We start from the raw sequence: 57,671 nt of genomic DNA, 5'->3' as shown, positions 1-57,671 counted from the left end.
CTAGTGGCAATGCGCGGGAAGCTCATGCAGAACTTGCCCCAAGGAGATATGTTTGCAGTGTTGACAGACGAGGATACAGTCAAATCAATCATTGCACCTTTTGCTACCAAAATAGCGATCGCTGCTATTAATACTGACCAAAGTATTGTCATTTCTGGAGAGCAAACCGCAGTTGCCGAAGTGGTGAGTAAGTTTGATTCTTTGGGGATCAAAACTAAGCAATTGAAAGTATCTCATGCTTTTCATTCTCCGTTGATGCAGCCAATTTTGCCAGAATTTAGCAAGATTGCCGAGTCGGTAGAATATTATCCACCCCAAGGAAAATTAATTTCTAACGTGACAGGAAATTTAGCTACCGCTGAAATTGCCACTGCTGAATATTGGATCAATCATGTAGTTGCTCCCGTGCGTTTTGCTGAAGGGATGAAAACTTTACAGGCAGAATGTAATATCTTTTTAGAAATTGGCTCAAAACCAATTCTCATTAGCATGGGACGTTCTAATATATCTGTTGCTGGTCAAACCAACATTTGGTTACCAAGCTTACGCCCCAAAAAGAAAGATTGGCAGCAAGTATTACAGAGTTTAAGTTCACTTTATCTTAGCGGTATAGACATCAATTGGCAGAATGTAGCTCAGGGTATGAATCTGCAAAAAGTTGCTCTGCCAACTTATCCCTTCCAAAGACAAAGCTATTGGTTAGCGAAAACAGCCAACAGCAACAGCCAAGAGGTTTATTTACCTTCCCCAGAGCGGGTTTCAACCACTGATTTTTATCAGATTCAATGGCAAGAATACCCAACTAAACTAAATTCCCAGTTAATTACAGGTAAGTTCTGGCTAATTTTCGCCAGCGAGCATTTGGGTGAACAGCTTAAGGTTAAATTAAATAATCAACAGCAGGATTGTTTAGTAATTAGCGATCGCCATCTTGATGAAGACAAGTTCACGCAGATATTTAATCAGTATCCCAACATTGACAAGATTATTTATCTGGCTGGCTTAGATCTGCCTCAGCAGCCAACTATCAACGCAATTACTAACTATCAACAGCAGCACTGTACCAATATCTTAAATCTGTTGCAAACTGCAACAGCAAATTCTGTGGCTGCACCAATCTGGCTGGCTACTAAAGGACATCAAAAAATAGAAAATGAATTAGATATCACTAGCATTGCTTCAAGCTGTCTATGGGGTTTGGCAAGTGCGATCGCCGTCGAACATCCTGAATCTTGGGGTGGCATTATCGATCTTGACCAACGGTCAAGTAACCATGAAGTCGATCTGTTAATCCAGGTTGTTACTCAAACAAACCAAGAGGATCGTCTAGCAATACGACAAGATCGGCTTTATGTTCCCCGCTTGCAAACTACAACAGATATAGACCAACGCTCAGAGCAGCGCGAAGTTGCGTTGCGGGGGTTTCCCCCGTTGAGCAAGCTTCGTAAGAAGGCTCCATCGTCTTACGGCGGAGTAATTTCTGACTTGAGTCAATCTTTAGAATTAAGTTCCCGAGGTGCTTACCTAATTACAGGTGGATTAGGTTCATTAGGTTTGAAGGTGGCTCAACTGCTCGCAGATCGAGGTGGCAAGCATTTAATTCTCATGGGTAAAAGTCAGCCTTCAGAGTTGGCTCAACAGGCGATCGCCAATTTAGAACAGCAAGGGGTTACCGTTAAGACTGTTCAAGCCGATATTACTGACTATCAAGCCCTTAAAAATATCTTTGACGCTGCTGACTTAGACTGCCCGATCAAGGGAATTATTCACGCTGCGGGAGTACTAAGTGATGGCTTACTAGAGAATCAAACTTGGTCTAGTTTCCATCAGGTAATTGCTCCCAAAGTAGTAGGGGCTTGGAATCTACACCAAGCAACTCAAGATCTGGAGCTAGATTTCTTTGTTCTCTTTTCCTCTGTTGCTGCTTTGATTGGTTCACCAGGACAAAGTAACTATACTGTCGCTAATGCAGGTTTAGATGCGATCGCGCGTTATCGTCATAGTCTAAATTTACCCGCCCTAAGTATCAACTGGGGTGCTTGGGCAAATAGCGGCATGGCGGTTGAGCAAGGCTTTCAGATTAAGGGCTTAAATCTAATCGATCCTGCTGCTGGATTAGCAGCTTTAGAGCAGTTACTTAATAGTAAAGCAACTCAGATAGGAGTAATTGATGCTGACTGGCAAGTATTAAGCCAGAAGTTTGACTATTTACAGCAGTCCAATTATTTCTCTGAGCTAGTTATTCCCACAGAAAAACCAGAAAATAAACAAATTTTCCAAGATTTATTGGCAACTTCTCCTGTCCAACGCCCTGCCTATCTAACTCAATATCTCCAAACGGCGATCGCTGAAATTCTTCAGCTTGAACCCGCTAAATTATCGATTAATGATAGTTTGCTAGATCTGGGGATGGATTCTTTGATGGTAATGGAAGCCATTAACCAGCTTAAAACAGATTTGCAGTTGGTTCTTTATCCCCGAGAATTCTATGAGCGTCCCCAAATTAATCATCTGGCAGAATATCTAGCTAAAGAATTTGCTCAAGCTCATGAAATGGCAAGCAAAAGCGCCATAGCAGTTTCTCAGCCCAAACGCAATCTAGTCAGGGAAAAACTAGCTCCAGCAGCTTTTATTCTTTCTAGTCCTCGTTCTGGATCGACTTTACTACGAGTTATGCTGGCAGGACATCCTCTTCTCTGTTCTCCTCCTGAACTGCATCTGCTGCCTTTTGATAACATGGTAGAGCGATCGCAGGAATTAGGAGTATCCCAGCTTGGGGAAGGATTAAAACGAGCTTTCATGGCATTAAAGAATATTGATGCAGCCCAAAGTCAGAAGTTAGTAGATGAGTTGCTCGCCGAAAACGTCAGCGTCAAAGAAGTTTATCAACAACTACAGCAGCTAGCGGTCGATCGCTTGTTGGTCGATAAATCTCCAACCTACGCCAGCAACCGCGAGACGTTAGACAAGGCAGAAGACATCTTTGAGGGGGCTAAATATATCCATTTAGTGCGTCATCCTTATTCCGTAATTGAATCTTTTGCCAGAATGCGGATGGATAAGCTGGTGGGTTCTGGCGAAGGCGATCCTTATCAGCTAGCAGAATTAATCTGGCGCGAAAGTAATCAAAATATTCTCAACTTAGCTGAAGAGATTGACCCTCAACGCTATCACCTAGTTTATTACGAAGACTTAGTAAGTAAACCCCAGTCAGTACTCAAAGGCATTTGTGAATTTCTAGAAATTCCTTTTGATGCTGCGGTATTAACTCCCTATCAGGGCGATCGCATGACCGATGGCGTGAGCGAAACCGCCATGTCTTTAGGAGATCCCAACTTCCTCAAGCATCAAACTATTGATGCTCAGTTAGCAGAAGCCTGGAAAGGCATCAAGCTACCGAACGCTTTAGGCACTTATACTCAGCAGCTAGCCCAGGAGCTTAAATATGAACTGCCTAATCAAGCCTGTACCGATGTCGTCGATCTTTTGATGGAAGAAACCCTGATTACTATTCGAGGTTTAAAAATCTGTTTATGTACCTGGGGACCTGAAGAAGGGCCGCTAGTCCTCTGCCTACACGGCATTTTAGAACAGGGTGCAGCCTGGTCAGAAGTGGCTATTCGCCTTGCTCAAAAAGGTTATCGGGTAATTGCCCCAGACTTACGCGGACATGGTAGAAGCGATCGCGTCGGCAAGGGTGGTTCTTATAATCTAATTGACTTTTTAGGAGATATCGACGCTATTGTCGAGATTTTAGCAGGTAAAGCGTTTATTCTGGTAGGTCACTCCCTCGGTTCAGTCTTAGGGGCAATATTTGCGACAATTAGACCCCAAACGATTAGAAATATTGTCTTAGTTGAAACTATTCTGCCTACTGCCGAAGAAAACGACGATCCAACCACTGCCTTAACTAATCAGCTAAATTCGATGGCATCGCCTCCCGAACATCCCGTCTTCCCCGATATAAAAACCGCTGCCGAGCGTCTACGCAAAGCAACCCCTGCGATTTCTCCTGCTTTGGCAATGTTGTTAGCAGAAAGAATTACCGAACCCTGTCAAGGTGGCGTAAGGTGGCGCTGGGAACCCTTATTACGAACTAGAGCAGGAATTAGTTTAAACGGGATCGGGCGATCGCGCTATTTAAAACTCTTACAAAAAATTAAAGTACCAATTACTTTAGTCTATGGCGACAAAAGCAATTTCAATCGGCAGGAAGATCTAAATAAACAAGAGGAAGCAATGCCTAATGCCGTTAAAGTTGTTGTTTCTGGGGGACATAATCTACCTTTAGAAGCACCTTCAGCGTTAGCAAAAATCATTAGTGGTGCAGTTGCCTTAACTAATAAATTGATTCCATAAGCATATTTAGCATTGGTGATAATTTTACTGTGAAATTTTCCCAAAATGTTGACAAAATAGCCAGCCTAACATCCAATACCTTGTATAGCGATACGCACCTGTATGAGGACAAGCATTACTTGTTACTTGTTACTTATGAGCATAAATAACTTTAATATGTCCTAACTTAATGTTGTACGGCTATAGATTGCGACTTACCTAATTTATGAATCAGACTAAGCTTAAATCTATTAATAGTTATCATTGGCAGAATATCCGTTTAATCGCCACAGATATGGATGGAACTTTAACTCAGGGAGAAAAGTTTGATGCTAAATTATTACAAGTCCTAACTAAATTATCAGCTGCGGGGATTGATGTTTTAATTACTACAGGAAGATCGGCAGGATGGGTACAAGCGATCGCCACTTATTTACCTGTGGTGGGAGCGATCGCTGAAAACGGCGGTTTAGTTTACTGGAATCACGATCCACAGCCACATTTGATTAGTGATCTAAATGTTATTCAGCATCGCCAGCAATTACAAAGAGTTTTTCAACTACTTGAGCGGAAATTTCCGCAAATTAGAGAGTCATTAGATAATTGCTTCCGTATGACCGACTGGACGTTTGAAGTCGAGAACTTGAATCCTCTTGAATTAGAACAAATTGAACTTGTTTGTCAGTCCCAGGGTTATGGTTTTACCTACAGCACAATTCAGTGTCATATTAAACCAATCTACCAGGATAAAGCCCATGGCTTAAATAAAATCATCCCGCAATGTTTTCCCCATCTAAAAGCAACAGAAATAGTCACTATTGGCGATAGTCCTAATGACGAGTCGATGTTTAATCAAGCAGAATTTCCCCTGTCCGTGGGAGTAGCTAATGTCGTTCAATATTGCGATCGCCTCAAGTATTTACCTGCTTATGTAACTAGTCAGTCGGCAGGAGAAGGATTTTGTGAGTTGGCAGCATTGATCCTGGGAATGACTGTTTAACAGAATTTCTTCAAATTGCCACCTGAATTCTGACAAAGTTGAAAGCTAGACAAAAAACTAAACTCTAGTAAATATACTGTTGTTGCTAGGCTTTATTAAGAGGATGATAAATTCTAGAGTTAAACAGTAACAATACAGCATTTAATTAAAACACTGCTAAATTTTTTAATTAGGCTAGCTGCAAAATCGCCTCATGGCTAGCCAATTATCATAATCTTGCTCCAGAACCTAGTTACAAAACTGGGTTTTTTTCTGTCTTAATACCAATTCCTAATCAGAATTCCCGCCAATTGTCACCTCTTTAATTCTCAGACTAGGTCCTCCACAACCAACAGCTAGCCCTGATTGCCCTCCTTTGCCACAACCGCCAGACTCGTCCCAATAAAAATCATCACCGATCGCTTCAATATTTGCTAAGGTTTTGAAGACATTGCCTGAAAGAGTTACATCCTTGACTGGTTCGGCTAATTCACCCTGACGAATCATCCAGGCTTCCCCTGCGCTAAAGGTAAACATTTCACCGTTAGTCATCCCTCCTAGCCAATTGCGAGCGTATACGCCTTCGTTAACATCTTTAATTAAATTTTGGACAGGAGTTTTGCCTCTAGCAATCCAGGTATTAGTCATGCGCACAATAGGAGAATGATGGTAGTCTAAACAACGAGCATTGCCTGTGGGTGCTTCTTCCAGTTTGCCCGCAGTTTCTCGCGAATGAAGTCTACCCACTAAAACCCCATCTTTAATTAACTGAGTAGTAGTGGCGGGAGTTCCCTCATCATCGTAAAAGTAGCTGCCGCGATGAACATAATTATCTTCTGATGCCATTGGTACAGCACCATCAAAAATTTGTAGTTCTGGTGGACCAAAACGCTTACCCATGCTCATCACTTCTAATAAGTCGGGATTTTCATAGACCATATCTGCTTCCGATAGATGCCCAAAAGCTTCGTGAACAAACAATCCAGTTAAAATTGGGTCAATCACGACGGTATAAATATCGCCCTTAATTTTGGGTAAAGATAGAGCAGCTACGGCTCTTTGGGCTGCACTAATTACCTGTTGATCTAGGTTAGTCAGATCTTCATAACCTTGACGCGAGCCTGTCGTTTCCCTGCCTGTTTGAAGCGCATCATCCTTTCTTGCTGTTGCCGAAAAGCGCATTTCCATATCTGACCAGGATTGCTCAATTAAACTCCCTTCAGAAGTGGCCAGAATTATCCTTTGAGAGCTATCCCCATAGCTAACGGTAGTAGTAGTCAGACAGTCATGATAGCCCCGCAGTAGCTCATCGTAGCGATCGCATAGGGCTTTTTTATCCGCTAAGGATACATGTCTGGGATCGCTCCCTTTGAGGGGAACATGACAAACTGTTTGAATTGGCTCAACGGTTGCTAAGATTGTTTCGGAGTCGCCGACTATTTTTGCAGCAGCGATCGCTTCTTCAATTCTCTCTACCAGACTGTTCAAATCGTCAAATGCCGAAAATCCCCAACCTCCACGATAACAAGCTCTCACCTGTCCACCTAAAGCAATGCTTTCACTCAGGGTTTCGATTTTACTTTGGCGCAAGAGAATATTAGTTTCTGCTGCTTGTTCTAAACGAATGGTCAAAAAGTCAACGCGATCGCGATATTTGGTGATTAGTTCGCTTAGTCTGTTTTTGTGTTCGGCAAATAGATCTGGCAGATCGCTCATGATGATAATTTATAAGCAGAAATAACTTATATTATCGCTGGTTTTTACAGTCCTAGCTTTGTAGCAAGGGTAGACATTTATATAGTTTCTGATCTAAATAGAGAGAATGAGGATAGCTGATGGCTAGATCTATTGCCTCCAACACAACTTCAGCATCACTTTCTTTGGTACAAAAAGAATTTACCCCCAGGGAGTACAACAGCTCAATTACTTCTGGATGTCGATAGTCACTCCAATGAATAATACTACTTTCAGGCGCGATCGCCTTAAATAGCGCTAGATTATCAGTATCTGATTCTGATTCGATATCAAAAAATAGTAGATCGATATTCATTTCTCCGTACATCAGGGAGAAAACCTGCTCTGAATTATCTAACAGAATCACATTGAGGTTTGCTCTTTGAGTCTTAATCAGCTGATATAGCTGTCTTCCCTGTTGCCTATTGGGTTCAATGATGACTGCGTTTAAACGTTTTGGAGAAAATATAGGATCGAGCATAAACCTTAAAAGTTCCTTTCAGTATTTCCATTTAAATATTATTACTTAGAATAATACTGATTTTTAACTTTTGAAGTATTTTTACGCTTAACTAATCTAAAGTTAATCAAAACACTTTGATTATTTAAAGCCTAGTTAAAGTTCACGTCTAATCACAATATTTATGCACAATTATCTGATAGATCGGTTAGTGAAGCAGAAACATCAAACCTGTTTGTCTCTGACAAAGTTAATGCAGCGCTCGATCAATAATTTATGTGCTTCTACTTAAGTCAATCAGTATTTTTACTTATAAGTAGCTTGAGCAACATCAAAGTAAAAATGAAAGTAAAAATGTAATTACTCTGAGTGCGGAGCGATGATGAGCAAATCTATACTAATCACAATTTTTTTGTGAGATGAAAAGCTTTGAAGCCAAGCATCTATCTAGAACGGAGAGGGGGGGATTCGAACCCCCGATGAAGTTTACACCCCATAACTCCTTAGCAGGGAGCCGCTTTCAACCGCTCAGCCACCTCTCCAAGTTACTGGTTTATCGATTTTGAATTATAACAGATTTATTTTGGCTAGCGACAAAAATAGCCGAATTATGGCGTAACTTAACTTTTATTAAAGATAATTCGGTTTCTTCTGCTAAAGACATAGTAAAAATTCAACTGATTAATTTAACTGATCAATTTAATTAAAATTCATTAAAAGATTTTATTCAGTCCTAAACTTGACTGAATTAGCATGGGAGGGCAAGCCTTCTGCCTGAGCTAGAATTTGAATAGTGCTAGACATTTTTTTCAAAGCAGTTGCTGAATATTGAATCAAGCTAGAATGCTTCATAAAAGTTTCTACTCCTAAAGCTGAAGCATAACGAGCTGCTCCTGATGTTGGTAAAGTATGATTTGGTCCTGCTAAATAATCTCCAGTTGCTTCTGGAGTCGAGTTGCCAATAAATATTGCCCCCGCGTGACGAATTTGCTCAATTAAGTCCCACGGTTCTGCTACTTCTAGTTCTAAATGTTCGGGAGCAAACAAGTTAGACAATTCTGCTGCTTCTGCTAGGGAGTCTACAACAACGATCAAACCATAATTAGCGATCGCTTTTTCCGTTAAAATTTTGCGTGGATGCTCGGCTAGCTGATAAGTAACTTCATGCTGTACTTTTTGAGCTAATTCTTTACTAGTGGTAATTAAAATAGCGGCAGCCATCGGATCGTGTTCTGCTTGAGCTAGTAGATCCGCAGCCACATAGACTGGATTAGCCTGTTCGTCGGCAATCACCAGCACCTCCGAAGGTCCTGCTAAAGAATCTATCCCTACTGTCCCATAAACCATTTTCTTAGCGAGGGTAACGTAAATATTGCCAGGACCGGTGATTACATCCACTTTGGGAATGGTTTGAGTTCCATAAGCCAGTGCGCTAACTGCCTGCGCCCCACCAACTCGGTAAATTTCTTCTACTCCCGCTTCTTGTGCAGCCACTAATACTGCGGGATTAATTTTTCCATCCTGACCAGGGGGCGTAACCATTACTATGCGGGGAACTTGGGCTACCTTGGCAGGGATAGCATTCATTAAAACAGTGCTAGGGTATGCTGCCCTTCCCCCAGGCACATACAGCCCTGCTCGATCTACAGGGGTATAACGCTTACCTAAAACCACATCGTCTTCTTCAAACTGTACCCAGGATTTAGGAACTCGCTGACGATGAAAAGCTTCAATTTTTTGGCAGGCGATCTGAATTGCACTCAGTAAATCTTTGGATATTTGTTGATAAGCAGCGTCTAGCTCTGAGCCTCTAACTCTTAGCTGATCGGCAGTGTAAATTTGTCGATCAAATTTTTCAGTGTATTCTAACAAAGCGCGATCGCCATTTTGCTTGACGTTGGCAACAATTTCCCGAACAACTGCTTCTTTGGGCTGAACGTCATCACCATTGTTGCGATCGCTGATTCGTTTTATTTCTGTTTGTGCCTCAGTTTGCCGATCATCAATTATTCGCAGCATCGAGATCCCCATATCCATTTGAGCTTTTACACAGAAGTAAACTTTTACTTCTAATTTATTATATGAATCTTTACAGTAAGAAAGCCACTCTTGTCCTAGCTTAACGCGAATTTCATCGTCAATTCTTAGTTGAGCGCTATCAATCAAGTTTTTAAAACAACTTGACATTAAGTGGAAATACTTGCTAGACTTTAAAATCCAATTCTATGTGTAATTCCAGAATTAATTACTTAACCAGCAATTTCTGTTTAAAAAACTGTGGCTAACTCTAAATCGGCAATCAAACGGATCAAAACAGCAGAGCGCAACCGTCTACGCAATAAGACATACAAGTCTTCCCTTAAAACTCTGACTAAAAAGTATTTTAGCGCGGTAGAAGCTTACACAGCCGAACCAACTTCTGAAAACATGGAAGTGGTTAATAATGCTATGTCCGAAGCTTACAGCAAAATTGATAAAGCTGTAAAACGTAAAGTGTTGCATCGAAATAACGGTGCGAGAAAAAAATCTCGTATTGCCAGGGTTTTAAAGCAGGCAACTGCGGTCTAAAACTAGCTTAATATACCAAGATAAAATCTAAAATTATTTTGATCTTGAGAATTAAGATCAAAAATAATTGCTTTTTCAGGCTCTCTCTCAAAAATAAGCAAAATAACCAAGCAATACACCAGGTATAAATGCAGTTAATAGATACCCATGTTCACATCAATTTTGATGTTTTTCAGGGGAATTTAACCTCGTTAAGGCAACGCTGGCAGGAAGCAGGTGTAGCTCATCTCGTACATTCATGTGTCGAGCCAATGGAATTTCAGGGAATACAGTCTATTGCAGATCGTTTCCCTGAATTATCGTTTGCGGTGGGTTTACATCCTTTGGATGTTCATAAGTGGCATGATAATACGGCGAATGAGATTGAAACTCAGGCAGCTTCTGATCGTCGAGTAGTGGCGATTGGCGAAACTGGATTGGATTTCTATAAAGCCGACAATCAACAACAGCAGATTGTAGCTCTACAAGAACAACTAAGCATAGCGAAAAAGCTGGATCTTCCCGTGATTATCCATTGTCGCGATGCAGCAGCTAAACTAAAAGAAGTATTAACAGATTTTTGCCATCAGGAAGGTTCGCTCAAAGGAGTGATGCACTGTTGGGGGGGGAATGAAATAGAAACCCAATGGTTTCTCGATCTGGGGTTTTATATCAGCTACAGCGGAATTGTAACTTTTAAAAATGCTAAACAGGTTCAAGCAGCAGCCAAAATGGTTCCTAGCGATCGCTTATTAATTGAAACAGACTGTCCTTTTCTAGCTCCAGTTCCCAAAAGAGGTGAAACTAACGAGCCTGCCTACGTGCTATACGTAGCCAAGTATATTGCTCAACTACGGGAGACTTCTTTAGAAATCATTGCCGAACAGACCACTGCTAATGCCTGTCGGTTATTTGGCATCCAATTAAAAACTAAATAATAAAACAATCAAGCAAATTTTTCTCTAACGCTATCTTTGTTGACTAGCCGAACCAGTAAAACATCGTACAACTATCATCTTCATGACTAATTTGACTTACAATCTGCTACCAGACTTAATTGAGATTCAACGTTCTAGCTTTCGTTGGTTTCTGGAAGAGGGATTAATTGAGGAGCTTAATAGCTTTTCCCCAATTACTGACTATACGGGTAAGTTTGAACTGCATTTTATGGGGGAGAACTATCGGCTTAAAGAACCAAAGTACTCGATGGAAGAAGCAAAACGTCGTGATAGTACCTATAATGTGCAGGTATATGTTCCTACTCGCCTAATTGACAAAGAAAGTGGCGAAATTAAGGAAATGGAAGTTTTTGTGGGCGATCTTCCCTTAATGACAGATCGCGGAACATTCATTATTAATGGCGCAGAACGAGTTATCGTTAATCAAATTGTGCGATCGCCTGGAGTTTACTATAAATCAGAAACTGATAAGAATGGTCGCCGTACCTACTCTGCTTCTTTGATTCCTAATCGTGGTGCATGGCTGAAGTTTGAGACGGACAAAAATGGTTTAGTTTGGGTCAGAATTGATAAGACTCGTAAACTTTCAGCTCAGGTTTTACTTAAAGCGATCGGCTTAAGCGATAACGAGATCCTAGACGGTATTCGTCACCCCGATTTTTATCAAAAGACTTTAGACAAAGAAGGTAATCCTAGTGAAGAAGAAGCGCTACTAGAGCTGTATCGTAAATTACGTCCAGGGGAACCTCCTACGGTAAGCGGTGGACAACAATTATTAGAGTCTCGCTTTTTTGATTCCAAACGTTACGACTTGGGCAGAGTTGGTCGTTACAAACTGAATAAAAAGTTACGCCTAACCGTTCCCGATACCACTAGAGTATTAACTACTACGGATATACTAGCAGCAGTAGCTTACCTAATTAACCTTGAATTCGATGGTGGTAGTACCGATGACATTGACCACTTGGGAAATCGCCGAGTGCGATCGGTTGGAGAGTTATTACAAAACCAAGTCCGCGTCGGCTTAAACCGTTTAGAGCGCATTATTCGCGAGAGAATGACGGTTAGTGAAGCCAATAGTTTGACTCCCGCCGCACTGGTTAATCCCAAGCCTTTGGTTGCAGCCATCAAAGAATTTTTTGGTTCATCTCAGCTATCTCAGTTTATGGATCAAACCAATCCTTTAGCCGAGTTGACTCATAAACGTCGCCTTTCGGCTTTAGGTCCTGGTGGCTTAACTAGAGAAAGAGCAGGTTTTGCCGTGCGAGATATTCACCCTACTCAGTATGGTCGAATTTGCCCTGTAGAAACTCCTGAAGGTCCAAACGCTGGTTTAATTGGTTCCCTGGCAACCTATGCCCGTGTTAATTCCTATGGCTTTATTTCTACTCCTTATTATCGTGTCGAGAGCGGTCGAGTCTTGAAAAATGAAGATGCCGTCTATCTCACTGCTGATGAAGAAGACGATATGAGAGTTGCTCCTGGAGACGTAGCTACCGATGATGATGGCTATATCCTGGGTGAAACTATCGCTATTCGTTATCGCCAGGAATTTTCCACCTGCGATCCTGAAGAAGTAGATTATGTGGCAATTTCCCCTGTACAAATTGTTTCGGTAGCAACTAGTCTAATTCCCTTCCTCGAACATGATGATGCTAACCGCGCCCTAATGGGTTCTAACATGCAGCGTCAAGCAGTGCCGTTGCTGCGTCCTGAACGTCCTTTGGTGGGTACGGGGCTAGAGGCTCAAGCAGCCCGTGACTCTGGAATGGTAGTAGTTTCGCGTACTCACGGTATTGTTACTTACGTAGATGCAGAAGTTGTGCGAGTTAGAGTTGAAGAAGGCAATAACGGCTTATATGCTCCCCAACCTGGAGAAGAAATTGTTTATAAGCTGCAAAAGTATCAGCGCTCTAACCAAGATACCTGTTTAAACCAGCGTCCTCTAGTGTATGCAGGAGAAGATGTAGTTCCTGGTCAAGTACTAGCAGATGGTTCATCCACAGAAGGAGGGGAATTAGCACTCGGGCAAAATGTGCTGATCGCTTATATGCCTTGGGAAGGCTACAATTACGAAGATGCCATTCTAATTAGTGAGCGTCTCGTGTATGACGATGTCTACACCAGTATTCACGTTGAGAAGTTTGAAATTGAAGCTCGACAAACAAAATTAGGACCAGAAGAAATTACCCGCGAAATTCCTAATGTTGGGGAAGATGCTCTACGTAATTTAGATGAACGAGGCATTATCCATATTGGGGCTTGGGTAGAAGCAGGTGAGATCCTAGTAGGGAAAGTAACCCCCAAAGGAGAATCAGATCAGCCTCCTGAAGAAAAGCTGCTCAGAGCAATTTTTGGTGAAAAAGCTAGAGACGTACGGGATAATTCCTTAAGAGTGCCTAACGGAGAAAAAGGGCGCGTAGTTGATGTTCGAGTTTTCACTAGAGAGCAGGGGGATGAACTGCCTCCTGGCGCTAATATGGTGGTGCGGATCTACGTTGCTCAAAAACGCAAGATTCAGGTAGGAGATAAAATGGCTGGTCGTCACGGTAATAAAGGGATTATCTCCCGCATCTTGCCGATTGAAGATATGCCCTATCTACCCGACGGTACACCAATTGATATTGCCTTAAATCCTCTAGGTGTGCCTTCACGAATGAACGTAGGACAAGTATTCGAATGTCTTTTGGGCTGGGCAGGTGAAAACCTGGCTACTCGCTTTAAAATGATGCCTTTTGATGAGATGTATGGCAAGGAAGCATCAAGAGAAACTGTACACGGCAAGATTCAGGATGCAGCCCGCAAGCCAGGCAAATCTTGGGTTTATGATGAAGAAAATCCAGGGAAAATTCAGGTCTTTGATGGACGTACAGGAGAAAAGTTTGCTCGTCCTGTGACCATAGGCAAAGCATACATGCTCAAGCTGGTTCACCTAGTAGATGACAAGATTCACGCTCGTTCTACAGGACCTTACTCGTTGGTAACCCAACAGCCTTTGGGTGGTAAAGCACAGCAGGGTGGACAACGTTTTGGAGAGATGGAGGTATGGGCATTGGAAGCTTATGGTGCAGCCTATACTCTGCAAGAGTTGCTAACAGTTAAGTCTGATGATATGCAAGGACGTAACGAGGCCCTAAACTCAATTGTTAAAGGAAAACCCATTCCTCGCCCAGGAACTCCAGAATCCTTCAAAGTATTGATGCGCGAACTACAGTCTTTGGGACTGGATATAGCAGTACACAAGCTAGAGGCGCAAGAAGATGGTAGTAGTCGCGACGTAGAAGTCGATTTGATGGCAGATACCCCTCGTCGCACTCCTAACCGACCTACTTACGAATCTTTGCAAAGAGAGGAATTAACTGAAGAAGTCTAATTACACAGGATAAACCATAAGGGATGAAGGATAAGGACAGTGACAATGCTTCTGATACCTTCATTTCTGGTCAAGCAATAATTAATTCCTCCTAATTCTTAAATTTTTAATTAACAATGAGAAATCAAATAGAACAAAGATTCGATTACGTCAAAATCGGTATTGCATCTTCAGAGCGAATTCGCCAGTGGGGAGAAAGAACCTTGCCCAACGGTCAGTTAGTCGGGGAGGTGACCAAGCCTGAAACCATTAATTACCGTACCCTTAAACCAGAAATGGATGGTTTATTTTGTGAACGTATTTTTGGTCCTGCTAAAGACTGGGAGTGCCATTGCGGTAAGTATAAGCGCGTGCGCCATCGTGGTATTGTTTGCGAACGCTGTGGTGTGGAAGTAACCGAGTCACGGGTGCGTCGTCATCGTATGGGCTACATTAAATTAGCAGCCCCCGTAACTCACGTTTGGTATCTTAAGGGTATTCCTAGTTATTTAAGCATCTTGTTAGATATGCCTCTGCGAGATGTGGAGCAGGTAGTGTACTTTAACGCCTATGTAGTTCTCGATCCTGGTAATGCGGGAAATCTCTCGGCTAAACAACTGCTCACCGAAGATCAATGGATTGAAATTGAAGACCAGCTTTATAGTGAAGATTCTGAACTAGTTGGGGTGGAAGTTGGTATTGGTGCAGAAGCAGTACAAAGGCTTTTAGAAGAAGTTGCTTTAGAAGAAGAAGCGGAAAAACTGCGAGAGCAAATTGCCGATGCCAAAGGACAGAAAAGAGCCAAGCTAATTAAACGTTTACGGGTTATTGATAACTTTGTCGCCACAGGTTCTCGCCCAGAATGGATGGTGCTAAATGCCATTCCTGTGATTCCGCCAGATTTGCGCCCGATGGTGCAGCTAGATGGTGGTCGTTTTGCTACTTCTGATCTTAATGATCTCTATCGTCGGGTAATTAACCGTAATAATCGTCTAGCCAGACTGCAAGAGATCCTCGCGCCTGAGATTATTGTCCGCAACGAGAAACGGATGTTGCAAGAAGCAGTGGATGCTCTAATCGATAATGGTCGTCGTGGTCGTACTGTGGTGGGAGCAAATAATCGTCCTCTAAAATCTTTATCAGACATTATTGAAGGAAAACAGGGGCGTTTTCGTCAGAACTTACTGGGCAAACGGGTAGACTACTCTGGACGTTCGGTAATTGTCGTCGGGCCAAAGCTGAAGATCTATCAATGTGGGTTGCCCAGGGAAATGGCGATCGAACTGTTTCAGCCCTTCGTTATTCATCGCCTAATTAATAGCGGCATGGTTAATAACATTAAGGCGGCCAAAAAACTGATCCAGCGCAACGATTCCAGCGTCTATGAAGTTTTAAAAGAGGTTATTGCGGGACATCCCGTCATGCTCAACCGAGCACCAACTCTACACCGTTTGGGTATTCAAGCATTTGAACCAATTTTGGTAGAGGGAAGAGCAATTCAACTTCATCCCTTGGTTTGCCCTGCTTTTAACGCTGACTTCGACGGCGATCAAATGGCGGTTCACGTTCCTCTATCTTTAGAAGCTCAAGCTGAAGCTAGATTGTTGATGCTGGCTTGCCATAATATCTTGTCTCCCGCAACAGGTAGACCTATTGTAGCGCCATCTCAAGATATGGTTTTAGGCTGCTATTATCTGACCGCCGAAGATCCAAAAGCAGTTAGGGGAACAGGTCGTCGTTTCGGCAATTTAGATGATGCGATTAAAGCCTATGAACAGGGACAGATAGATCTTCATGCTCGTGTTTGGTTGCGTTACGAAGGAGAAGTAGTTACAGAAAACCCTGATACGGAGGTAATCGAAGCAGAAGACTTGGGTGACGGCAGCAAAATCGAATATTACCGCGAAAGATTTGTGAGGAGATCCCCTGAAGGAGAACAAATTTCTCAATACATAAATACTACCGTGGGTCGCATTATTTATAACAAGACTGTACAAGATGCCCTGTCCGCAGCAGTATAAAAAAGCTTGTCAGCCTCAAATTACAACGTTTTAGTAGCTAGAAGAAAAACCACAAAATGAAATTTTATAACCACATCGTTGATAAGGGTCGTTTGAAAAAACTGATGGCATCAGCCTTCACTGAATATGGCTCGGCTCATAGTGCGACTGTAGCTGATTCTTTAAAAGAATTAGGATTTCGCTATGCGACGATAGCAGGGGTTTCTATCAGCGTTGATGACTTAAAAGTACCACCTATTAAAGCAGAACTGTTAGAAGCTGCCGAAGGAGAAATTAGAGAAACGGAAGCACGCTATGCTAGAGGAGAAATTACTGAGGTAGAACGTTTCCAAAAAGTAATTGATACTTGGAACAGCACTTCAGAAAATCTCAAGGATGAGGTAGTCACCAACTTTCGTGAGACCGACCCCCTCAATTCCGTTTATATGATGGCGTTTAGCGGTGCGCGAGGTAATTTATCTCAGGTGCGTCAACTGGTGGGAATGCGTGGTTTGATGGCCGATCCTCAAGGAGAGATTATTGACTTACCAATTAAAACTAATTTCCGTGAAGGATTGACCGTAACCGAATATATTATTTCCTCTTACGGTGCGCGCAAAGGTCTGGTAGATACTGCCTTAAGAACCGCTGACTCTGGGTACTTGACTCGTCGTTTAGTGGACGTTTCCCAGGACGTAATCGTGCGAGAAGTAGACTGTGGAACTCAACGCAGTATTAGTCTGAAAGCCATGAAAGATGGCGATCGCACTTTAATCAATCTTTCCGATCGCCTTTTGGGTCGAGTCTTAGCTAGTGACGCGATCGATGATCAAACAGGGGAAGTAATCGCCACCCGCAATCAAGCGATCGATCAGGATTTAGCCATTAAAATTGGCGATCGCGTCGAAGAAGTGATGGTACGTTCCCCTCTTACTTGCGAAGCTGCTCGTTCAGTTTGTCAACAGTGCTATGGTTGGAGTCTCGCTCATGGACACATGGTTGACATGGGGGAAGCGGTAGGAATTATTGCCGCCCAATCTATTGGTGAACCTGGAACTCAGTTAACTATGCGCACCTTCCACACTGGAGGGGTGTTTACAGGAGAAGTAGCTCGTCAGATTAGAGCCAAAGCCGATGGAAAAGTTGAATTTGGCGACGGTTTAAGCACTCGTCAAATCCGTACTCGTCACGGGGACGAAAGAAACCAAGTAGAAACTATTGGTGATATTAAGCTAGTTCCTCACAAGGGAAAAACTGTGAACACCGCGTTGACTGCTGGCTCTTTAATCTATGTCAAGAATGGAGAAGAAGTCAAAAAAGGTCAGTTACTAGTTGAAGTAGCAATGGCTAAAGTACAAAAATCAACTGAAAAAGCTGCCAAGGATGTAAGTTCTGATTTGGCAGGAGAAATTCTTTTTGCTGACTTAATACCTGAAGATAAGAAAGATCGTCAAGGCAATACTACCCGAATTGCCCAAAGAGGCGGTCTGCTGTGGGTGTTATCAGGAGAAGTATATAATTTACTTCCTGGTGCAGAAGCTTTGGTTAAAAACGGCGACAGGGTAAAACCAGGTGATCTCCTGGCGCAGACTAGACTGACTGCTGCCAACGGTGGTGTAGTTAGAATGATTCGCGATAGCCGTGAAATTGAGATTGTGACTGCTTCAGTATCTCTTGACCAGGCAAAAGTTAGGGTGGAAAGTGATGGTGGTCGCGAACAGTATATTATCACCACTGCTGACGATCTCAAGTTCTTACTTAAAACTGCTCCTGGCACAAAAGTACAGAATAAGCAGGTTGTTGCCGAACTAATTGACGATTTTTATAAAACTGAAACAGGAGGTATCATCAAGTACGGTGGGATCACTGTCGGCAAAGGAAATCGTAAGCAAGGGTATGAAATAGAACAGGGTGGAACTTTACTTTGGATTCCTGAAGAAAGCCATGAAGTCAACAAAGATATTTCTCTTTTAATCGTTGAAGATGGCGAGTTTGTTGAAGCGGGAGCAGAAGTTGTTAAAGATGTTTTCTGTCAATCTTCAGGTATTGCCGAAGTAGTGCAGAAAAACGATATTCTGCGAGAAATCATCATTAAGCCAGGAGAAATTCATCAAATAGATGATCCTAAAAACGAATGGCACGAACAGTTAATTCAGCCTGGGACGGAAGTATTACCAGGAGTTATTACCCAAGAGCTTCGATATGGTGAAGTGGTGGAAACTACTGAAGGTATAGCCTTGATTTTACGTCCTGTCAAAGAATTTCCTGTAGCCGATAGACCTTCAATTCCTTCTCAAGCGTCAATTAATCAAGATGATGGTCGTCAAATCGAATTGCGCTCTGTACAGAGACTCTTCTACAAAGATGGCGAACGAGTCAAGTCGGTAAACAGTTTATCCCTGTTGAGTACTCAGTTAGTCTTGGAAATTGACACTACCGAAGCTAGTGATATTGTTGCTAATCTTAGTGCGGATATTGAGCTACAGCCTGACGAGGATAATCCTGATACTCAAAGACTGCAAATGGTAATCTTAGAATCGTTAGTTCTTAGAAGAGATACTGATGTAGATCCCCATAGCGGTGAGATTCAAACTAGAGTACTAGTTGAAGACGGTGAAGAAATTGTCAAGGGAGCAACTATTGCTCGGACAGAAATTCTGTGTAAATCAGAGGGAGAAGTTCAGGGGATTCGTGAAGGCTCTGAGGCAATTCGCCGTATCTTAATTGTGCGGGACAGTGATGTAGTCACTCACGAATTAGATATCCCTCAGAGCGAATGTAGCTTCAAAAAAGGTGACCTCATGGTTTCTGGCAGCAAGCTGACTGAAGGAGTGACTCTAGAAAATTCAGGTCAGGTAATCAATATTAACGAGCAAGCAGGAAAAACTACGGTAGTCTTGCGTCATACTCGTCCTTACCGTGTGTCTCAAGGTGCTGTACTGCATATCGATCATGGTGACCTGGTACAGCGTGGTGATAACTTAGTACTACTGGTCTTTGAGCGTTCAAAAACTGGTGATATTATTCAAGGTTTACCACGAATTGAAGAGTTACTGGAAGCTCGTAAACCTAAAGAAGGCTGTATTTTAAGCCGTAACTCTGGTGTTTGTCAGGTAGTCTACGAAGAAAATGAAACTGTCGATATTAAAATTATTGAGGAAGATGGTGTGGTTAGTGACTATCCCATCAAACCTGGGCAAAATGCGATTGTTAGTGACGGTCAAGTGGTTGAGGCGGGACAGCCTTTAACTGATGGTCCTGCTAATCCTCATGAAATTTTAGAGACTTACTTTAACTATCATCTCCCAGAAAAAGGCTGTTACGAAGCTTCTTTGATTGGATTACAAAAAGCCCAGCTATTTTTAGTACGCCAAGTGCAGTCTGTATATCAAAGTCAAGGTATTGATATTTCTGATAAGCACATCGAAGTGATTGTTAAGCAAATGACTGCCAAAGTCAGAGTTGACGACGGTGGAGACACGATTATTCTGCCTGGAGAGTTGCTGGAGTTGCGTCAGATTGAACAGGTCAATGAGGCAATGTCCATTACTGGAGGCGCACCTGCTCAATACACCCCTGTATTATTAGGTATTACTAAAGCTTCTCTGAATACTGATAGCTTTATTTCGGCGGCTTCTTTCCAAGAGACTACTAGAGTTTTGACTGAAGCAGCTATTGAAGGAAAGTCTGATTGGCTTAGAGGGTTGAAAGAAAATGTAATTATTGGTCGTCTAATTCCCGCTGGGACTGGATTTAATACTCTTGATGAACCAATGGGTCGTGGAGATTTAGACGGGGGAATGCGGAGTAATGCGGTCTATGGTTATGGTGATGATTTTGAATCTTATCGTTTGTCAGAAGATATCAGCATTAATTCAGAATCTAACCTACGTCGCTCATATAAAAATATTAGTGACGATGAAAACATGATCTTAGACGACCAAACAGCCAGGGATTTAGCGAGTTTTGATGGTTCTACCATAGATGACGAAGACATTTAATTAATAATTAATAAATATTCGCCGATCTATCTATAGCTTAATAACTTTATTTGGCTAAGCAAAAATTAGAGACGATGTGATGATGAATCAGGAGTAATCTTTAAGACATCATGGCATCGTTCTTTTTTGAGCATAACTTATTTACAATGTAGTTATAGCTGTTTTATTCCAGCATTCGAGAAATCTAATCCTTTTAGCTTAATAGTTATAGTTGCTAACAATAAAATAATTCTGACCGCTCAGCTTAGCGATCGCGAAGCCTAATCGCAATTTGCATATTAATAACAATTAAACTTAGTTACTTGATCGAAAACTCGCTGCCAGAATATTACATATCATTTATATTGATAACTTGTTAAGCTGTTGAACCTTGTATTTCATTTGTTAACCTCCAATTATTCGTAATCTGCGCTGTTTACTGTTTAGAGATTTTAAAACCAGATGATCGATCAATCGAGTCCTGCTAATAAGAACACATTAAGTAACTCAAATATTGCACCTCATATTCATAATGAAGAATCTTTAAGGCAAATAATTAATCGTCTGTCGCGGATTGAAGGTCATGTTCGCGGGATCAAAACTATGGTGAATGAACATCGCCCTTGTCCAGAAGTCCTCAACCAAATTGCGGCGGTGAAGGGAGCAATTTCCAGTGTGGCTAAAATTATTTTGGAGGAGCATTTAGAAGAATGCTTGATTCGTGCCGTAGATCAAGGCAATCTGGAGGCAGAGATTCAAGAGCTTAAAAATGCGTTAAACCGATTTTTGCCTTAGAGCCAACTAGAAATTGAGCAGAACAGGAACTTAACCCTTATTGTGCGCATCTAACTATTTGTTACTTTATTTCCTACTTGATGCTGAGGAAAGTTGAGCTAACATAGGCTTGTCGTTGGTATTAATAGACTCATACCTAATTGCGAGAAAGAGATTATACAATGGGTAAAACTAAGATGATTAAGGTTTATTTTCCGGGTTGGCAACTTTGGACTTTTAGTATCAGTATCAACCTTTTAGTTTTAGCAATCCAACCACGATATATTCTCGCTCAAACCAATACAAATCCAGACAATACACAGACAGCAGCTAATACAGCTAATACAACGATCGCCGATTTAGAGCCTGAAATATTGTCGGAAATTAATCGGGTGAGGACTAGTCCTCAAGACTATGCTCAGTGGTTAGAACAGCAGCGAAAATATTACGATGGCATTTGGCTAAGACTGCCTGGAGAAAAACCCGTCAGAACTAATAGAGGAAGAGAAGCATTAGAAGAAGCGATCGCCGCTTTAAAACAGCAACAGCCTTTACCTGCTTTAGACAAATCCTCGCAAACCGTCGCTGCTGCTACAGCTGAGTTAGAAAATTTTGCTAATTCTAATAACATTCAATACTTCAGTTACGGTAAAAAGACTGCTTCAGGAATTGTCATGGATTTAGTGGTAGATGAGCTATTTCCTGATCGCCGTCGTCGTCAAAGTCTGTTGAGTCCCGAAGCTGAAGATACGGGAGTAGCTTGTAAACCAGATCCCAGATACGCTAAGGTATGTGCGATCGCTTATTCTAATTCTGTTCACCCTGATTATCCTCAGAATCCAGATGTTGCTGAAGTTCCCCCCGAAGCCTCTGCCACCCCTGACCAGACAGTCGCTGAAGTTCCGCCCGTAACAGCTTCTCAACCCGAACCCAATCCTCAAGCAGCGCCTCCTGGGGTAAACAACGAGCCTCAACCTAGTCCAGAAGCTAATGCGAATTCAGAAGATGAACCTGTAGAAGCCGAAGAAACCCCAGCAGCAGAAACGAATAATGAGGCTAGTTTACCTGTTCCGCCCCAGCCTCAAGCAACGCCTCCTGCGGTAAACAACGAGCCTCAACCTAGTCTAGAAGCTAATGCGAATTCAGAAGATGAACCTGTAGAAGCCGAAGAAACCCCAGCAGCAGAAACGAATAATGAGGCTAGTTTACCTGTTCCGCCCCAGCCTCAAGCAACGCCTCCTGGGGTAAACAACGAGCCTCAACCTAGTCCAGAAGCCAAGCCGAATCCAGAAGATCTACAGATTGCTCAAGCTGAATCAGAAATAGAACAAGAACAAAAAAAAATAGCAGAAAACGAGCAGGAGTCAGAAACATCGGCAACAGAAGAGTCAAATCAGTCTGAAGAAGTGGCAATTAATACTGAAACTGCCGATTTTACCGAAAAAGTTGAGGAAGGTACATTGGCAGAAGGCGATCGCGTTATTGATGATGATGGTAGCCTATACGATTTCTATCCAATCCAGGGTCAAGCAGGGGAATCTTTGACTATTAACCTCGAAAGCGATGAGTTTGATGCTTTTGTTGCCTTAGTAGACAGTAACGGTAAGACTGTTGGAGAGAATGATGATATTAGTGCTGAAGATAGTAATTCGCAGCTTAGCGTAACCCTTCCAGAAGATGGTATTTATAACGTAATCGTCAATACCTATGATGAAAACGGTACTGGTAAATATGTTTTGAAGGTAAGCCGTTAAAATGCCGATTTTACCTGAATAACAATAATAAATCCGCTTGGCAAAGGTAATGTTTAATTTCTGCGTAAAAATTTGGTGATGAAATTAGAGTAACTAATACTTGCTACTCGTTACTTGAGACCGAAGGGAATCCTTGAGGGCTACTTGCTGCTCAATTTTTTAAGTAACCTATTCTGAAACGGATTTATTTAGTATAATTCGCCCCTAATATTTATTTGAATCCGATCGCCTTCTCAAGACGTACTTAGTTATGCAGGCAGTCACAAATGATTCTACCTGTGTCTACCAAAACAATCTTGATGGATGCTAATCAACGAGTGCAATAAAAATTAGGAAACAGCTCATTAGCTAGATACTATTTGCTCTGGGGCGTCATTTAGATTGTTTAGAAACTTTTAATTATTCTTGATCAGCATCACCGCTGATGTATCCAACTTGTCCTGTCTGAAATAGGTAGGGCAGCTTTTGCACTCAAAAAATATCTCAACAAACAGCTATTATGCAGCAATTTACCGCAGATTCAGAAACCCTCAATAGCAATAACGTAGACATTTCTCCAATATCTGATGTGGCACTCAACTCCCAATTGGTGGCGTTGACCGACGATAATACTTTAGTTTCTTTCGATCCTACCAACCCTGCCAAGACAGATTCACTATCAGTTACAGGAGTTGATGGAATATTGCTAGGTATCGATACTCGTCCGGCTGATGGTTTGATTTATGGAATCACTACCGCCAATAATATTTATACAATTGATGCTGATAGTGGTGCAGCAACTTACGTCAGTACCTTAAATACGCCTTTTGAGGGTGGAACTATCTCAGGATTTGACTTCAATCCTGTTGCCGATCGCTTACGTTTAGTAGGAGATAATGACCAAAATTTTAGAATTAATGTAGACACGGGAGAAGTTACTGTTGACGGTACTTTAGCTTTTGCTGAGGGAGATTCTAATGATGGAGTAAATCCTAATATTAGTGCTGCTGCCTATACTAATTCTTTTGACGGGACTAGTAGCACTCAGCTATACAATCTCGATCCTCTACTTAATGACTTCCTGTTACAAAACCCTCCTAACGATGGAACTTTAGTTACAGTAGGCGATTTGGGTATTGATCTAGATACTTTAGGAGGGTTTGATATTGTATCTTCTCCTAATGGTGAGAATGCAGCTTTTGCTGTTGCCGATGGGACTTTATATACTGTCGATCTATCTCTGGGTAAGGCATTGAGCCTGGGAGAAATTGGGACAGATGCTCTCAACTTACAAGGATTAACTGCTATATCTGGCGACAACGATGCAGATAGCTTACCCTCAGAAGAAGCGCCAACAGTATCCGAAGTTGCTGCTCCTTTAATCGATCTTAGCGATCTTGGAGATTCCACAATTAACTTTACTGTAAGTCGAGATGCTGGGTTTAATAATACAGTCGGGTTCTATGCAGTGGATGCAGAGGGTAATATTCTCGACTCAGAATCAGGTAAAACGATCGCTGTGGGAGATGAAGGTTACACTGCTGCCGCGATCGCCAATCGCTCTGATATAAGTCTTAATGGAGTCAATGGCGTTTCTAGCGAATTTACCACAGAGCTTGTAGGTGGTTCAACTTACGCACCCTTTATCGTAATTGATGGCACAATTGAACAGCTAGAAGATGCTAGCAGCAACGATCCTATGGTGTATTTTCCCTTCTTAGAAGCTAATTCTGACGGAGCAGAACATGTTCGCAGCTTAGGCGACAATATTATAGGTTTTGAGGATTTACCTAATGGAGGTAATTTGAGTTTTGATGATTTAACTGTTGAATATGACTTTGCTTAATTAAAGTAGCAGCTTAAATTTTCATAAAGGAGTAGAAAATAGTTATAAAGCAAACTGAATTTTGGCTTTTTCTACTACCTTTTTTCTACATCCTGCAATTTTTGCAGTACGAGCAAGTTTTATGAGTTGTAGAACAAGAAACCCGCGATCGCATCCCTCAGAGCCTCTGGCTCGTCAATCCGAATCAGATGGGCGCTGTTTTCAAAGATTCTTAAGTCGGCACGGGGAATCTTACTCGCTATTTCTTCAGAGAATTCAGGTGGGCAGATCCAGTCATGCCGTCCGCCAATTACCAAGGTGGGGGCTGTAATTTTAGGTAACTGGTCTAGCAAGTTGTAAGAGCGTAAAAACCCACTAAAGGCAACATTAAGAGCATCAGGAGAGAGAATTAGGAGGTTTGATGCTGGCTGAGGTGAGTTGGGATCGTAAGTGAACGAGTACATCGGCATCATCACCTGGAAGAATTCTTTCAGTTGTTCCTCATTTTCAAATGTACCGTCCCAGAGTCGTTGGGCGATCGCCTTTTGTGCCTCAGTTCCGCGTTGGGCAAGAATCTCCTTTGCTCGGATCAAAAAGCGGGAATCAGCAACCGTGGAGATAACAATTAGATGAGAGACATTCTGGGGATAACGAATCGCATAGGAAAGAGCAACCATGCCACCGTAGGAAGAACCAATCACGACAATTTTGTCTAAACCCAGATATTGCCGTAATGCCTCCATGTCCTCAACATTATTTTCCAAGGTATAGGTTTCTTTTGCTCCTCGCATTGAACGTCCTTGCCCCCGATGGTCAAAATAGACCAGCTGTATCTTATGACTAAGAGGAGAGAAGGTGGGTTTATCAAGGGTGTGATCCGCACCTGGGCCACCATGAATAATAAAGGCGACGGGTTGCGATCGCCATTGCGCTTCGTCCAGCACTAATCCTGCGCCTACAACATCAAAGTAAATCTCTGTATCTCTTATTTTTGCTCGCATAAGTTGATTTTCTGGTTAACAGTATTAAAAAAATATTAGTCTGATGCCAGTTTTGATGATGTTCAAACTGGCTACATAACGGCAGGATGATGAAATATACAGCCCCGTAGAGTAAGCAGTAAGCAAAGCTTAATCGCTAATTAAGTTTGTATTTGTTTCATTTTCTGCAACTTCAACATGGTGATACAGAAAGTGAGCCATAAAAAACCAATGCCATAACCACCTAAAATATCAGTTGGCCAATGCACCCCCAGATATAAGCGACTTAAACCAATTGCACCAACTAAAATAACCGCCAGCAGATAAATCAGCCCTGAGAATTGAGGAAAGCGAGTGGCAAACAAATAGGCTAAAAATCCATATAATACCGTTGAACCTAAAGCATGACCACTAGGATAGCTAAAAGATATCTCCTTAATCGACGATTGCCAAAGATCGGGGCGAGCTTTACCAAATACCGACTTTAAACCATAGCTGAGAATGACACCACCAGCACAGTCAATAGCAAATATTTTAGCTTCAGAGTAACACTGTTTCCACAGCAACATAATTAGAGCAACTCCAGCGATGATCGAGACTAAATTGGGATTATTGAGGCTGGTAACCAATAGCATGATGCGATCGAGAGTCGGACTAGCAAAAGAATGAATCCACAGCAGAATTGTCCGATCAAAAGCAAAAGCCTCTTGTTCTAAAACTTCGTCTGAGATTTGGGCAACAAGATAAATAATCAATAGACAAGTAATTAATCCGACTATACCGACTGTGGTAATTAAAGGAGCTATTTTGGGATTAATCCGACTCCGCCAAAATTTAACGCTCCGCTGTAACAAAGTTTGCATCATAAAATTGGTAATTGGTTAATTAAGCAAGTTCTTGGGGAAACCTAACTAGAGAATAGTAATTTAGCAATTCTAGTATCAATCCCTATAACTAGATGAATATAAAAACCACCAACACGATCGCACCCAAGTTTAAAGGACTACCACTACGTTTGGTCTTAGTTTTACCTTTTGTACTGCAAGTTTTTGGTGCGGTGGGATTAGTGGGCTATTTTTCTTTTAAAAACGGACAAGCAGCAGTTAACGATCTCGCAGATCGCTTGATGGATCAAAGTAGCAATTTAGTGTTTAAGCATCTTGATAATTATCTAGCAATCCCGCCAAAAATTAATCAAATTAATCTAGATGCGATCGCTTTAGGCTTATTGGATGTGAAAGATTTGAAGACAGCAGGACAGTATTTCTGGCGACAACTACAAGCTTATCCAGATCTAGCCTATATAGGTTATGCCCTCCCCACAGGAGAATTTGCGGGTGCTGGCAGCTATTTACCTGGACAAGGAGTCACGGTTGAAGAGGTTTCGCCTGCTACTCAGTGGAAAGATTATATTTATGCTACAGATAGTCAGGGGAATCGTACTAAAATCGTGAAAGTTTACAACGATTATAAACCTCTGGAAGAATCTTGGTATACGGAAACAGTTCAGGCAGGTAGAGCAATTTGGGGTTCTGTCTATAACTGGGATGATACACCAGAATTCTTGTCAGCTACGATCAATACACCCATTTATGACAAAAATAACCAATTAATCGCTGTTATTGGCATCGATCTGCTGTTGTCTAATATTAGCGATTTCTTGCAGCAATTAAAAATTAGCCCGACAGCTAAAACTTTCATTATCGAACGCGATGGGTTATTAATTGGTAGTTCTAGTACTGAAGAACCTTTTACCCTAGTGGATGGAGTAGCAAAAAGATTAAGTGCTACAAATAGTTCCGATTCACAAATTCAAGCCACAGCTAAATATCTACAACAAAAGTTTGGTAGCTTCCAAGCAATTAAAGACGAACAAAAACTAAATTTTCAATTACAAGGAGAATATCAGTTCATTCGCGTAACCCCTTGGCAAGATAAATATGGCTTGGATTGGTTGGTAATAACTACCATTCCCGAATCAGACTTCATGGTACAAATCTATGCCAATACCCGCACCACTATTGCTTTATGTTTATTAGCATTATTGATAGCTGTTTGGTTGGGGTTAATTACTTCTCGCTTAATTACTCGACCAATTCTGCGGCTCAGTCAGGCATCAAGTGCGATCGCTGTCGGCGATCTTAATCAACAGGTGAAGGTTGAAGGTATCATCGAATTGGGAGTATTATCTCATTCCTTTAATGAGATGGCACAACAGCTACAGACATCTTTTGCCAATCTAGCCAACACTAATCAACAACTTGATCGGATCAATCAAGAACTAGAAAACCGAGTAGAACAAAGAACCCTTGAATTAAACCAAGCTAAAAACATAGCAGAATTAGCCAATCAAGCTAAGAGCGAATTCCTCGCCAACATGAGTCACGAACTGCGTACTCCTCTCAACGCGATTCTGGGTTTTAGCCAATTAATGAGCCGTGCAATTCTTGCTCCAGAACAACAAGAAAATCTGGATATTATTAATCGTAGCGGTGAACACTTACTTTCTCTAATTAACGATGTACTAGATTTAGCCAAAATTGAGTCGGGCAAAATTATTCTCTATCCCACAGATTTTGATTTGTATGCTCTTTTAGAATTAATAGCCGAAATGTTGGCTCTTAAAGCAGAATCTAAAGGATTAGAGTTAATCGTTGAGCGCGATCCTCACTTGCCTCAATATATCAACACTGATGATAAAAAGTTACGTCAAGTTTTAATTAATCTTTTGAGTAATGCAATTAAATTTACCCATGAAGGTGCGGTAACTTTGCGTGTTAAAAAACAGATAACAGACAAAATAGACAAAACCAGCCTGATTATATTCGAGATTGAAGATACTGGTGCGGGAATTGCCCCCACAGAAATAAATAGTTTATTTCAAGCTTTCACTCAAACTGAAACAGGAAGGCAATCTCAAGAAGGAACAGGTTTAGGTTTACCTATTAGTAAAAAGTTTGTGGAATTAATGGGAGGACAAATTACCGTCAGTTCTCAATTAGGGAAAGGAACTATCTTCAAATTTGAGATCCAAGCTCAAGTTGCTGAAGCTACAGAAATTACAGGACAAAAACCAACTCAAAGAGTCATTGGACTTAAACCCCAACAGCCAGAATATCGTATTTTAGTCGTGGATGATCGTTTTGAAAACCGACAATTATTACTCAAGTTACTCCAGCCAATTGGGTTTCAAGTACAAGAAGCAGCCAATGGACAAGAAGCTGTCGAAATATGGCAACAATGGCAACCCCATTTGATTTGGATGGATATGAGAATGCCAATAATGAATGGTTATGAAGCGGCCCAAAAGATTAAGTCTCATCTTCAAGGACAAGCTACAGTCATTATTGCTTTAACTGCTAGTACCCTCGAAGAAGAGAGAACTGTGGTACTGTCAGCAGGTTGTGATGACTTTGTTCGTAAGCCTTTCCGCACAGAAGTTATTTTTGAAAAAATGGCTCAATATTTGGGAGTGGATTATCTTTATGAGAATTTGGATACCAACAAGAATGCCGAATTAGTAAGTTTGGAAAAATTGACTGCCGAAGCTTTTGCAATTATGTCTGATGAGTGGTTAGAAGAACTTGCTGAAGCTGCTTCTTTAGTTGATGAAGAATTAATTGTTCAGTTGTTGTCTCAAATTCCCCAAGAAAACCGTAATCTTGCCCTTGCTATTCAGCAAAAAGTAGATGATTTTGATTTTGACCAGATTATGAATCTTGCTCAAGCAGCCATCAATTAGTTAGTGAACCAACAACATACTCTATTGATCTATTTAATTAAAAACTACTGCAATTCGACAAGGCTGTAAAGACAAAATGGTTTGTTTATATAAAATTTAGACCATTCACATGTTGTCGCAATGTAAACTTCGTGTAAACTACTAGAAGTAATCAAACATTTAGAATATTATTATTATTTAAAGTCTCAGATAAATTATCCAAATTTAATTACAGTATTAAATTTTACAAAATCAGCTTATCAACAAGAACAAAAATAAAAATTCTCCTACTAATCTGAAAATTACTTATTTTTTGAGACAATGTATCTTGACCCCACCATTGCGTAGCCCAAAATTTTATCTTAATTTAAGCGTTAAGCCAAATATTATCTTGATATCGTTAAACTTCTTGCTCTGATTAAATACTAGCTATTTAAATAAAATAAATACTTTAATTAATATAAAATAGCGTATTTTTCAATTGAAAAATCATTCTTTTGGCAAAATACACTAAATTAAACTTGTAAATTAATTTGTTTATAATCAGATAATCTAGTAGTTAAAAAATAAGTAAAACTACTTATTAAAACTTACTTTTTTTATATTTAAAGTGAATATTTATATACCATTTCTTTATTCAGAAAAAATTAAAAGACCTGATAAAAAGTTTTTTTTATTGAGTATTTTAGGAGAAGATTTTCTGATTTTGCTGTTGACTTTTAGTTTTGCTAGCTTTTATCCCTGGTCAAATATCTTAGGGCTATTTTTACTACAGGTATCTTTTTGGTGTATTTATGAAATTGGCTATATTGAAAATGATATCTTGGGCGAAAAGTTTGAAGATAAAGCAGTACTTTCCTATAACTATAATTCTTACGAATATTCATTCCAACTATGGCAACCTTGGGTCTGGGCAGTTGTCTTTTCCATCTTAGGTATAACTGTTCTTAATCAAGAAATTGCGATTGAGGGCGTTCATCTTGGTGTGGCAATATTTGGCAATGCTCATCAAAAACTATTTCAAACATCTGAAAGCTTCTTGTATTGGATAGCTTTTTTATTAATCTTAAGATTTTTGTTTCATATTTATAATCAACTTAATAAGCAGAGTCGAGTATGGTTCTACTTTTTGTTGCAAACATGTCGCTATTGTGGTTATTTAGTTTTGTTAACTACTAATACAGTTGGCTTAGTTTTACTAATCAGTAAAATTTTGATTCGTTCAATGCAGTATGTTTTATATCGCTATATGGGGGGCAAAAATAGTGACTGGCCAATGGACTTTCCTCGCTACTTTTTTTATTTATTAATTTATCTTTTAATCTTAGGTGCGATCGCTGCTAATGAACGTGATATTTCTTTATTATTTAATTACCAAGTACTGGCAATTATTGCCTTTTGTTTATTTAGAGGAAGCAAGCACTTTGTGAAAGTGTTCTCACAGTTAATGCATGTTAGTAAAGATGGCTCAAATCGACTTGTCTAATATTTGTGACTTTTTACTGCTGTAGCTCATCAAGCAAGGAAATAAAAGGTTGCCAATCATTATCCTCACTAATCGATTCCCAAACGGATTCAATTAGAGGACGCAATAAAGCAGTCTGAGGATTATGCAATTTAAGGCGATCGCTAATTTTATCTCTATTGCTGGAAGAAATTTGATTAAGACATTGATGATAAATACTTCGCCAATTGTCGGGAATCTCAGAGGAGAAAGTAGCCTTGGCTAAAATTAATTCTTGATCCTCCCGCCAACGGGAATCAAATTCGTGGGCTAATTCAGCAAAGAAACCATGATAGCTAATCTTAGTATCTCTCAATAAGTTAATTGTCTGAGTTAATAGTTCCTGAGCGATCATTCCCAAATCTGACTCAAACCCTAGTTTTTGCAGCATTAACTGTTGATAGTGTTGCTGATAATAGTCGTCAAACTGCGCCAACCCAACTTCTAAACTCGATTGTTCCGTAATCATTGCCAGGGGTTTTTGCAGTAACTCCAAATTAAACCTACAAATATAGGGCTGATTACCATAGCTATAGCGACCACCATAATCAAAATAAGCAGCGGTAAATCGAGCATCATAGTTAGGAATAAAAGCATAAGGACCATAATCAAAACTCTCTCCAGCGATCGACATATTGTCGGTATTGAGAACTCCATGACAAAAGCCTGCTGCCATCCACTGGGCTGCTAATTGCGCCACCCTGATAACTAACTGAGCGTAAAACTGACTATACTTGTCCTCATTATCGGGGATATCTGGATAATATACAGCGATCGCACTATCTAACAATTTACTAATTAGATCGGGACGTTGTAGATAGTGAAGTCGTTCCAAAGTGCCAAACCGAATATGGGATTTGCTTAAACGCACCATTACCGCAGAACGTGTAGGGGAAGGTTCATCTCCTCGCCAGAGAGACTCCCCAGTTTCAATCAAGCTTAAGCAACGAGAAGTATTTACTCCTAGCTGATGCAGTGCCTCTGCTGCTAACACTTCGCGAACACCACCCTTAAGAGTCAGTCGACCATCAGCAGTACGAGAATAAGGCGTTCGACCCGATCCTTTAGTTCCTAAATCATACAGATTGCCATCGATACCACGAACCTGACCATATAAAAAGCCTCTGCCATCTCCCAAAAATGGATTATAAGCGCCAAACTGATAACCATGATAACGTAGAGCCAAAAAAGGTCTACCCCCCCTAAATTGACCAAAAGCTGCAATGAAATCACCGTCTGTCACTGAATCTGGTTTTAAACCTAATAATGGTAACAGGCGATCGTTACGATAACGTAAAAAATAACTGGGAAAATCCGCAGCAGCAACAATATCATAATAGTCATCACCCAAGTTTTCCATCATGGGTTCATATTCAAGGTTGAGCAGCGGGTTGAGACTTGTTCCCATAATGATTAAAATATCTAATTCTCAACTAGCTTCTGAGTTCAATTAGTTTTACAGTTAATTTATTCATTTATTCATCAATAAGTTAACTTTTAGTCGTTTTTTGATTATTGAATTATGCCAGATCCGATTATGTATCAAGAGGATGGTTATGTTGTCCTCGAATCAGATCAGCCTGAACAATTTATGAATTCAGCCGAACTGAAAACTAAACTAGCCAATCTGTTACAGCAGCCAGAAGTAATTATTCCCAGAGAGTTAGAACAGTTAGAATCACCAGAATTACAGGCTCAACACTTACTTGATAACTATTTTGAGTTAGATGTGAGTGCCGATCATTACCTACAATGGTATGTAGTACGCCTGGAAAAATAACTGGTGATGCTAATCTTTTCTACAAATAGTCTGAGAACATTTTCCTGCTCTAAACTAATTCCAGTTACCAACAAGGGTAAATGATGACCAAAAATAAGGATGATTGAGAGTTAAAGTGCCGTCTGGAAAATCTGAGGGCAGAGGTAGACCTGTGCCATTGGACAAGTTAACTTGTTTGTTATTAATCTTGACATTGCCTCGCAGCATTGCCAACTGAGTTTGACGTAAAGCCTCTGCCTTATTCAAAGTACTATCGAGCTGATCATAAAACTCGCCCATCATAGCTAAAGTTCCTAAATCGCTAACATACCAAAGACTAGCCAATGTAGATTTGACCCCTGCTTGTACTGCTAATCCTGCAAAACCTAACTCAGCATCCTTATCTCCCAAGGCAGTTTCACAAGCGCTTAAAACCATTAACTCAATTGGCGTCTTATTAGTATTCCAACCAAGTTGATTTGATAGTTTTTGTAGCTGAGGTATTTTTAGCTGACTATCATAAAACTGGATATAAGAATCGCTTAAATCACCTGCTTTGAATTCAGCATGAGTCCCTAAATGAATAATAGAAAATGGTGTTTGCCCACTGTTTTGAGCGACGAAATTGGGAATTGTGAACTGTTGATTTAAAAATGATTGTCCACGACGGGGATTACTGACAATAGTTTTCAGTTCAATAGGCATAGTTGGTAAGTCTGCTTGCTCTTTGAACTCTGATGCACCCATTGCCAAAATGGAAGCCTTGGCTGGACTCACGTAGCGAGTATCAGTTAAGCCAAAACTAGGAACCATTCCCATAGCGTACTTTTCAATCAAGAATTGTTTTCCATCATAAAGTGCGGCAACAGGCAATAAACGCAATCCTGAATCCATCGAAAATACCAGAACATCGATTTTATTAGCCGCTAGATCTGCTTCTATGGGTTTGATCAGAACATTGTATAGCTCTTGTGATGACCTTTTGTATTCATTCTGATTTAGTCTTCTAACATCACCAATTTTTTCGCGCAACTCTGTTGCCTTAGCAATAATATCTTTTCGCGAGGTGTTTTTGACTGTCTTACGTATGATTGGAACTTGAGCGGCTGGAGGTGCATCAATACCATTTAACTCAGATGATGCCACTAAGGAGGTTTCGGCATTTGCTTGCACTTGCTCTGGTAAAACTACAAAGGACTCTAGCTGATTGTTTTGCAGAGAAATATTGATAAAGGCAGCTTTTTTGCCTGTTTGTTCAGCTAACTGAGCTAATCGATGAGAAATCTGTTTGACTGACGGTACAGAACCATAAAGTTGAATTCCCGTAGAACCAATTAATTGATTCAGTTGAAATTCTTCCTGCATCAAGATAGCTAAATCGCTAGGCGCATCTTGAAATTGAGTTTCATATTCTCCACGGTCTATTTGTTCCGTCGCTGGTTGAGAATTTTTCTCTGCTACCTTTTCTTCCTTTGGTTCCTCAGATTTTTTAATGTCTCTCTGCTCAGCTTCGTCAACTAATTTTTTGACTATTTCATCAGACTCAGGTGAGTTGGCAGCTTCCGCTTCAGTAGTTTGTTCGATTATTACGGGTTCGCTCTCAACAATTTCAGATTGAGTATTGATTGTGTCAGAAGTTTCTTGACTAGGAGTTTCTTGACTAGAAGTTTCTATCTCACTATTAGGCTGAGTACTATCAACAGGAGTTTCTTCGACGATATCCCCCGCTGTGTTTTCTCCCAAATTATCAGCTGTGTTGCCTTCATCTGGCTCAGGCTGATTCATGATCTCATTGGGATTAGGTTGCGTAATATCAGACATATTACCTGATTGAGAACGCGCTATTTCTGTAGAGGATATGATCAACGCACATGACAACACTACTCTTATTAATAATCGAGATAATTTCATAATTGATGTCTCACTTTGAATTTACTAATAATCTATTTAAAAGAAAAACTGTAGCCAAGACCCAAAACAAATCTTGTTCCGTCTCCCGCCGAACCAGTCACATCCGTAATTGAAGGAACAATAACGAGGGGTAATTTTCTAAATGGTACCAAAGGAACTCCAATCGTTAAGTCTTGACCACTCCATTCCGCTACCAAACCAATTGGTTGAATCACTTTAACTGCTAAACTACCAAAAACGCCGACGTTTTCGTTACCTTCATTGATATTGGACTCGGAGCGGAATTGACCGCCACCCACGCCCAATGTTGTATACAATTCACTAAAAGGCTTAGTTCTGTCTGGTCGTAATTTAAACCTTTTAGTAGCAACCCCATACACAGATGATCCTCCGTCCGTATTTCCCCACGTAGTTAAGCCTTGAACGCCGATAGCAACAGCAAAGTCTTTTGGTAAACGACGATGTAGCTTGAGATTAATTGACCCATCACTAAAAGGTGAACTAACATCAACTAAACTAACTCCCACCTGTAAGCCAAGATTTTTTTGAGGATCTCCTAAGCCAAAGCCCAGACCAATCACTCCATCAGCATCTTCTCTAAATCTTGCCCTCTCTTGATAGCCGATCCCAATTCCCACATTTCCCCAAGCTGCTCCATAAGCTGATGGATTGATAATCGTGATACTCGGAGAGGTTCGGTATGTCTCTTTCGGAAACGGAAGTTGTAATGGGATTCGTTTTGGTTCAAATCGTTCTCCTGCCGATGGCTGACGGCGTAATGAGGGAGCACCATCTTCTAATGGTTGAGCAGCAACAGCATTATTCAGCTTTTCTTTAAGGGGAATGGGCTGAAGTTGGGTTTTACTCAACTTGCTGTTGTTTGGTTGTCTGAAATTTGATGGTGAGGAAAGTTTAATTTGTTCAGCTTTAACATGAACACTACTGGCTGCCAATATAGCGATGTTTATTAAAGCAATTTTTAGATAGGGAAGGAAGAACTTTCTAATGAGAGACATCTACAACACAGTGCTTTATATATTTCTATATGTAATTTATATGTAAAAGTGACTTTTACCAAATCTTGCTTGCCTAACATTTGACTCCCATCATCAACCAAATACTACTAGATAAGCTATCGAGTAACTTTATAAGAAATATAGACAGAGTTTAAGAACTCACGCTTAACAGGCTAGTTGATTATGAGGGAACAACTTTAGGTCAATAACTAAGAGCAAGAAAACACTGATGGGTTGATAGATTTAGCTCTATACCATTAAGTACTGATTAGAAAGACCATTTTGCAATATTTTGCAATATAAAGTGTCAGTTAGTGGCAATAGCATACCTACCAAGGCCACCAAAGAGGTTGATATGGTTCATCATTGAAACTATATACTCCTCGAACTTTATATACTTCGCAATCAATAGGAGATTTATTTTCTAAAACACAACTAGCATTAAATTTAGGGTTGACGCTAAACAGCTTTTCACTAGTCTCGTCCAGACAATTTTGGTCTTCTTTGTTGACCAAACAAACCTGGTTTTCCTCTTTAGTAGTTTCAGCTTTTAAATATTTAGCATCTTCCTGTTGATAGGAAGTTTGTAATTTTGTAGCGGTTTGCTGACAGACTTCTGCTCCAGACTGTCCTGGTAATAAATATTCAGCGTGCCAACTCATCAAAGGTGTCAAATTTACTTTGCCTGGGTTGTAGGCAAACATGGTGGGGGTGTCGCCTTGAGCGGCGCAAACAAATACAGATTTAGTAGACTCAGGAGCGGCTTTTTCTTCAGCCTTAACAGGAACTGTAACTAAGGCGATCGCGCCTGCAACCAAAACAAGAGATAAATATTTATTTTTCATCTGTGCTACCTAAAGATTGAGATATTAAAGCTATGTATATGTATATACACTTATAAGTGTATTTGACTATATACAAGCATGCACTGCTGATTATTTCACTTAATTTATTGTCACAACAATAAATTTTTGATGAAGTTAAGAAATGTGTTTTCTGGTTAGTTTCTGGCAAAACTATTTCAGCTCATAGCCGAATAAATTAGCGTCCACTTCGGCTAAGTCGATATCTCCCAAGCCATATTCTTGCCAGCGTCGATCAACCATAGCTGCTACATCATCATCCGACTCTAGTGGTTCTCCCCATTGATGGTCAGTTTCTGGCGGAATCTTGGTGGTGGCATCAATACCCATGCGCCCACCTAAACCAATTTTTTCACTGGCAAAATCGAGGGTATCAAAAGGAGTATCGGGTAGAATAAAGACATCACGGGAAGGATCGACTTTGGAGCTAATTGCCCAAACTACTTGACGAGGATCGCGGATATTGATGTCCTTGTCTACGACAATCACAAACTTAGTGTAGGTAAACTGGGGTAATGCGCTCCAAAAAGCGAGGGCAGCCCTTCTCGCTTGTCCAGGATAGGCTTTATCAATCGAAATAATTGCGGCTTTGTAACTCAGCGCCTCCATCGGCAAGAAAAAATCGACAATTTCCGACACCTGCTGACGCAGAATTGGAGTATAAATACGGTTAAGGGCGATCGCCATCATCGCTTCTTCTTTGGGTGGACGACCGCTAAAGGTAGTTAAGTAGATGGGATTCTTGCGGTGAGTCATACAGTGAAAACGGACTAAGGGGGAATCTTCAACTCCGCCGTAGTAGCCCATATGGTCGCCAAAAGGTCCATCGGGTAACATTTCTCCTGGGGTAATTGTTCCTTCCAAAACAAACTCAGAATCCGCAGGCACTTCTAAATCAACAGTTTTACATTTAGCCAGCTTCACCCCACTGCCACCATATAAACCTGCAAACAACCACTCTGAGAGGTCTACAGGAATGGGGGTAGCTGCTGCCATAATAATCATTGGATCGACTCCTAAAGCGATCGCAATTTCTAGTTTTTTGCCTGCCTCGGCTGCCTTCCTCAAATGCCTTGCCCCACCACGCACCGATAGCCAATGAACGGTCATAGTATTCTTGGACTGAAGCTGAAGGCGATATACACCAACATTAGGCGTACCTGTTTCGACATCCTTGGTGATGACTAAACCCAAAGTGATTATTTTTCCCGCATCTCCCACATAAGGGCGAATCATCGGCACTCGGTTGAGATCGACATCTTCACCTTCAATCACTATCTGCTGGCAAGGCGGAAAAAAGTCTCTGACTGGCTTGGCTTTTAAAACATCAAATAGCACCTTCCCAAAATCTACCGCCTGCTTAATTTTCTTAGGGGGCTTGGGCTGTTGTAACATAGCCAGTTTAGAACCCAAGGTTTCTAACTCTTCTGGGGCTTCCATATTCATCGACCAGCAGATTCGCTCGACTGTCCCCATCAGATTGACTGCTACGGGAAAGGGAGATCCTTTAACATTTTCAAACAGCAAGCCAGGACCTCCTGCCTGTAACATGCGATTAGAAATTTCCGCAATTTCTAGTTCGGGATCGACTAATGCCGAAATGCGCCGAAGTTGACCCTTCGATTCCAAAATTTCGATAAATCCCCGTAAATCTCTAGCCATATTAAGAAATATAAACTTATCACTATATACATAGTCTAGAAGAGTTGGGGAAGAATCTACAATTTCTTTGCCAAACTGGATGAAAGATCCTGGCTCATTGCATCGATAATATTGTGTAAAGCTTCCATAAACACCTGTTCCGAGTTTGAATTCAAAGCATTTAACAAATAAGTCCTGCCCCCTTGTGGTTGGCAGAGAAATTGAACTACCTGATTTTTATTACTTATGTTATTCATGAACACTATTGGTTTATTGACATTGCCATTCAAAATCAAACCAAGCCCAATTATCTGGCTTTGTTTGATTACATCCATCTATTAAAAGTATGGTATCTAAGAGCAAAATTAAGCTCAATTAGTCATAATAACCGTTTATATTAGTAGTAACATGTTATGCCTGTGAACTACTTTGACCATTAATTACTGCTGCGCCGACTAAATGGGCTAGTCTTAAGGCTTCTGGTACTTTACCATGGTCTGTCAATTGAATTAAGGCTTGTGCAATAACTCTGGGCTGTTCACCATATACTTGAAAAAAGAATGGAGGATAGGCATAAATCTTCCCCGCCTGTTCCAGGATGAGCAATCTTTCCTCATAATTGGGCAATCTAGACATTGCTAGCTTCATTTTTGTGAGATTTGGCGGTTTTCTCATCATTGCCACACAGGGAAGTTCTAGTCTTTGAGCTAGCTGAGGAAGATCAACCAGGTTGAAGCCTCCAAAGCCAATCCCGTCGAGCAGAATTAAATGTAGCTGAGGCAAAAATTTCTTGCCGACTAGAAGTTGACAAATTGTTTTAGTAGCATCGTTACCATCAGCCTCAATCTTGCCCCATACCATCCCTTCAAAACGAGTATTAGTGCAAATTACGCCTGCTATACTTACCTTTTCCTGTTGATGACGCTTAAAAGGAGCATCATCAAATCCTATTGCTCTAATCTGCTTTTTTTGTCGTATCAGAGCTGCTAAATCCATAATTTTTATAGCACTTTTCAAGTAATCTAAATTTCACTATTTATTGCTGATCGCTCACTGAAAGAAGTCGTTGACAAGAGGCAAATGGTAGAATTATTACGAGTTATTAAATATTGCGATTTAATTGGGCAATCAAAGATTAGAAAGCAAATATAAATCAATTAGGAATAAGGATCATACATAAAAAATTACTATGCTGAAAAGACTGTTGGGCGACCCCAATGCGCGTAAGTTAAAGAAATTTCAGCCTTTAGTGGCAGAAATCAACCTGATTGAAGAGGACATCAAGAATCTATCCGACGAAGATTTGAAAGCCAAAACGGGCGAATTTCGCGAACAGTTGGCTAAGGGAAAAAACGACGATGAAATCAAAGAAATCCTTGATGATATTCTGCCTGAGGCTTTCGCTGTGGTTAGAGAAGCAGCGATTCGCGTCTTGGGATTGCGCCATTACGACGTGCAGTTGCTTGGTGGCATAGTATTATACAAAGGTCAGATTGCCGAAATGAAAACAGGGGAAGGTAAAACCTTAGTCTGTACCTTACCTGCTTATCTTTATGGTTTAACTGGTAAAGGAGTTCATGTTGTCACTGTTAACGATTATCTTGCTCGTCGAGATGCAGAATGGATGGGACAAGTTCACCGTTTCTTAGATCTGTCTGTTGGTCTAATTCAGTCGGGAATGAGTCCTGCTGAGAGAAGAAAAAACTATGCTTGCGATATTACCTATACTACTAATAGTGAGCTAGGGTTTGATTATCTGCGAGATAATATGGCTGTCTCCATGGAGGAAGTAGTACAGCGTCCTTTTAACTACTGTGTAATCGACGAGGTGGATTCGGTATTAATTGATGAAGCCAGAACTCCTTTAATTATCTCAGGGCAGGTGGAACGTCCTACAGAAAAGTATCTGCAAGCATCTCAAATAGCAGCACAGCTAACTAGACAAAAAGAAGATTACGATGAGGAACTAAATCCCCACGAGGGTGTTGGTGATTATGAAGTAGATGAGAAAGCGCGTAATGTTTTGATGACCGACGAAGGCTTTGCGCGGGTGGAAGAAATATTAGGGGTGAGTGATTTATACGATCCTGAAAATCCTTGGGCGCACTATATTTCTAATGCCATTAAAGCTAAAGAACTATTTACCAAAGACGTTAACTACTTGGTGCGTAATGATGAGATCGTCATCGTTGACGAGTTTACAGGACGGGTATTAGCTGGAAGACGTTGGAGTGATGGTCTGCATCAGGCAATTGAAGCAAAAGAGGGTGTAACAATTCAGAAAGAGACTCAAACCTTGGCGAGTATTACTTACCAAAACTTTTTCTTGCTCTACCCCACCTTGGCTGGGATGACTGGTACAGCTAAAACTGAGGAGACTGAATTTGAAAAAGTGTATAAACTTCAGGTAACAATTATTCCTACCAATTTGCCTTCTAAGCGTGCTGATTTAGCTGATGTCGTGTTTAAACAAGAAATTGGTAAATGGCAGGCAGTGGCTGAAGATACTGCTAACATGCATGAAAAAGGTCGCCCCGTACTGGTAGGTACTACTAGTGTGGAAAAATCGGAGTTGATTTCTAAGTTGTTGCTGGAAAAAGGTATTGAACATAATTTGCTCAACGCCAAACCTGAAAATGTGGAGCGGGAATCAGAAATTGTGGCACAAGCAGGCCGCAAAACTGCTGTAACCATCGCAACCAATATGGCTGGTCGTGGTACTGATATTATTTTGGGTGGTAATGCCGATTATATGGCAAGGCTCAAAGTTAGAGAGTATTTGATGCCTAAAATAGTTGCTCCTGAAGACGACAATTTCATGGCAGGAGTATCAGGACTAGATTTGGGTAAAGATACTCCCAAAGGTTTTGGTAACAGTAACAGTAATAATAAAAAAGTTAAAACCTGGAAAGCCTCGCCACAAATCTTTCCGACTGAACTATCAGCAGAAGCTCAGGATTTTTTGAAGGAAATGGTTAAATTTGCCGTTCAACAATATGGAGAACAAAGCTTACCCGAACTAGATGCCGAGGAAAAAATTGCCGTGGCTTCGGAAAATGCTCCTGTAGACGACCCTGTATTAGTTAAGCTCAGAGAAGCTTACAAAATGGTGCGTAAAGAGTATGAAGTGTTCACCGATGCTGAGCATAATGAGGTGATTGCTAACGGTGGACTACATGTAATCGGGACTGAGCGTCATGAATCTCGCCGAGTAGATAACCAGTTGCGAGGTCGTGCAGGGAGACAGGGTGACCCTGGTTCAACTAGATTCTTCCTCAGTTTACAGGATAACCTTTTACGGATCTTTGGTGGCGATCGCGTGGAAAAACTGATGAACATGATGCGAGTAGAAGACGACATGCCCATTGAATCTAAAATGCTCACCAACTCCCTCGAAGGAGCGCAAAAGAAAGTTGAGACTTTCTATTATGATACCCGTAAGCAGGTATTTGAATATGACGAGGTAATGAACAACCAACGTCGCGCTATTTATGCTGAACGTCGTCGTGTACTGGAAGGATTAGACCTTAAAGAACAGGTAATTCAGTATGCTGAAAAAACGATGGGCGAGATTGTCGATGCCTATATTAACCCTGAGTTACCTCCTGAAGAGTGGAAGCTAGACAAAATGGTGGATAAAGCCAAAGAGTTTATCTATCTGCTGGAAGACGTGAAGCCTGAACATTTAGAAGACATGACTGTTAATGAGATCAAAAACTTCCTCTGTGAAGAAGTCCGCAAGGCTTATGATATCAAAGAACATCAAATTGACAGTATGCAGCCTGGATTAATGCGCCAGGCAGAAAGATTCTTTATTCTGCAACAAATTGATACTCTCTGGCGAGAACATCTACAGGCAATGGATGCTCTACGAGATTCAATTGGACTGAGGGGTTATGGACAAAAAGACCCCTTAATTGAATATAAACAAGAAGGATATGAAATGTTTTTGGAGATGATGATTGATATTCGTCGTAATGTTGTTTATTCTCTCTTCCAGTTTAAGCCACAACCCCAGGCAGGAAACTAAGACTATTGTTTCACTAGTTTAATAGCTTTAAAGCCAGCGTTGATTGCTGGCTTTTTGTTTAGTTCTATTTAATTATCTAATCATCTGCGGGATCGGCGATAGGTTCAGCAGTAGCATTTTCCTGAGCAATAATCGCCCGTTTTTTTAGCTTTATAGTTAAATAGCGAATTGCATCTTCGCTCAACCGCATCATTCTTTCCAAAGGTGCATTTTGGCTACCATCGGCTTCATAGTTCATTTGTACGTAAATGCCGTCCAAATATTTGCCAACAGGATATGCAAGTCTTCTTTTACCTTTGACCTGAACCTCCAGGTTTTCAGCACCAGTTTCAGACAGATAATCTTGATATTTAGTAACCGCATCACCGACTTGATCTTCCGATAAATCGGGACGAAGGATATACATTAACTCGTACTTGTTGCTCATTTTACTTATTCTCCTTGTGGACAAAATGGCTTCTAAATTAGAAGCAAGGAATTACAATCTTACTATTACTTGATGCTCAATTACCAGGACTGTGCTGTAGAAAGAGCTAATCCATTAAAATTAGGCGCTCGCCAGGCGCTGTTAGGTTTAATAAGAGCCAACTTTAAGAGTATGATTTCTTAGTAACGGTAACGAAATAATTAGAAGTTTAATCTAGCTATGACACAACGCTATGTCCGTATTAAAACTAACCGCGAGCAGATTTATTATGGTGTGCTGAAGGCAAATCGTAGTGTATTAGTCTATGATGCTCCACCCTGGTTAAACGGACAAGAAACAGACATGGTGCTAGAGTCAGATACGTATCAATTACTTGCTCCTTGTGTCCCTTCCAAAATTGTTGCTGTGGGGAAAAACTATCTGAAGCACGCGGTCGAAATGGGTACACCTGTACCTAATGAACCCTTATTATTTCTTAAACCACCAACTACTATAGTGGCGGACACCCAAAGTATTATCTACCCCTTACAGTCACAGCAGGTAGATTACGAGGGAGAATTAGCTTTAATTATTGGCGATCGCTGTAGTAAAGTCAATCCCGAACAAGCAGCCAAAAGTATTTGGGGATACACTATTGCTAACGACGTAACCGCAAGAGATCTACAAAGAAAAGATAATCAGTGGACAAGAGCCAAAGGATTTGATACGTTTTGCCCTTTAGGACCCTGGATTGTCCGAGAAGTGAGCGTTGAGGCTACAATTCAAACTTTTATCAATGACGATCATGCTCCTCGCCAGTCTGCCGTGATTAGCGACATGGTTTTTAATCCAGATTTTCTCGTTTCCTACATTTCACAAATCATGACCTTGTTACCTGGAGACGTCGTTCTTACTGGTACTCCTGAAGGAGTTGGCTCAATTAAGCCTGGAGACTCGGTGAGAGTTGAAATTGAAGGCATTGGCTCTCTCTTGAATCAGGTTGCTTGATATTTGTTTTGATTCATTTGATTTAGCAGTGCTGTCATTAAGCTGTCATTAATCAGTTTTTTAATGACTTAAACTTGGGGCTGATTACCTTGGCAGTTGACTGTATACCGCAGCAGAGATGGTCGGAATTTCAGGATAGCGACCAAAAGCGCATTCTGCCATGCAAAACAAGCTTGCACCCGTAGCAATAATAAACACGAAACCGCCAATTAATCCGAGTCCCCCCAAAGTGCTAAAAATAATTGAAATTAAAGAAATGGCAATGCCAAACAAGATCGATTGCAAGGTATTAAACCGAATAAAGTAAGAAATCTTTTCGTTCTGGACTACTGCTAAGAATAAAACAAAAAAGACTACCAAACTGCCCAATCCCAGCGGGATAATTGCGTCAAAAACACCGTAAAGTAAAGAGATTGGCAACAAAATTAATTGCAAAAAGTTAAACATAGGGGCTAATGCAGGGACTTGAACTATTAATCCCATACCTATAGCCATAGCATCATAGATGGCAAACAAATATACGGCTGCTGCAAAAAAGCGGTCTTTAACGTCGGCTGAACCAAACCTTGCCATCTCAAATATGCTCCCAAAATCCAAAAGTTAACAGATCAAAATAATCAAATTTATTGAGGCAACAAAATATACCTCAACAGCTTATCCATATCACCATGATGTCTAGTATAACTAAACCGAAGATTTAGTTAATCCAGGTGACATTAAAACCCATTTGACACTCATAAACTTGAGCCTGTTTTGACCTTTGTAGCGATTGAATGACCTCCACAGACGCGCCTTGAGGTACAAATCCTCTAGGGCTTCGCGATTTCCCTCCAGGAACGCTTGGCGATCGCCTTTTGCCACATCCGAGCTTGCTATCATGCCAGCGAGGCAAACCACTTTGATCTGACATCACACAATTTTGGCAAACTTGTCGAGCAGACAAAATTTGCTGGTCTGCAATCATAACTATCATGATGTTGATCCTTTATTAGTTATATAGATTATTCTAATTTCTTCTGACTAAAATTAGACTTTTTGATACATGCTTTAACTAGCTAATAATCTTGAAAATAAGTAATCGAAATTTTTTTTTTTAGATGAATTGATGAATTATGGATAAAACTTGTGGTTTTCCTGGCTAGACTAGGCTATTTACTAAATTGATGGTTTTCAAAAGGACATTGAATTAGATAGCATAGATCATACTTACTTATCCTTAGCGAAAATTACAGAATCAGATAGTGAATCAAACTAATTTAGATTTTCTCCTAGAAACAGATCCCGAAATTGCAGAAATTATTGATTTAGAATTGGGTCGTCAGCGATCGCATTTGGAATTAATTGCCAGTGAAAACTTTACTTCTCCTGCGGTGTTGGCTGCCCAAGGTTCAGTCTTAACTAATAAATATGCTGAGGGTCTACCAGGAAAACGCTATTATGGCGGTTGCGAATTTGTAGATCGTGCCGAACAGCTAGCAATTGACCGCGCCAAGCAATTATTTGGGGCAGAGATGGCTAATGTGCAACCCCATTCAGGCGCTCAGGCAAACTTTGCGGTTTTTCTAACTCTATTAGAGCCTGGGGACACGATTATGGGTATGGACTTGTCCCACGGTGGACATTTGACCCATGGTTCTCCTGTCAACGTTTCAGGAAAATGGTTTAACGTTGTGCAATATGGCGTAAACCAAGAGACAGAACAGCTAGATTTCGATCAGATTAGAGCATTAGCGTTAAAAGAACGTCCTAAATTAATTATCTGTGGCTATTCTGCCTATCCCCGCACTATTGATTTTGTTAAATTTAGAGAAATTGCCGATGAAGTTGGCGCATATTTATTAGCTGATATTGCCCATATTGCTGGTTTAGTGGCAACAGGACACCATCCTAACCCAGTCCCCTATTGCGATGTGGTCACTACTACTACTCATAAAACCTTAAGAGGCCCTAGAGGGGGCTTGATTCTGACTCGCGATCCCGAATTAGGTAAAAAATTGAATAAATCAGTCTTTCCTGGTACTCAAGGTGGCCCTTTAGAACACGTCATTGCGGGTAAAGCAGTTGCCTTTGGGGAAGCTCTCAAACCAGAATTCAAAAATTATTCAGGTCAGGTAATTGCCAATGCCCGATCGATGGCTCAAGCTTTCAAAGCCAGAAATTTTAAGCTAGTATCTGACGGTACAGATAATCATCTTATTTTGGTTGACCTGCGTAGTATTGGCATGACAGGGAAAAAAGGAGATGCTTTAGTTAGTCAGGTAAATATTACCGCTAATAAAAACACCGTGCCTTTTGATTCGGAATCACCTTTTGTCACTAGTGGACTGCGTTTGGGTTCTCCCGCCATGACCACTAGAGGAATGGGGGGGACAGAGTTCCAAGAAATTGCTAATATTATCGCTGATAAACTACTTAGCCCTGAAGATGAGGCTGTACAACAAAACTGTTTGGATCGAGTAGCTACTTTATGCGATCGTTTTCCCCTCTATCCTTATTTACAAATTCCTGTACCTGCCAAGATATAGGAGTATGCTGAGGAAGGAGTAATGCGATCCGTGCGAGCAACAGCTTGATGCTATTAGAAAGTACACCTTATATTCCCCCTGGAACTTGAACTCAGATGCCTGTTGAACTATATCATCTGATTGCTTTTCTCACCTCTGTTACCTTCGTTTTATGGACGATACCCGATGTCAAAACTTTGGGTTTAAAGTTGGGTATCGTAGATCGACCAAACGCCAGGAAGATTCACCAAAACCCCGTTGTCCGTGTGGGCGGGGTTTCTATTTTTGCTGGCACTATTGCTGCTTTAGTAATTGTCTGGCTGCTTGGGGGATTTTCTGCCCTAGCTCCTGATAAAGTTACAGAAGTCTGGGCGGTAATTATTGGCAGCATTTTATTTTTTGGTATTGGTTTTGCTGACGATTTGTTTAATCTCACCCCCATTTCACGGTTACTAATGCAAGTTGCCGTGGCTACTGGTTGTTGGTGTATGGGAGTACGGATCGATTTTGTCTCCTTTCCTGTCTATTCTTTGGTTCAAATCTATTGGTTAAGTCTTCCTGTTACTGTTGTCTGGCTCGTGGGCATGGCAAATGCAATTAACTGGATTGATGGGGTTGATGGATTGGCGGCTGGGGTTTCAGGGATTGCTGCCTTTGTGATGTTAGTCGTTACCTTGTTTATGGATCAGCCTGCTGCGGGTTTAATTGCGGCAGCGATGGCAGGGGGCGCCCTGGGATTTTTGCGCTATAACTTTAATCCCGCTCAGATTTTTATGGGGGATGGTGGAGCATATTTTATGGGCTTTACCCTAGCAGCAGTCGGCGTAGTTGGCTTGGTTAAAACTACTGCTATTACCGCTGTTCTCTTGCCCTATCTAATTTTAGCCGTTCCTATTCTCGATATGTCGGCGGTAATTTTTTCCCGCATTAGTAAAGGAAAATCTCCTTTTATTGCTGATAAAAGTCATCTACATCACTGGTTGCTCAAAACGGGAATTTCCCAGCGTCAGACAGTATTGTTTATTTATACCCTAACTTTTTGGGTCGGCAGCTTGGCTCTTGGCTTTTCCAATATTCCTAGCGGTTGGGGATATGCAATTGGCGCAACAATGCTACTAGCTTGGCAACTTTGGCAAGTTAGGCAAGTCTGGAAAGAAGGACGCAGCAATAATCGGTAACAACATTAATAAATCAGATCAATGAGCGCAGAAGTTATTTGTATTGGTACAGAACTACTCTTAGGCGATATTTTAAACACCAACTGCCAATATTTAGCCCGAGAATTAGCTGACTTAGGTATTCCCCACTACTATCAAACGGTGGTAGGAGACAACGTGGAACGTATCCATCAAGTCATAGCGATCGCCATTAAACGCTCCTCAATTTTGATTTTTACTGGTGGTTTGGGTCCAACTCCTGATGATTTAACCACCGAAACAATTGCCAGTTTTTTTAATACTCCTCTGCAAGAAGAAGCTGCAATTATAAAAGATATTGAAGATAAATTTGCTTCAGTTGGACGAATTATGTCTCCTTCTAACCGTAAACAGGCGCTTATTCCTCAAGGTGCGACTACCTTACCTAACCCTATGGGGACAGCCCCAGGCATTATTTGGCAGCCCCAAGTAGGTATCACCATCATGACCTTTCCAGGAGTTCCTGCTGAGATGTATCGTATGTGGCAAGATACTGCCGTTCCCTTTCTTAAAAGTCAAGGTTGGGGCAAGGAAAGTATTTATAGTGAAATGATGCGCTTTCGGGGTATCGGTGAATCAGCTCTGGCAGAGAAAGTAGCCCATCTGTTTGATTCTCAGAATCCTACTGTTGCACCCTATGCGGGACAAGGAGAAGTACGCTTACGGGTAGCTGCTAAAGCAAGTTCTCCAGCAGAAGCCTCAGCAATGATCGAACCTATCGCTACAAAAATTAAGCAGATTGCGGGGTTAGATTATTTTGGCAGTAACGAAGAAACTCTCGCAGCGGTAGTCGGCAAATTATTAACTAATGCCCAGCAGACTCTGAGCGTTGCCGAATCATGTACTGGGGGTGGTTTGGGAGCAATGTTAACTGAGATTCCTGGTAGCTCTAGCTATTTTTTTGGGGGAGTAATTGCCTATGCAAATCAGGTTAAGCAGGCTCTTTTGAACGTAAATAGTCAAGATTTAGCTAAATATGGAGCGGTGAGCGATACTGTAGCGCAGCAGATGGCCGTGGGAGTAAAGCAGCGCTTACAAACGGACTGGGGCATTAGTATTACTGGCATAGCAGGACCAGGTGGAAATACTCCAGATAAACCTGTAGGACTGGTCTATATTGGTGTAGCTACCCCTGAAAATGAAAGCTTTAGTTATGATTACCGTTTTGGTCACCAAAGAGGTCGAGAGCTAGTGCGCTATCTCAGCTCTTGTACTGCTTTAGATTTATTAAGGCGCAAGCTAATCAAGGGTAGTTTGTCAGGGTAAGCTCATCTAATTTTGGATAAAACGCACTCGACAAAAACAGATGGATTAGAATTTAGTTGACAAAGAAGAAATTGCACAAGTCATAATCACAAACTGTTCATTAGTTATGAATGATGACTGTTCTCAAATGCTTTGGTCAATAGGCTTTGAGATCTCTTACCCTGCTATTCGCCCCTGCCTTCTGGCTTTTATTACTGTCCTAAGATAGTCAGTCTCACTGGTGCGACTCCTGAACTGATCATATTTAAAGCACTAGCAGCAGCAGCAGACAGATCAATTATTCGATCTCTGATAAAAGGACCGCGATCATTTATTCTCACTATTACTGAGCGACCATTCTGCAAATTTGTTACTTTAACTTTTGTGCCGAATTCTAGGTGAGGATGAGCGGCTGTCATTTCCTGCTGATCGTATGTTTCGCCATTAGCAGTTAAACGCCCATCAAAACCAGGACCATACCAAGATGCATTTCCGCTCACAGAATTGGCTATTAAAAGAGGCTCTTGTGCGGGAATGATTTGACGATTTTTAGATATTTTGGAGTAATCTTGTTGCCAAGCTTTTTTGGAATTTTGATGATTAGAAGCTTTTGGAAAAAATATATTTTGTCTAATTGCTTGTTTTTTTGCACTATTCAAAGCAGATGTTTTTATTGGCAATCTTTTTTTTCTGCTATTTGTTTGTGCCGTCACAATTGAGCTATTTAATAATACATTAGCAACAGATAAAAATGCTGTAATAGCAATAATTTTACTGTATTTTGAGTGTTTAAGCATTGTTCTTAGTTAGAAATTCGTATGTAATGGTATTTTTATAGGAGCAAATTTATATGGTTGTTTAATATTTGCATCCACATTGAATGTAGTAAATCCAAGACAAAAATATGCAATCACTTACCAAGAGTTGCAAGGTTTTGGCTGATTTAAATTAGAAATCATGGTTATTCTAAATACAAAAAAGGTAAAATTTGGAAAAAGAGATAAAAAGCTATTGAACTTATTTATTAATCAATTGAGTCTCGATCTCCTACTAAATTATTGTCAACAGAGTAAATTTAGGCGATCGCCGATACGCTTTACAGTGCAAAGTGAATTCTCTTTGGCTTAAGCAACAAAATTTCTGATTTAATATTTCTAGACGACAAGGGTAGTTATTTTGAGCTAGGCAATTAGATTTATGGACTATAAAGACGCTGGTGTTGATGTTGAGGCAGGACGCTCTTTCGTTAGTCAAATTCGTCAGGACGTTGAAAGCACTAATCGACCAGAGGTTTTAGGTGGCTTAGGTGGTTTTGGCGGTTATTTTCAGATGCCATCAGGATATCAACAACCTGTTTTGGTTTCAGGGACAGATGGAGTTGGGACTAAGCTCAAAGTTGCTCAAGCAATTAACCGTCACGATACGGTGGGCATCGATCTTGTCGCAATGTGCGTCAATGATATTTTGACCTCTGGTGCAGAACCTCTTTTCTTTTTAGATTATTTGGCTACAGGTAAACTCAACTCTCAACAACTAGCGGAGGTAGTTAAGGGAATTGCTCAAGGGTGTCGTCTTAGCGGTTGCGCTCTTTTGGGGGGAGAAACGGCAGAAATGCCTGGGTTTTATCAGTTAGGGGAATATGACTTAGCTGGATTTTGTGTTGGCGTAGTGGAGAAAAGCAAGCTGCTGGATGGGTCGCGGGTACAGATTGGTGATGTGGCCATTGGGCTAGCCAGTGCAGGACTTCACAGCAACGGTTTTAGTTTAGTCAGGAAGATCATAGAAACAGGGGGTTATTCTTGGTCAGATACACCAGCAATATTCAAGGGGAATAGTTTGGGGGCAGAATTAATTACGCCCACGCAAATTTATGTTAGACCGATCTTAGAATTGCTGAAAACGGAAATTGAAGTACACAGCATGGCGCATATTACTGGTGGGGGGTTACCAGAAAATCTACCTCGGTGTTTAAATCAAGAACAGTCGATTGAAGTGAAGCAGGACAGCTGGACAATTCCGCCCGTTTTTAATTGGTTAGCTCAAGCAGGGAAAATTCAACCAGAAGCAATGTTTAATACTTTTAATATGGGTATTGGCTTTGTGGTTATTGTTCCATTAGAACAAACTAATTTGGCTCTAGACTGGTTTAAAGGGCAAAATATTACCGCCTTCCAAATTGGTCAGGTAGTATCGGGAGACGGCACATTATCTTTCAGTTAAAGCGATCGCTTTAAATTATTTGTAGGGGCGAACGATTGTTAGTCCCTAGATAATCATGAATAATTAATAATGCAGCGGAATAGTTAACAACGGCATCAGCAAAAGACATAACCAACTCCAGTTATACCAACGATTGTCAGGAACAGATTCAGTCTGGTTTAACAAAGAGGAGATTCTTTCACTAAGGCGATCGCCAATTTGAGCATCATTTAAGCTAACACAGCAAAGAGGAGATTCTAAAGGAGCTTTGGCTACTGCTAACAAGGATTCTGCTAGCAATAGGAAATCAACTGATTCGGCTGCTTTGCGATCTGCTCTTAATTCTCTAAGTAACAGCAACTCTTGCCACAATAATTCTGTATTAGGTAACCAAAAACTAAAAGAACGTATCCAGCCTAACCAGAAAAACCAAAAGGTATCACGATATTCTACATGAGCTTGTTCGTGAGCAATTACTGCTGTTATATGTTCGCTATCTAAAGTAGTTAATAAACCCCTGCTAATCACTAACTGCGACTTCCAGAAACCAATCTGGGCGCTGTAAGGTAAATCAAACTCTAGAATTCGAGCGGCTGTTTGACCAATAACTTGGGTTGGATAGTTACGAACTTGACGAATCGAGCGATCGCCTTGAATAGCTAATTTAACCAAGCAACCACTGGCAAATAAAATTAAACCAGCTGAAATAAAACAGCCGACAGAACCAGCTTTAACTCCCAACATTTCTCCATGACAACCCATATACAATACGGTAATTGCCGTTGTCAGCAGCAATAATCCAGGAAAACAAAACAGAAACAAAGTTTTATACCAGCGTTGTGACCATTCTCCAGAGGAGGGAGTTGATTGATAACGGATGATTGTCGCCAGAATAACGACGGTTGAAATTGCTAGCAAATGCATTAGCTTTGCTCCTCTCTTTGACGACGAATATTGTTAAGACGCGAGGCGATCGCTTCGATTTGCTCTAGACTGGCAGTATCCAGGCTATCAGCAAAAGCTGCCACCACATCAGGATTGCTTACCGCTAAAAAACCATTAAGCTGTTCGTAGGAACGAAGTACCTGGGCTTGTTCCCGTGAGATCAGAGGCTGCCAAGAAAAAGCTTTGCCTTTTTTACTGCACTTAAGCCAGCCTTTACTAGTTAATCGCTGTAGCACCGTAGTTACTGAAGTATAAGCTAGCTCACGATCGGGATCTTTTAAAATTTGCTCGTGGACATTTTTAACCGTAGCTACTTTTAAATCCCAGATTATATCCAGTATTTCCGCTTCTAATGGGCCTAAAGACAACTTTTTGGGTCGATATTGAGGTAATGATGCCATTAACTATAAAACTATACCGTGATCTAAATAATCTGTTAATCTGTTTAAATTTTACCTGCTTTACCTACTTTTAATTAAATTGCGTTACTTCTAACTTTTGACTTTTCAGTCAGCCTATCAAGAGCTTATAGTGCTAGACTAGTATACGCAAAATAAACAATTCACACATTCAGGCTTTCGGGTGTTTTTAGCTTAATTAAAAATGTCCCTGAATGGAGGATTAACCCGAAGGAGTAAAAAAATAATATGCCAGTAGTTTCTCTCGCAGAACTTTTAGAATCGGGGGTTCACTTCGGTCATCAGACCCGTCGTTGGAATCCACGGATGTCTCAGTACATCTATACTGCTCGTAACGGTGTACATATCATTGACTTGGTGCAAACTGCCCAGTTAATGGAAGAAGCCTATGACTATATGCGCTCCTCTTCAGAGCGAGGTAAGCGAGTTCTTTTTGTTGGTACTAAACGCCAAGCAGCCGGAATTATTGCTCAAGAAGCGTCTCGCTGTGGTGCTTTCTACGTCAACCAAAGATGGTTGGGGGGAATGCTAACTAACTGGGAAACCATTAAAACCAGAGTAGAAAGACTCAAAGAAATTGAAAATCTAGAAGAAACTGGCGCTTTAGACAGAAGACCCAAGAAAGAGGCTTCAGTATTGCGTCGTGAGATGAGTAAATTACAAAAATATTTAGGTGGCATCAAAATGATGCGTAAAGTGCCTGATATTGTCGTAATTATCGATCAAAAGCGGGAACACAATGCGATCGCTGAATGCCAAAAGCTAGGTATTCCTGTGGTTTCCCTTTTGGATACCAACTGCGATCCTTTAGTAGCCGATGTGGCAATTCCTGCCAATGATGATGCCATCCGTTCGATCAAGCTAATCGTAGGCAAACTAGCAGACGCTATTTATGAAGGTCGCCATGGTCAGCCAGATAATCAGGATGATTATGATGAGCTTGAGGAAGGAGTCGACACAGACGAATATCCTAGCGCAGAAGAAGAAGCGGAAGAACCCGAAGAAGTGGATGCCGATAGCGAAGAATAGACTTAATCTCAACAACTAAACTGCTAGTAAATAGAGATTAGTCACAACACTTACAGGACTTATACATTAATCTATGCTGTTGATTGTATAAGTCCTGAATCATCTAAAATTAGATCTGTGGACTAAAATCACGTCCGCGAAGAAGAGAAGAATAGATATTAGCTAATCTGATGATTAGAGCTTCTGCCAACATAATTTAAAATTATTTTGTCGTCACTAGAATTAAATTAAAACAGAAAAATATGGCAACTATATCGGCAAAAGTAGTCAAAGAACTCCGCGAAAAAACTGGCGCGGGGATGATGGATTGTAAAAAAGCCTTGAGCGAAAATGAAGGCGACATGACCAAAGCGATCGAATGGTTGCGTCAAAAAGGAACTATTTCTGCTGATAAAAAACAAGGTCGTGTTGCGGCAGAAGGATTGGTAGAGAGCTACATTCATACTGGCGGAAGAATCGGCGTGTTGGTAGAAGTAAACTGCGAAACAGATTTTGTGGCGCGTCGTGAAGAATTTCAACAGTTAGTCAAAAATATTGCCATGCAGATTGCGGCTTGTCCTAACGTAGAATTCGTGAGAACCAGCGATATTCCTGAAAGCACCGTGGCTAAGGAAAAAGAAATTGAAATGGGTCGAGATGACCTAGAGGGTAAACCAGATAATATTAAAGAAAAAATTGTTACTGGTAGAATCGACAAGCGTTTAAACGAAATTGCTTTGTTACCTCAACCTTATATTCGTGACCAGAGTATTACTGTCGAAGAATTAGTCAAACAGAGTATATCTCAGTTGGGAGAAAACATTCAGGTGCGTCGTTTTGTTCGCTTTGTCTTGGGAGAAGGGATTGAAAAAGTAGAATCCAACTTCGCTGATGAAGTGGCTGCTCAAACAGGACAAAAATAGAGCAAAACCAATTTGTGGTAGAAATTACCATCCCACTAGTCGTAGGCTGCATCAAACTTTTAAGATTCCCATCTAGTTTAATGCTTGTTCTACGACTTTTGCTTTTTTTGAAAGATGGAATTAAGATAAACTAGCTACGCATTATCAGGTTGCTATTCAGTCCTAATCAGTCCTAATCATCTGTCCCGTGAACACACATAAAATATAGGATGACAAAATCGATTCAGCAAGTAAAGCAAAACCTCGAAAATTTAAAATCACAAGTAGCCGAAACCGCGACTGAACTTGAGGCGCTACATGGCGGCTACCTAGAACTTTTAGGTCATTCCCTGAAACAACAGCTAATTTTAGCTTGCTATCAAATTTGCACTCAAATTTATCCTCAATCATTTATTAATTTGTCTTTGAGCGCTAAACAAGATCTACAGCAAAAACTCAGACAGCTTAGTCTTGCTCTTAAGCCACAACTAAGCGAAATTATTACCCGAAAAGAACTAGAGCCAAAACCCTCACAATTGAACTTGATGGCAGAGTTAATTAAAAAATTACCTAAGTCAACCAGAGAAGGAGAAGCGGAGAACACTTTAGCGCAAAACGATTTAGAGTTAATTAAAGCCGAAATAGCCAATCTGGAAAATATTGGAGACCTAGAAAATATTGAATTGATTGCGATCGATACTAGCTTAAATGAGGAGCTTGAGCCAGATAATTTCCCCGAAGAAGTAATCAAGGAAAAAATAGACTTTGAAAACCCTGAGCATTTAATTTCATGGCATCAGCAGATTGAACGTGACATTAAAAAAACCCTCGATGAAACTTCCAAGAAAGTTAATCAGCTACTTCAAGGGTCGAAAATTATTCCCGATCGCCTGCCAAATAAAGTTATTGATGTGGCAATGCAGGCAGATGTTGCCAAAGGCATGAGAAATAATTCTCACCCGCCTCAAGTTGCTCATGTGATGAATTTGACAATTGAAAATGACAAAAGTAAAAAATCAAAAACAGGGAAAAAATCACTGCAAATCAGTCTATTGCGTTTGCGTTTAGCAGAAGTAGAATTTTCCGACCATCTTTTAAATGCCAAGCGGGGACAAATTCGCAACCTGATGAGTAAAGTGAAAAAACTTGACAGTCAATATCGAGCAATTCAACAAGAACTTGCCATAATCGAGGCGCAGGCTGCTTGGCGCTCAAGTTGGTATGAGGATTGAATTGAGCGTATACTTCTGCCTGAGTAAATACTATTTATTCACTCTCTAAATTGAGTGTAGTCATAACGACTATGAATAAAAGCTATAATTTTAGTAAGCAAAAGTAGCTCGATCAAACTTTGATTTGTGATCCCTCAGACAAATGGCTAAACTAGCAAAACGACGCTCGGAAAATATTAGTGGTAATTTTTACGTAGATAGCACCTGCATCGATTGCGATACATGTCGCTGGATGGCTTCAGAAATTTTCACAGAAGTCGGGGAACAATCAGCCGTATATCAGCAACCAAGTAACGAAATAGAACAGCTTAAAGCGATGCAAGCATTGTTATCCTGTCCTACAGCTTCAATCGGAACGGTAGAAAAACCAAAAGATATTAAAGTTGCACAACAAAGCTTACCTATTTTGATTGCAGATAAGGTATATCACTGTGGCTATCATGCAGAAAATTCTTACGGCGCAGCCAGTTATTTTATTCAAAGAGCAGAAGGTAATATTTTAGTTGACTCACCTCGATATTCTCCTCCTTTGGTGAAAAGATTAGAAGCAATGGGGGGTATACGCTACTTATATTTAACCCATCGAGATGATGTTGCCGATCATCAAAAATTTCATGACCATTTCCAATGCGATCGCATTCTTCATAGTGACGATATTACTTCAGATACTAAAGCTGTGGAAATTCAACTTCAAGGTATCGACCCAATTCAATTTAGCGACGATGTTTTAATTATTCCCGTACCAGGACATAGTAAAGGACATACAGTACTACTTTACGACCAGAAATTTTTATTTACAGGCGATCATTTAGCTTGGTCGAAATATCTCAATCATCTTTATGCCTTTCGCGCCTATTCTTGGTATTCATGGAAGGAACAAGTGCGGTCAATGGAAAAATTGGCAAATTACTCTTTTGAATGGGTCTTACCAGGACATGGTCGTCGCTTTGAGGGCGATCGCGCCACCATGAAACAGCAAATGCAGATATGTTTGAATTGGATGAAAAACCCAGTTGATACCAGTCATTAGTCACATTAGTCACATTAGTCACATTAGTCACATTAGTCACATTAGTCACATTGTCCTGCTAGACAATTTAAGCATGATAGCTTTATTTACGCCCACGTCTACTAGAGAATGGGAGTGTCAACAAAGCCCTATTTTCAGCGAGAATATGTAGACAAAAGAAATTTGTGCATTGGGTGGAGAGCGAGTTAGAGTGAATCAACTATCAACAAATAAGTTAAGTCATAATCAGATTAAAGATCGCCAGTATCATTGGCGTTTTTGGGCAAACGTGCCGATTTATCCTTATAGTAAGCGTCGTACAATTCGGCAAGAAATCTTACCCAACACAATCTGGACTTTCGATCAACTACAGGGTATTTTCTATGTGGTAGTACCAATTCGTATGACCGTGATTAGGTTAGACCAAGGAGGACTCCTCGTATACGCTCCCGTTGCCCCTACTCAGCAGTGCATCGATTTAGTACAGGAGTTGGTAGCAGAACATGGAGAGGTAAAATATATTATCTTGCCCACTATCTCTGGACTAGAGCATAAATATTTTGTTGGTCCGTTTGCGCGCAAGTTTCCTCAAGCAACAGTATTTGTTGCCCCAAAACAGTGGAGTTTTCCTGTGAATCTGCCCTTAAGCTGGCTGGGGTTTCCTCCTCAGCGCACCCAAGTTTTACCTACCGACAGTAGCCAAACCCCCTTTGCTGATGAGTTTGATTACGCTATTTTAGGTGATATAGATCTTAGATTAGGTCAATTTGAGGAAGTGGCTTTTTTCCATAAGCGATCGCAAACTTTGTTAGTAACAGACTCGATTGTCTCAATTCCCAATCGCCCACCCGAAATCATTGAACAGGACTTGTTTCCTTTGCTGTTTCATGCCCGTGAAAATGGTCGCGAGCAGATTACAGATACCCCTGAAAATCGCCTCAAGGGTTGGCAAAGAATTTGCTTATTTGCGATGTATTTTCGCTCTAGTGTCCTGGATATACCTTCGTTGGGTAAGATCTTTCAGGATGCTTGGCGATCGCCTAACAAATCGGCTCAAGCTTATTGGGGTTTGTTTCCTTTTCAGTGGCAACCCAATTGGCAAGATGCTTTTGCTCAATTACGCCAAGATGGTCGGTTATTAGTCGCCCCCATCCTACAGACCCTAATTCTTAATCGCGCCCCGAAAGAAACCCTCGCATGGGCGGATAAAGTTGCGAGTTGGAATTTCCAGCGAGTCATCTCCTGTCATTTTACAGCTCCTGTTGCTGCCACCTCCACAGAGTTTCGTCGTGCCTTTAATTTTTTGCAGGCAGATAGTTTAGATAAGTTACCTGAAGCTGATTTAGCCACTTTGAAAAAGATTGATGCTTTCCTCTACAAACCTGGAATTGTCCCTCCTCCACAGCCACTATTGAGTAGTAGGTAGTAGGTAGTAGGTAGTAGGTAGTAGGTAGTAGGTAGTAGGTAGTAGGTAGTAGGTAGTAGGTAGTAG

Annotated in this window: 41 protein-coding genes, 1 tRNA gene and 1 pseudogene (1 of these 43 running past the window's edge); 24 read left to right on the top strand and 19 right to left on the bottom strand. The window is 40.8% G+C overall.

Translation table 11 applies throughout. The features are described 5' to 3' along the window. Positions 1-4,359: part of a type I polyketide synthase coding region (locus C7B62_RS05585; RefSeq protein WP_106233633.1), annotated on the top strand (this coding region is incomplete at its 5' end). 1,900 nt of the annotated region lie to the left of the window's left edge; the window shows 4,359 of its 6,259 annotated nt. A gap of 205 nt (positions 4,360-4,564) precedes the next feature. Continuing rightward, the gene (locus tag C7B62_RS05580; RefSeq protein ID WP_106233632.1) at positions 4,565-5,338 is read left to right on the top strand and encodes an HAD-IIB family hydrolase; all 774 of its coding nucleotides are present in this window, start codon (positions 4,565-4,567) and stop codon (positions 5,336-5,338) included. Between the two features lie 270 nt (positions 5,339-5,608). Here C7B62_RS05580 and C7B62_RS05575 read toward each other — a convergent pair whose 3' ends face one another. From C7B62_RS05575 to hisD, 4 genes are all read right to left on the bottom strand, one after another. Further along, complete coding sequence (locus tag C7B62_RS05575; protein WP_106233636.1) at positions 5,609-7,024, bottom strand: TldD/PmbA family protein; 1,416 nt, start codon at positions 7,022-7,024, stop codon at positions 5,609-5,611. Between the two features lie 61 nt (positions 7,025-7,085). Then, entirely contained in the window at positions 7,086-7,532 is a 447-nt protein-coding gene (locus C7B62_RS05570; RefSeq protein WP_106233631.1) for a response regulator transcription factor, read from the bottom strand. 432 nt (positions 7,533-7,964) lie between these two features. Continuing rightward, positions 7,965-8,053: transfer RNA gene (locus C7B62_RS05565), tRNA-Ser, on the bottom strand. Between the two features lie 181 nt (positions 8,054-8,234). Then, positions 8,235-9,530, bottom strand: coding sequence for a histidinol dehydrogenase (gene hisD / locus C7B62_RS05560; protein WP_106233635.1), 1,296 nt, complete (start codon positions 9,528-9,530; stop codon positions 8,235-8,237). A gap of 258 nt (positions 9,531-9,788) precedes the next feature. Here hisD and rpsT point away from each other — a divergent pair, with 258 nt between their 5' ends. From rpsT to C7B62_RS05520, 8 genes are all read left to right on the top strand, one after another. After that, entirely contained in the window at positions 9,789-10,079 is a 291-nt protein-coding gene (gene rpsT, locus C7B62_RS05555; protein WP_106233630.1) for a 30S ribosomal protein S20, read from the top strand. A 128-nt stretch (positions 10,080-10,207) separates the two neighbouring features. After that, the gene (locus C7B62_RS05550; protein WP_106233629.1) at positions 10,208-10,996 is read left to right on the top strand and encodes a TatD family hydrolase; all 789 of its coding nucleotides are present in this window, start codon (positions 10,208-10,210) and stop codon (positions 10,994-10,996) included. An 82-nt stretch (positions 10,997-11,078) separates the two neighbouring features. Further along, positions 11,079-14,390 (top strand): DNA-directed RNA polymerase subunit beta, encoded by a 3,312-nt coding sequence (rpoB, locus tag C7B62_RS05545; protein ID WP_106233628.1) that lies wholly within the window; start codon positions 11,079-11,081, stop codon positions 14,388-14,390. 116 nt (positions 14,391-14,506) lie between these two features. Then, the gene (locus C7B62_RS26815; protein WP_106233627.1) at positions 14,507-16,390 is read left to right on the top strand and encodes a DNA-directed RNA polymerase subunit gamma; all 1,884 of its coding nucleotides are present in this window, start codon (positions 14,507-14,509) and stop codon (positions 16,388-16,390) included. A 56-nt stretch (positions 16,391-16,446) separates the two neighbouring features. Next, a complete protein-coding gene (locus tag C7B62_RS05535; RefSeq protein ID WP_106233626.1) occupies positions 16,447-20,370 on the top strand; it encodes a DNA-directed RNA polymerase subunit beta' in 3,924 nt (1,307 codons plus the stop codon). Between the two features lie 441 nt (positions 20,371-20,811). Beyond that, positions 20,812-21,144, top strand: coding sequence for a metal-sensitive transcriptional regulator (locus C7B62_RS05530; RefSeq protein ID WP_106233625.1), 333 nt, complete (start codon positions 20,812-20,814; stop codon positions 21,142-21,144). Positions 21,145-21,305: 161 nt separating this feature from the next. Then, positions 21,306-22,877, top strand: coding sequence for a PPC domain-containing protein (locus tag C7B62_RS05525; protein WP_106233624.1), 1,572 nt, complete (start codon positions 21,306-21,308; stop codon positions 22,875-22,877). Between the two features lie 499 nt (positions 22,878-23,376). After that, positions 23,377-24,702, top strand: a complete 1,326-nt coding sequence (locus C7B62_RS05520) for a DUF4394 domain-containing protein (RefSeq protein ID WP_106233623.1) — start codon at positions 23,377-23,379, stop codon at positions 24,700-24,702. A 119-nt stretch (positions 24,703-24,821) separates the two neighbouring features. Here the strand turns inward: C7B62_RS05520 and C7B62_RS05515 are convergent, their stop codons facing one another. Both C7B62_RS05515 and C7B62_RS05510 read right to left on the bottom strand, forming a co-directional pair. Further along, on the bottom strand, positions 24,822-25,682 hold the full coding sequence (locus C7B62_RS05515; RefSeq protein WP_106233622.1) for an alpha/beta fold hydrolase: 861 nt from the start codon (positions 25,680-25,682) through the stop codon (positions 24,822-24,824). 140 nt (positions 25,683-25,822) lie between these two features. After that, on the bottom strand, positions 25,823-26,524 hold the full coding sequence (locus tag C7B62_RS05510) for a phosphatase PAP2 family protein (protein ID WP_106233621.1): 702 nt from the start codon (positions 26,522-26,524) through the stop codon (positions 25,823-25,825). Between the two features lie 95 nt (positions 26,525-26,619). Between C7B62_RS05510 and C7B62_RS05505 the strand changes: the two genes are divergently transcribed. Then, positions 26,620-29,403, top strand: coding sequence for a hybrid sensor histidine kinase/response regulator (locus C7B62_RS05505; RefSeq protein WP_106233620.1), 2,784 nt, complete (start codon positions 26,620-26,622; stop codon positions 29,401-29,403). A gap of 589 nt (positions 29,404-29,992) precedes the next feature. Then, positions 29,993-30,868, top strand: a complete 876-nt coding sequence (locus C7B62_RS05500) for a hypothetical protein (protein WP_106233619.1) — start codon at positions 29,993-29,995, stop codon at positions 30,866-30,868. Between the two features lie 13 nt (positions 30,869-30,881). Here the strand turns inward: C7B62_RS05500 and C7B62_RS05495 are convergent, their stop codons facing one another. Then, positions 30,882-32,294, bottom strand: a complete 1,413-nt coding sequence (locus tag C7B62_RS05495; RefSeq protein WP_106233618.1) for a YdiU family protein — start codon at positions 32,292-32,294, stop codon at positions 30,882-30,884. A 114-nt stretch (positions 32,295-32,408) separates the two neighbouring features. Between C7B62_RS05495 and C7B62_RS05490 the strand changes: the two genes are divergently transcribed. Beyond that, positions 32,409-32,666 (top strand): chlororespiratory reduction protein 7, encoded by a 258-nt coding sequence (locus C7B62_RS05490; protein ID WP_106233617.1) that lies wholly within the window; start codon positions 32,409-32,411, stop codon positions 32,664-32,666. Between the two features lie 54 nt (positions 32,667-32,720). On the opposite strand, the gene C7B62_RS05485 is transcribed toward C7B62_RS05490, so the two are convergent. The 6 genes from C7B62_RS05485 to C7B62_RS05460 all read right to left on the bottom strand — a co-directional run bounded on the left by C7B62_RS05485 (position 32,721) and on the right by C7B62_RS05460 (position 39,072). After that, positions 32,721-34,556, bottom strand: a complete 1,836-nt coding sequence (locus C7B62_RS05485; RefSeq protein ID WP_106233616.1) for a CHAT domain-containing protein — start codon at positions 34,554-34,556, stop codon at positions 32,721-32,723. Positions 34,557-34,588: 32 nt separating this feature from the next. Then, positions 34,589-35,572: a hypothetical protein gene (locus tag C7B62_RS05480; RefSeq protein WP_233219820.1), complete on the bottom strand. Its 984-nt coding sequence runs from the start codon at positions 35,570-35,572 to the stop codon at positions 34,589-34,591. Between the two features lie 329 nt (positions 35,573-35,901). Further along, the gene (locus C7B62_RS05475; RefSeq protein WP_106233615.1) at positions 35,902-36,417 is read right to left on the bottom strand and encodes a COP23 domain-containing protein; all 516 of its coding nucleotides are present in this window, start codon (positions 36,415-36,417) and stop codon (positions 35,902-35,904) included. 171 nt (positions 36,418-36,588) lie between these two features. Continuing rightward, positions 36,589-38,097, bottom strand: coding sequence for a UbiD family decarboxylase (locus C7B62_RS05470; protein ID WP_106233614.1), 1,509 nt, complete (start codon positions 38,095-38,097; stop codon positions 36,589-36,591). A gap of 56 nt (positions 38,098-38,153) precedes the next feature. Beyond that, positions 38,154-38,411 carry a hypothetical protein gene (locus C7B62_RS05465; protein ID WP_106233613.1) on the bottom strand — a complete coding sequence of 86 codons (258 nt, stop codon included), beginning with the start codon at positions 38,409-38,411 and terminating at the stop codon, positions 38,154-38,156. A 76-nt stretch (positions 38,412-38,487) separates the two neighbouring features. Continuing rightward, the gene (locus tag C7B62_RS05460; RefSeq protein WP_106233612.1) at positions 38,488-39,072 is read right to left on the bottom strand and encodes a DUF99 family protein; all 585 of its coding nucleotides are present in this window, start codon (positions 39,070-39,072) and stop codon (positions 38,488-38,490) included. A gap of 193 nt (positions 39,073-39,265) precedes the next feature. Here C7B62_RS05460 and secA point away from each other — a divergent pair, with 193 nt between their 5' ends. After that, positions 39,266-42,106, top strand: a complete 2,841-nt coding sequence (gene secA / locus C7B62_RS05455) for a preprotein translocase subunit SecA (RefSeq protein WP_106233611.1) — start codon at positions 39,266-39,268, stop codon at positions 42,104-42,106. Positions 42,107-42,182: 76 nt separating this feature from the next. On the opposite strand, the gene rpsF is transcribed toward secA, so the two are convergent. Beyond that, a complete protein-coding gene (gene rpsF, locus C7B62_RS05450; RefSeq protein WP_106233610.1) occupies positions 42,183-42,533 on the bottom strand; it encodes a 30S ribosomal protein S6 in 351 nt (116 codons plus the stop codon). A 219-nt stretch (positions 42,534-42,752) separates the two neighbouring features. Here rpsF and C7B62_RS05445 point away from each other — a divergent pair, with 219 nt between their 5' ends. Then, positions 42,753-43,520: a fumarylacetoacetate hydrolase family protein gene (locus C7B62_RS05445; RefSeq protein WP_106233609.1), complete on the top strand. Its 768-nt coding sequence runs from the start codon at positions 42,753-42,755 to the stop codon at positions 43,518-43,520. An 84-nt stretch (positions 43,521-43,604) separates the two neighbouring features. Here the strand turns inward: C7B62_RS05445 and C7B62_RS05440 are convergent, their stop codons facing one another. Both C7B62_RS05440 and C7B62_RS05435 read right to left on the bottom strand, forming a co-directional pair. Next, entirely contained in the window at positions 43,605-44,093 is a 489-nt protein-coding gene (locus tag C7B62_RS05440) for a Tic20 family protein (RefSeq protein WP_106233608.1), read from the bottom strand. A 124-nt stretch (positions 44,094-44,217) separates the two neighbouring features. Continuing rightward, complete coding sequence (locus C7B62_RS05435) at positions 44,218-44,493, bottom strand: hypothetical protein (RefSeq protein ID WP_106233607.1); 276 nt, start codon at positions 44,491-44,493, stop codon at positions 44,218-44,220. A 268-nt stretch (positions 44,494-44,761) separates the two neighbouring features. Between C7B62_RS05435 and glyA the strand changes: the two genes are divergently transcribed. The 3 genes from glyA to C7B62_RS05420 all read left to right on the top strand — a co-directional run bounded on the left by glyA (position 44,762) and on the right by C7B62_RS05420 (position 48,486). After that, positions 44,762-46,045: a serine hydroxymethyltransferase gene (gene glyA, locus C7B62_RS05430; RefSeq protein ID WP_106233606.1), complete on the top strand. Its 1,284-nt coding sequence runs from the start codon at positions 44,762-44,764 to the stop codon at positions 46,043-46,045. Between the two features lie 95 nt (positions 46,046-46,140). Beyond that, the gene (locus tag C7B62_RS05425) at positions 46,141-47,202 is read left to right on the top strand and encodes a glycosyltransferase family 4 protein (protein WP_106233605.1); all 1,062 of its coding nucleotides are present in this window, start codon (positions 46,141-46,143) and stop codon (positions 47,200-47,202) included. A gap of 21 nt (positions 47,203-47,223) precedes the next feature. Beyond that, positions 47,224-48,486: a competence/damage-inducible protein A gene (locus C7B62_RS05420; protein ID WP_106233604.1), complete on the top strand. Its 1,263-nt coding sequence runs from the start codon at positions 47,224-47,226 to the stop codon at positions 48,484-48,486. A gap of 191 nt (positions 48,487-48,677) precedes the next feature. On the opposite strand, the pseudogene C7B62_RS27070 reads toward C7B62_RS05420, so the two are convergent. Beyond that, positions 48,678-48,959 (bottom strand): annotated as a pseudogene (locus C7B62_RS27070) (septal ring lytic transglycosylase RlpA family protein); the annotation flags it as partial. Between the two features lie 703 nt (positions 48,960-49,662). Here C7B62_RS27070 and purM point away from each other — a divergent pair. Continuing rightward, positions 49,663-50,685 (top strand): phosphoribosylformylglycinamidine cyclo-ligase, encoded by a 1,023-nt coding sequence (purM, locus tag C7B62_RS05410; protein ID WP_106233602.1) that lies wholly within the window; start codon positions 49,663-49,665, stop codon positions 50,683-50,685. A 63-nt stretch (positions 50,686-50,748) separates the two neighbouring features. Here purM and C7B62_RS05405 read toward each other — a convergent pair whose 3' ends face one another. Further along, positions 50,749-51,588: a M56 family metallopeptidase gene (locus tag C7B62_RS05405; RefSeq protein ID WP_106233601.1), complete on the bottom strand. Its 840-nt coding sequence runs from the start codon at positions 51,586-51,588 to the stop codon at positions 50,749-50,751. Then, positions 51,588-52,010, bottom strand: a complete 423-nt coding sequence (locus C7B62_RS05400; protein WP_106233600.1) for a BlaI/MecI/CopY family transcriptional regulator — start codon at positions 52,008-52,010, stop codon at positions 51,588-51,590. The genes C7B62_RS05405 and C7B62_RS05400 overlap by 1 nt, the downstream gene beginning before the upstream one ends. Before the next feature lie 246 nt (positions 52,011-52,256). Between C7B62_RS05400 and rpsB the strand changes: the two genes are divergently transcribed. The 5 genes from rpsB to C7B62_RS05375 all read left to right on the top strand — a co-directional run bounded on the left by rpsB (position 52,257) and on the right by C7B62_RS05375 (position 57,605). Then, positions 52,257-53,057, top strand: coding sequence for a 30S ribosomal protein S2 (gene rpsB / locus C7B62_RS05395; RefSeq protein WP_106233599.1), 801 nt, complete (start codon positions 52,257-52,259; stop codon positions 53,055-53,057). Between the two features lie 242 nt (positions 53,058-53,299). Further along, complete coding sequence (tsf, locus tag C7B62_RS05390; RefSeq protein ID WP_106233598.1) at positions 53,300-53,959, top strand: translation elongation factor Ts; 660 nt, start codon at positions 53,300-53,302, stop codon at positions 53,957-53,959. A 209-nt stretch (positions 53,960-54,168) separates the two neighbouring features. Beyond that, positions 54,169-55,170: a hypothetical protein gene (locus C7B62_RS05385; RefSeq protein WP_106233597.1), complete on the top strand. Its 1,002-nt coding sequence runs from the start codon at positions 54,169-54,171 to the stop codon at positions 55,168-55,170. Positions 55,171-55,312: 142 nt separating this feature from the next. Next, complete coding sequence (locus C7B62_RS05380; protein WP_106233596.1) at positions 55,313-56,200, top strand: MBL fold metallo-hydrolase; 888 nt, start codon at positions 55,313-55,315, stop codon at positions 56,198-56,200. A 190-nt stretch (positions 56,201-56,390) separates the two neighbouring features. Beyond that, positions 56,391-57,605 carry a DUF4336 domain-containing protein gene (locus C7B62_RS05375; RefSeq protein WP_106233634.1) on the top strand — a complete coding sequence of 405 codons (1,215 nt, stop codon included), beginning with the start codon at positions 56,391-56,393 and terminating at the stop codon, positions 57,603-57,605. Positions 57,606-57,671: the final 66 nt, after the last annotated feature.

This window comes from Pleurocapsa sp. CCALA 161, from assembly GCF_003003995.1.
Lineage (GTDB): Bacteria > Cyanobacteriota > Cyanobacteriia > Cyanobacteriales > Xenococcaceae > Waterburya.
Note: the sequence above shows the minus strand (reverse complement) of the source record. Positions and strands in the feature narration are given on the sequence as shown.

What these genes read in the sequence shown, in the direction of transcription:
- hisD (WP_106233635.1), bottom strand. Translation starts at nt 9,530, where the DNA reads ATGCTGCGAATAATTGATGATCGGCAAACTGAGGCACAAACAGAAATA.
- C7B62_RS26815 (WP_106233627.1), top strand. Translation starts at nt 14,507, where the DNA reads ATGAGAAATCAAATAGAACAAAGATTCGATTACGTCAAAATCGGTATT.
- C7B62_RS05530 (WP_106233625.1), top strand. Translation starts at nt 20,812, where the DNA reads ATGATCGATCAATCGAGTCCTGCTAATAAGAACACATTAAGTAACTCA.
- C7B62_RS05485 (WP_106233616.1), bottom strand. Translation starts at nt 34,556, where the DNA reads ATGAAATTATCTCGATTATTAATAAGAGTAGTGTTGTCATGTGCGTTG.
- C7B62_RS05400 (WP_106233600.1), bottom strand. Translation starts at nt 52,010, where the DNA reads ATGGCATCATTACCTCAATATCGACCCAAAAAGTTGTCTTTAGGCCCA.
- C7B62_RS05580 (WP_106233632.1), top strand. Translation starts at nt 4,565, where the DNA reads ATGAATCAGACTAAGCTTAAATCTATTAATAGTTATCATTGGCAGAAT.
- C7B62_RS05550 (WP_106233629.1), top strand. Translation starts at nt 10,208, where the DNA reads ATGCAGTTAATAGATACCCATGTTCACATCAATTTTGATGTTTTTCAG.
- C7B62_RS05425 (WP_106233605.1), top strand. Translation starts at nt 46,141, where the DNA reads ATGCCTGTTGAACTATATCATCTGATTGCTTTTCTCACCTCTGTTACC.
- rpsF (WP_106233610.1), bottom strand. Translation starts at nt 42,533, where the DNA reads ATGAGCAACAAGTACGAGTTAATGTATATCCTTCGTCCCGATTTATCG.
- C7B62_RS05445 (WP_106233609.1), top strand. Translation starts at nt 42,753, where the DNA reads ATGACACAACGCTATGTCCGTATTAAAACTAACCGCGAGCAGATTTAT.
- C7B62_RS05525 (WP_106233624.1), top strand. Translation starts at nt 21,306, where the DNA reads ATGGGTAAAACTAAGATGATTAAGGTTTATTTTCCGGGTTGGCAACTT.
- C7B62_RS05510 (WP_106233621.1), bottom strand. Translation starts at nt 26,524, where the DNA reads ATGCAAACTTTGTTACAGCGGAGCGTTAAATTTTGGCGGAGTCGGATT.
- purM (WP_106233602.1), top strand. Translation starts at nt 49,663, where the DNA reads ATGGACTATAAAGACGCTGGTGTTGATGTTGAGGCAGGACGCTCTTTC.
- C7B62_RS05480 (WP_233219820.1), bottom strand. Translation starts at nt 35,572, where the DNA reads ATGTCTCTCATTAGAAAGTTCTTCCTTCCCTATCTAAAAATTGCTTTA.
- C7B62_RS05470 (WP_106233614.1), bottom strand. Translation starts at nt 38,097, where the DNA reads ATGGCTAGAGATTTACGGGGATTTATCGAAATTTTGGAATCGAAGGGT.
- C7B62_RS05570 (WP_106233631.1), bottom strand. Translation starts at nt 7,532, where the DNA reads ATGCTCGATCCTATATTTTCTCCAAAACGTTTAAACGCAGTCATCATT.
- C7B62_RS05495 (WP_106233618.1), bottom strand. Translation starts at nt 32,294, where the DNA reads ATGGGAACAAGTCTCAACCCGCTGCTCAACCTTGAATATGAACCCATG.
- C7B62_RS05405 (WP_106233601.1), bottom strand. Translation starts at nt 51,588, where the DNA reads ATGCATTTGCTAGCAATTTCAACCGTCGTTATTCTGGCGACAATCATC.
- rpoB (WP_106233628.1), top strand. Translation starts at nt 11,079, where the DNA reads ATGACTAATTTGACTTACAATCTGCTACCAGACTTAATTGAGATTCAA.
- tsf (WP_106233598.1), top strand. Translation starts at nt 53,300, where the DNA reads ATGGCAACTATATCGGCAAAAGTAGTCAAAGAACTCCGCGAAAAAACT.
- secA (WP_106233611.1), top strand. Translation starts at nt 39,266, where the DNA reads ATGCTGAAAAGACTGTTGGGCGACCCCAATGCGCGTAAGTTAAAGAAA.
- rpsB (WP_106233599.1), top strand. Translation starts at nt 52,257, where the DNA reads ATGCCAGTAGTTTCTCTCGCAGAACTTTTAGAATCGGGGGTTCACTTC.
- C7B62_RS05475 (WP_106233615.1), bottom strand. Translation starts at nt 36,417, where the DNA reads ATGAAAAATAAATATTTATCTCTTGTTTTGGTTGCAGGCGCGATCGCC.
- C7B62_RS05515 (WP_106233622.1), bottom strand. Translation starts at nt 25,682, where the DNA reads ATGCGAGCAAAAATAAGAGATACAGAGATTTACTTTGATGTTGTAGGC.
- C7B62_RS05490 (WP_106233617.1), top strand. Translation starts at nt 32,409, where the DNA reads ATGCCAGATCCGATTATGTATCAAGAGGATGGTTATGTTGTCCTCGAA.
- C7B62_RS05420 (WP_106233604.1), top strand. Translation starts at nt 47,224, where the DNA reads ATGAGCGCAGAAGTTATTTGTATTGGTACAGAACTACTCTTAGGCGAT.
- C7B62_RS05520 (WP_106233623.1), top strand. Translation starts at nt 23,377, where the DNA reads ATGCAGCAATTTACCGCAGATTCAGAAACCCTCAATAGCAATAACGTA.
- C7B62_RS05535 (WP_106233626.1), top strand. Translation starts at nt 16,447, where the DNA reads ATGAAATTTTATAACCACATCGTTGATAAGGGTCGTTTGAAAAAACTG.
- C7B62_RS05460 (WP_106233612.1), bottom strand. Translation starts at nt 39,072, where the DNA reads ATGGATTTAGCAGCTCTGATACGACAAAAAAAGCAGATTAGAGCAATA.
- C7B62_RS05505 (WP_106233620.1), top strand. Translation starts at nt 26,620, where the DNA reads ATGAATATAAAAACCACCAACACGATCGCACCCAAGTTTAAAGGACTA.
- C7B62_RS05435 (WP_106233607.1), bottom strand. Translation starts at nt 44,493, where the DNA reads ATGATAGTTATGATTGCAGACCAGCAAATTTTGTCTGCTCGACAAGTT.
- C7B62_RS05440 (WP_106233608.1), bottom strand. Translation starts at nt 44,093, where the DNA reads ATGGCAAGGTTTGGTTCAGCCGACGTTAAAGACCGCTTTTTTGCAGCA.
- C7B62_RS05385 (WP_106233597.1), top strand. Translation starts at nt 54,169, where the DNA reads ATGACAAAATCGATTCAGCAAGTAAAGCAAAACCTCGAAAATTTAAAA.
- C7B62_RS05380 (WP_106233596.1), top strand. Translation starts at nt 55,313, where the DNA reads ATGGCTAAACTAGCAAAACGACGCTCGGAAAATATTAGTGGTAATTTT.
- C7B62_RS05465 (WP_106233613.1), bottom strand. Translation starts at nt 38,411, where the DNA reads ATGGATGTAATCAAACAAAGCCAGATAATTGGGCTTGGTTTGATTTTG.